Origin of the sequence: Novosphingobium acidiphilum DSM 19966 (genome assembly GCF_000429005.1) — a bacterium.
GTDB classification, from domain to species: domain Bacteria; phylum Pseudomonadota; class Alphaproteobacteria; order Sphingomonadales; family Sphingomonadaceae; genus Novosphingobium; species Novosphingobium acidiphilum.
The window spans coordinates 57672-112031 of the sequence record NZ_AUBA01000009.1 but is presented as its reverse complement, the minus strand read 5'-3'; the positions used below and the strand labels follow the sequence as shown (position 1 = coordinate 112031).

The 54360-nt window shown below is 65.0% G+C and carries 60 protein-coding genes (2 of these 60 running past the window's edge); 26 read left to right on the top strand and 34 right to left on the bottom strand.

Annotation, left to right across the window (positions count from 1 at the left end):
* Positions 1–1008 carry the 3' portion of an aminotransferase gene (locus G404_RS0109925; RefSeq protein WP_028640940.1) on the top strand. Its footprint begins 162 nt before the window's first position, so 1008 of the gene's 1170 nt are visible here — the last part of the coding sequence; the start codon falls outside the window, past its left edge; its stop codon occupies positions 1006–1008.
* Here G404_RS0109925 and G404_RS0109920 read toward each other — a convergent pair.
* Together G404_RS0109920 and G404_RS20350 are read right to left on the bottom strand one after the other, a co-directional pair.
* On the bottom strand, positions 994–1686 hold the full coding sequence (locus G404_RS0109920) for a glutamine amidotransferase (RefSeq protein ID WP_028640939.1): 693 nt from the start codon (positions 1684–1686) through the stop codon (positions 994–996). The two genes, G404_RS0109925 and G404_RS0109920, sit on opposite strands and share 15 nt — an antisense overlap.
* 46 nt (positions 1687–1732) lie before the next feature.
* Complete coding sequence (locus G404_RS20350) at positions 1733–1885, bottom strand: hypothetical protein (RefSeq protein WP_156906264.1); 153 nt, start codon at positions 1883–1885, stop codon at positions 1733–1735.
* Between the two features lie 207 nt (positions 1886–2092).
* Here G404_RS20350 and G404_RS18740 point away from each other — a divergent pair, with 207 nt between their 5' ends.
* On the top strand, positions 2093–3343 hold the full coding sequence (locus tag G404_RS18740) for an alkaline phosphatase family protein (RefSeq protein WP_084601221.1): 1251 nt from the start codon (positions 2093–2095) through the stop codon (positions 3341–3343).
* Positions 3344–3400: 57 nt separating this feature from the next.
* Here the strand turns inward: G404_RS18740 and G404_RS0109905 are convergent, their stop codons facing one another.
* From G404_RS0109905 to G404_RS0109895, 3 genes are all read right to left on the bottom strand, one after another.
* Positions 3401–4174, bottom strand: a complete 774-nt coding sequence (locus tag G404_RS0109905) for a methyltransferase family protein (RefSeq protein WP_036521040.1) — start codon at positions 4172–4174, stop codon at positions 3401–3403.
* Between the two features lie 190 nt (positions 4175–4364).
* Complete coding sequence (locus G404_RS20610) at positions 4365–4523, bottom strand: hypothetical protein (protein ID WP_169719698.1); 159 nt, start codon at positions 4521–4523, stop codon at positions 4365–4367.
* A 15-nt stretch (positions 4524–4538) separates the two neighbouring features.
* A complete protein-coding gene (locus G404_RS0109895) occupies positions 4539–6134 on the bottom strand; it encodes an isocitrate lyase (RefSeq protein ID WP_028640937.1) in 1596 nt (531 codons plus the stop codon).
* 156 nt (positions 6135–6290) lie between these two features.
* On the opposite strand from G404_RS0109895, the gene G404_RS0109890 reads away from it, so the two are divergent.
* Genes G404_RS0109890 through G404_RS0109870 form a run of 5 tightly spaced genes read left to right on the top strand, consistent with a single transcriptional unit; the run spans position 6291 to position 10649 of the window.
* Positions 6291–7685: a helix-turn-helix domain-containing protein gene (locus G404_RS0109890; protein WP_028640936.1), complete on the top strand. Its 1395-nt coding sequence runs from the start codon at positions 6291–6293 to the stop codon at positions 7683–7685.
* A gap of 49 nt (positions 7686–7734) precedes the next feature.
* Positions 7735–8244 carry a GNAT family N-acetyltransferase gene (locus tag G404_RS0109885; RefSeq protein ID WP_028640935.1) on the top strand — a complete coding sequence of 170 codons (510 nt, stop codon included), beginning with the start codon at positions 7735–7737 and terminating at the stop codon, positions 8242–8244.
* Between the two features lie 22 nt (positions 8245–8266).
* Positions 8267–8836 carry a DUF1285 domain-containing protein gene (locus tag G404_RS0109880; protein ID WP_028640934.1) on the top strand — a complete coding sequence of 190 codons (570 nt, stop codon included), beginning with the start codon at positions 8267–8269 and terminating at the stop codon, positions 8834–8836.
* Positions 8833–9447 carry an NUDIX hydrolase gene (locus G404_RS0109875; RefSeq protein ID WP_028640933.1) on the top strand — a complete coding sequence of 205 codons (615 nt, stop codon included), beginning with the start codon at positions 8833–8835 and terminating at the stop codon, positions 9445–9447. Before G404_RS0109880 ends, G404_RS0109875 begins: the two co-directional genes overlap by 4 nt.
* The gene (locus G404_RS0109870) at positions 9447–10649 is read left to right on the top strand and encodes a CCA tRNA nucleotidyltransferase (RefSeq protein WP_028640932.1); all 1203 of its coding nucleotides are present in this window, start codon (positions 9447–9449) and stop codon (positions 10647–10649) included. The genes G404_RS0109875 and G404_RS0109870 overlap by 1 nt, the downstream gene beginning before the upstream one ends.
* Here the strand turns inward: G404_RS0109870 and G404_RS0109865 are convergent.
* From G404_RS0109865 to G404_RS0109825, 9 genes are all read right to left on the bottom strand, one after another.
* Complete coding sequence (locus G404_RS0109865; protein ID WP_028640931.1) at positions 10631–11179, bottom strand: J domain-containing protein; 549 nt, start codon at positions 11177–11179, stop codon at positions 10631–10633. The genes G404_RS0109870 and G404_RS0109865 overlap by 19 nt on opposite strands.
* A 112-nt stretch (positions 11180–11291) precedes the next feature.
* Complete coding sequence (gene pal / locus G404_RS0109860) at positions 11292–11822, bottom strand: peptidoglycan-associated lipoprotein Pal (RefSeq protein ID WP_028640930.1); 531 nt, start codon at positions 11820–11822, stop codon at positions 11292–11294.
* A 91-nt stretch (positions 11823–11913) separates the two neighbouring features.
* Positions 11914–13353, bottom strand: a complete 1440-nt coding sequence (gene tolB, locus G404_RS0109855) for a Tol-Pal system beta propeller repeat protein TolB (RefSeq protein WP_245584479.1) — start codon at positions 13351–13353, stop codon at positions 11914–11916.
* 1 nt (position 13354) lies between these two features.
* Positions 13355–14341 carry an NADH-quinone oxidoreductase subunit E gene (locus G404_RS0109850; RefSeq protein ID WP_028640928.1) on the bottom strand — a complete coding sequence of 329 codons (987 nt, stop codon included), beginning with the start codon at positions 14339–14341 and terminating at the stop codon, positions 13355–13357.
* A 12-nt stretch (positions 14342–14353) separates the two neighbouring features.
* On the bottom strand, positions 14354–14809 hold the full coding sequence (gene tolR / locus G404_RS0109845) for a protein TolR (protein WP_028640927.1): 456 nt from the start codon (positions 14807–14809) through the stop codon (positions 14354–14356).
* Positions 14809–15513 carry a protein TolQ gene (gene tolQ / locus G404_RS0109840; protein ID WP_028640926.1) on the bottom strand — a complete coding sequence of 235 codons (705 nt, stop codon included), beginning with the start codon at positions 15511–15513 and terminating at the stop codon, positions 14809–14811. The genes tolR and tolQ overlap by 1 nt, the downstream gene beginning before the upstream one ends.
* A 25-nt stretch (positions 15514–15538) precedes the next feature.
* Positions 15539–15982, bottom strand: coding sequence for a YbgC/FadM family acyl-CoA thioesterase (locus tag G404_RS0109835; RefSeq protein ID WP_028640925.1), 444 nt, complete (start codon positions 15980–15982; stop codon positions 15539–15541).
* A 62-nt stretch (positions 15983–16044) separates the two neighbouring features.
* The gene (locus G404_RS0109830; RefSeq protein ID WP_028640924.1) at positions 16045–16422 is read right to left on the bottom strand and encodes a histidine triad nucleotide-binding protein; all 378 of its coding nucleotides are present in this window, start codon (positions 16420–16422) and stop codon (positions 16045–16047) included.
* A gap of 2 nt (positions 16423–16424) precedes the next feature.
* A complete protein-coding gene (locus tag G404_RS0109825) occupies positions 16425–16748 on the bottom strand; it encodes a phosphoribosyl-ATP diphosphatase (protein WP_028640923.1) in 324 nt (107 codons plus the stop codon).
* 222 nt (positions 16749–16970) lie between these two features.
* Here G404_RS0109825 and G404_RS0109820 point away from each other — a divergent pair, with 222 nt between their 5' ends.
* A complete protein-coding gene (locus G404_RS0109820; RefSeq protein WP_028640922.1) occupies positions 16971–19007 on the top strand; it encodes a M13 family metallopeptidase in 2037 nt (678 codons plus the stop codon).
* Between the two features lie 286 nt (positions 19008–19293).
* Complete coding sequence (locus tag G404_RS0109810) at positions 19294–20145, top strand: hypothetical protein (RefSeq protein WP_156906263.1); 852 nt, start codon at positions 19294–19296, stop codon at positions 20143–20145.
* 13 nt (positions 20146–20158) lie between these two features.
* Here the strand turns inward: G404_RS0109810 and G404_RS20855 are convergent, their stop codons facing one another.
* The 5 genes from G404_RS20855 to hisB all read right to left on the bottom strand — a co-directional run bounded on the left by G404_RS20855 (position 20159) and on the right by hisB (position 23143).
* Complete coding sequence (locus G404_RS20855; RefSeq protein WP_245584478.1) at positions 20159–20335, bottom strand: hypothetical protein; 177 nt, start codon at positions 20333–20335, stop codon at positions 20159–20161.
* 104 nt (positions 20336–20439) lie between these two features.
* Complete coding sequence (gene hisF / locus G404_RS0109800; protein WP_028640920.1) at positions 20440–21201, bottom strand: imidazole glycerol phosphate synthase subunit HisF; 762 nt, start codon at positions 21199–21201, stop codon at positions 20440–20442.
* Positions 21198–21926 (bottom strand): 1-(5-phosphoribosyl)-5-[(5-phosphoribosylamino)methylideneamino]imidazole-4-carboxamide isomerase, encoded by a 729-nt coding sequence (gene hisA / locus G404_RS0109795; protein ID WP_028640919.1) that lies wholly within the window; start codon positions 21924–21926, stop codon positions 21198–21200. The genes hisF and hisA overlap by 4 nt, the downstream gene beginning before the upstream one ends.
* Positions 21927–21939: 13 nt before the next feature.
* Positions 21940–22557, bottom strand: coding sequence for an imidazole glycerol phosphate synthase subunit HisH (hisH, locus tag G404_RS0109790; RefSeq protein WP_028640918.1), 618 nt, complete (start codon positions 22555–22557; stop codon positions 21940–21942).
* The gene (gene hisB / locus G404_RS0109785) at positions 22550–23143 is read right to left on the bottom strand and encodes an imidazoleglycerol-phosphate dehydratase HisB (protein WP_028640917.1); all 594 of its coding nucleotides are present in this window, start codon (positions 23141–23143) and stop codon (positions 22550–22552) included. The genes hisH and hisB overlap by 8 nt, the downstream gene beginning before the upstream one ends.
* Positions 23144–23299: 156 nt before the next feature.
* Here hisB and G404_RS0109780 point away from each other — a divergent pair, with 156 nt between their 5' ends.
* The 4 genes from G404_RS0109780 to G404_RS0109765 are packed head-to-tail and all read left to right on the top strand — an operon-like array spanning position 23300 to position 25780.
* Entirely contained in the window at positions 23300–23785 is a 486-nt protein-coding gene (locus G404_RS0109780) for an SspB family protein (protein WP_028640916.1), read from the top strand.
* Between the two features lie 30 nt (positions 23786–23815).
* On the top strand, positions 23816–24199 hold the full coding sequence (locus G404_RS19835; RefSeq protein WP_051280483.1) for a hypothetical protein: 384 nt from the start codon (positions 23816–23818) through the stop codon (positions 24197–24199).
* A gap of 31 nt (positions 24200–24230) precedes the next feature.
* Positions 24231–24881: a guanylate kinase gene (gmk, locus tag G404_RS0109770; protein ID WP_028640915.1), complete on the top strand. Its 651-nt coding sequence runs from the start codon at positions 24231–24233 to the stop codon at positions 24879–24881.
* A gap of 11 nt (positions 24882–24892) precedes the next feature.
* Complete coding sequence (locus G404_RS0109765; RefSeq protein ID WP_051280480.1) at positions 24893–25780, top strand: metallophosphoesterase; 888 nt, start codon at positions 24893–24895, stop codon at positions 25778–25780.
* An 84-nt stretch (positions 25781–25864) separates the two neighbouring features.
* Here G404_RS0109765 and G404_RS0109760 read toward each other — a convergent pair whose 3' ends face one another.
* From G404_RS0109760 to G404_RS0109750, 3 genes are all read right to left on the bottom strand, one after another.
* Entirely contained in the window at positions 25865–26665 is an 801-nt protein-coding gene (locus tag G404_RS0109760) for an SDR family oxidoreductase (RefSeq protein ID WP_028640913.1), read from the bottom strand.
* A gap of 11 nt (positions 26666–26676) precedes the next feature.
* Positions 26677–27816: an acyl-CoA dehydrogenase family protein gene (locus tag G404_RS0109755; RefSeq protein WP_028640912.1), complete on the bottom strand. Its 1140-nt coding sequence runs from the start codon at positions 27814–27816 to the stop codon at positions 26677–26679.
* 77 nt (positions 27817–27893) lie between these two features.
* Positions 27894–29057, bottom strand: a complete 1164-nt coding sequence (locus tag G404_RS0109750; RefSeq protein WP_028640911.1) for an acyl-CoA dehydrogenase family protein — start codon at positions 29055–29057, stop codon at positions 27894–27896.
* A 417-nt stretch (positions 29058–29474) separates the two neighbouring features.
* Between G404_RS0109750 and G404_RS0109745 the strand changes: the two genes are divergently transcribed.
* From G404_RS0109745 to G404_RS0109720, 6 genes are all read left to right on the top strand, one after another.
* Positions 29475–30221 (top strand): bacteriorhodopsin-like, encoded by a 747-nt coding sequence (locus G404_RS0109745; protein ID WP_028640910.1) that lies wholly within the window; start codon positions 29475–29477, stop codon positions 30219–30221.
* 131 nt (positions 30222–30352) lie between these two features.
* Positions 30353–31192, top strand: a complete 840-nt coding sequence (locus G404_RS18730) for a beta-carotene 15,15'-dioxygenase, Brp/Blh family (RefSeq protein ID WP_169719697.1) — start codon at positions 30353–30355, stop codon at positions 31190–31192.
* A gap of 137 nt (positions 31193–31329) precedes the next feature.
* Positions 31330–32202 (top strand): SDR family NAD(P)-dependent oxidoreductase, encoded by an 873-nt coding sequence (locus G404_RS0109735; RefSeq protein WP_028640909.1) that lies wholly within the window; start codon positions 31330–31332, stop codon positions 32200–32202.
* Positions 32203–32341: 139 nt separating this feature from the next.
* A complete protein-coding gene (locus G404_RS0109730; protein ID WP_028640908.1) occupies positions 32342–33634 on the top strand; it encodes an acyl-CoA dehydrogenase family protein in 1293 nt (430 codons plus the stop codon).
* Positions 33635–33695: 61 nt separating this feature from the next.
* On the top strand, positions 33696–34787 hold the full coding sequence (locus tag G404_RS0109725) for a Zn-dependent alcohol dehydrogenase (RefSeq protein WP_028640907.1): 1092 nt from the start codon (positions 33696–33698) through the stop codon (positions 34785–34787).
* Between the two features lie 12 nt (positions 34788–34799).
* Entirely contained in the window at positions 34800–35879 is a 1080-nt protein-coding gene (locus G404_RS0109720; RefSeq protein WP_028640906.1) for a phosphotransferase family protein, read from the top strand.
* Positions 35880–35923: 44 nt separating this feature from the next.
* Here the strand turns inward: G404_RS0109720 and G404_RS0109715 are convergent, their stop codons facing one another.
* Together G404_RS0109715 and G404_RS0109710 are read right to left on the bottom strand one after the other, a co-directional pair.
* Entirely contained in the window at positions 35924–36598 is a 675-nt protein-coding gene (locus G404_RS0109715; RefSeq protein WP_245584476.1) for a DUF2846 domain-containing protein, read from the bottom strand.
* A 50-nt stretch (positions 36599–36648) separates the two neighbouring features.
* Positions 36649–38193: an amidase gene (locus tag G404_RS0109710; protein ID WP_245584475.1), complete on the bottom strand. Its 1545-nt coding sequence runs from the start codon at positions 38191–38193 to the stop codon at positions 36649–36651.
* A 191-nt stretch (positions 38194–38384) separates the two neighbouring features.
* Here G404_RS0109710 and G404_RS0109705 point away from each other — a divergent pair, with 191 nt between their 5' ends.
* Both G404_RS0109705 and G404_RS18725 read left to right on the top strand, forming a co-directional pair.
* The gene (locus G404_RS0109705; RefSeq protein WP_028640903.1) at positions 38385–38801 is read left to right on the top strand and encodes a secondary thiamine-phosphate synthase enzyme YjbQ; all 417 of its coding nucleotides are present in this window, start codon (positions 38385–38387) and stop codon (positions 38799–38801) included.
* Between the two features lie 75 nt (positions 38802–38876).
* Positions 38877–39062 carry a hypothetical protein gene (locus G404_RS18725; RefSeq protein ID WP_036520998.1) on the top strand — a complete coding sequence of 62 codons (186 nt, stop codon included), beginning with the start codon at positions 38877–38879 and terminating at the stop codon, positions 39060–39062.
* A 25-nt stretch (positions 39063–39087) separates the two neighbouring features.
* Here G404_RS18725 and clpB read toward each other — a convergent pair whose 3' ends face one another.
* From clpB to G404_RS0109685, 3 genes are all read right to left on the bottom strand, one after another.
* A complete protein-coding gene (gene clpB, locus G404_RS0109695) occupies positions 39088–41667 on the bottom strand; it encodes an ATP-dependent chaperone ClpB (protein WP_028640902.1) in 2580 nt (859 codons plus the stop codon).
* 64 nt (positions 41668–41731) lie between these two features.
* On the bottom strand, positions 41732–42361 hold the full coding sequence (locus G404_RS0109690) for a glutathione S-transferase family protein (RefSeq protein ID WP_028640901.1): 630 nt from the start codon (positions 42359–42361) through the stop codon (positions 41732–41734).
* A gap of 29 nt (positions 42362–42390) precedes the next feature.
* Positions 42391–42927, bottom strand: a complete 537-nt coding sequence (locus G404_RS0109685) for a GNAT family N-acetyltransferase (protein WP_028640900.1) — start codon at positions 42925–42927, stop codon at positions 42391–42393.
* Between the two features lie 373 nt (positions 42928–43300).
* Here G404_RS0109685 and rpsA point away from each other — a divergent pair, with 373 nt between their 5' ends.
* The 3 genes from rpsA to G404_RS0109670 all read left to right on the top strand — a co-directional run bounded on the left by rpsA (position 43301) and on the right by G404_RS0109670 (position 47072).
* Positions 43301–45025, top strand: coding sequence for a 30S ribosomal protein S1 (rpsA, locus tag G404_RS0109680; RefSeq protein ID WP_028640899.1), 1725 nt, complete (start codon positions 43301–43303; stop codon positions 45023–45025).
* 221 nt (positions 45026–45246) lie between these two features.
* The gene (gene gloB, locus G404_RS0109675) at positions 45247–46011 is read left to right on the top strand and encodes a hydroxyacylglutathione hydrolase (RefSeq protein WP_028640898.1); all 765 of its coding nucleotides are present in this window, start codon (positions 45247–45249) and stop codon (positions 46009–46011) included.
* A gap of 23 nt (positions 46012–46034) precedes the next feature.
* Entirely contained in the window at positions 46035–47072 is a 1038-nt protein-coding gene (locus G404_RS0109670) for a LacI family DNA-binding transcriptional regulator (RefSeq protein WP_051280477.1), read from the top strand.
* Between the two features lie 35 nt (positions 47073–47107).
* Here G404_RS0109670 and eat read toward each other — a convergent pair whose 3' ends face one another.
* Genes eat through G404_RS0109655 form a run of 3 tightly spaced genes read right to left on the bottom strand, consistent with a single transcriptional unit; the run spans position 47108 to position 50626 of the window.
* Positions 47108–48448, bottom strand: a complete 1341-nt coding sequence (gene eat / locus G404_RS18720) for an ethanolamine permease (protein WP_036520994.1) — start codon at positions 48446–48448, stop codon at positions 47108–47110.
* Positions 48441–49232 carry an ethanolamine ammonia-lyase subunit EutC gene (gene eutC / locus G404_RS0109660; protein ID WP_028640896.1) on the bottom strand — a complete coding sequence of 264 codons (792 nt, stop codon included), beginning with the start codon at positions 49230–49232 and terminating at the stop codon, positions 48441–48443. The genes eat and eutC overlap by 8 nt, the downstream gene beginning before the upstream one ends.
* On the bottom strand, positions 49229–50626 hold the full coding sequence (locus G404_RS0109655; RefSeq protein ID WP_028640895.1) for an ethanolamine ammonia-lyase subunit EutB: 1398 nt from the start codon (positions 50624–50626) through the stop codon (positions 49229–49231). The genes eutC and G404_RS0109655 overlap by 4 nt, the downstream gene beginning before the upstream one ends.
* 97 nt (positions 50627–50723) lie before the next feature.
* Between G404_RS0109655 and G404_RS0109650 the strand changes: the two genes are divergently transcribed.
* Positions 50724–51548: a kinase gene (locus G404_RS0109650; protein WP_028640894.1), complete on the top strand. Its 825-nt coding sequence runs from the start codon at positions 50724–50726 to the stop codon at positions 51546–51548.
* 9 nt (positions 51549–51557) lie between these two features.
* On the opposite strand, the gene G404_RS0109645 is transcribed toward G404_RS0109650, so the two are convergent.
* The 4 genes from G404_RS0109645 to G404_RS0109630 form a co-directional block, all read right to left on the bottom strand.
* The gene (locus G404_RS0109645; protein WP_028640893.1) at positions 51558–52115 is read right to left on the bottom strand and encodes a winged helix DNA-binding protein; all 558 of its coding nucleotides are present in this window, start codon (positions 52113–52115) and stop codon (positions 51558–51560) included.
* A gap of 28 nt (positions 52116–52143) precedes the next feature.
* A complete protein-coding gene (locus G404_RS0109640) occupies positions 52144–52590 on the bottom strand; it encodes a hypothetical protein (protein WP_028640892.1) in 447 nt (148 codons plus the stop codon).
* A 44-nt stretch (positions 52591–52634) separates the two neighbouring features.
* The gene (locus tag G404_RS20850; protein WP_245584473.1) at positions 52635–53039 is read right to left on the bottom strand and encodes a hypothetical protein; all 405 of its coding nucleotides are present in this window, start codon (positions 53037–53039) and stop codon (positions 52635–52637) included.
* Between the two features lie 90 nt (positions 53040–53129).
* Complete coding sequence (locus G404_RS0109630) at positions 53130–53711, bottom strand: helix-turn-helix transcriptional regulator (protein WP_245584472.1); 582 nt, start codon at positions 53709–53711, stop codon at positions 53130–53132.
* Positions 53712–53982: 271 nt separating this feature from the next.
* Here G404_RS0109630 and G404_RS0109625 point away from each other — a divergent pair, with 271 nt between their 5' ends.
* Positions 53983–54360: the start of a sensor histidine kinase gene (locus G404_RS0109625; protein ID WP_156906262.1), read on the top strand. The gene runs 1272 nt beyond the window's last position; only the first 378 of its 1650 coding nucleotides appear in the window; the start codon lies at positions 53983–53985; its stop codon lies beyond the right edge, outside the window.

Below are 54360 nucleotides of genomic sequence, written 5' to 3'. Positions count from 1 at the left end.
CGGTCACAGCACTATCCGCCAATGGCCGGCGTGCCCGAACTGCGTGATGCGATCGCGGGGTTCTATCGCCGCCGCCAGCGGCTGGATCTGTCACGCGACGAGGTCATCGTTACCTCGGGCGCGACCGAGGCAATTGCGGCGGCGGTGCTGGCGGTGATCAGCCCGGGCGACCACGTGCTGCTGTTTCAGCCGGCCTATGATGCCTATGCGCCGCTGGTACGCCGCATGGGCGCGGTGCCGGTGTTTGTGCCGCTGCGCCCGCCGCACTGGCACTATGACCGCGCAGCGATCGAGGCGGCGTTGACCCCGCGCACCCGCGCGATGATCATCAACGATCCGCTGAACCCGACAGGTTCGGTGATGGATGCGGCAACCCGTGCGATGATCGCCGCAATCGCGGTGGCGCACGACCTGTTCGTGATCTGTGACGAAGTGTGGGAAACGGTGCGCTTTGATGGCGGCACGCACGTTTCGCTGCTGGCAGAGCCGGGCATGGCAACGCGCACGGTCAAGATCGGATCGGCGGGCAAGATTTTTGGCGCGACCGGCTGGAAAGTCGGCTGGATGGTCGCCGCCCCCGACGTGGCGGCCGTGCTGGCCAAGGCGCACCAGTTCCTGACCTTTACCACTCCGCCGATGTTGCAGTGGGCCGTGGCCGAAGGATTGGGCGACGATGGCCTGATCGACGCGACCGTAGCGGGTTGGGCCGCAAGCCGCGCGGTGCTGAACCAGGGGCTGGCCGCATGCGGCTTTGCGGTGATGCCGGGTGTGGCGACATGGTTCACGTGCATCGATCTGGCCGCGAGCGCGATTGCGCTGGATGATCGCACCGTGGCCGAACGGATGGTCCGCGAAGCCGGGGTCGCCTCGATCCCGCTGTCGGCGCTGTGGGAAGGCTGCGATGCCCCGCGCCATGTGCTGCGGCTGTGCCATTGCAAACCGGCCGCCATGCTGGACGAGGCAATCGGCAGGATAGCCCGCTGGCGAGAACGTCTAATCCAGTCCTGACAACCACTGCGCGATCATCGCGCGTCCGGCGGCGACAGCGCGCGGGCCATGCACAGCATGCGCTGCGCGCAGCGCGCATGGGGTCACCCCAGCGGTTGCCAGATCGTCCGGGCCCTGTTCGATCCAGGCTTCGAACCTGGCGTCTTCGCCCATTTCGCCATGGAATTGCAGCGCCAGCAGATTGCGCCCGCGCGCAAAGGCCTGATGCGGATAGACATGGCTTGATGCCAGCAGATCGACACCCGCCGGCAGATCGAACGTGTCGCCGTGCCAGTGCAGCACCGGCACGCCCGCGACATGGCGCAAGGGGCTGGCAGGATCGTGCACCACCACGGGATGAAACCCGATTTCGCGTGTGCCGCCGGGATAGACCCGCGCGCCCAGCGCCGCTGCGATCATCTGCGCGCCAAAGCACACCCCCAGTGTCGGCCGATCGGCATCGAGCCGCCGGGCCAGCCGCCGCATCTGGCAGGCAATCCAGGGATGCGTCGCGGTTTCATAAACGCCCATTGGCCCGCCCATCATGATCAGCAGATCGGGCGCGCCAAGATCGACACGCGAAAAGCCGGGATCGCAGACATCGATGCGATCGACCCGGTACCCGGCCGCCTCGATCGGATCGCGGTAGGCAGCGACCCCTTCGTGGGGCACATGACGGATGATCAGTGCGGTTTTCATGCGTATCAGATCGGCATCCGGTCCCGACGGTCAAGCAGCAGCAATCCTAGATACCCAGCCGGGCCCAGAAGTCTTCGGCCGACAAGGTCCGCCGTTCGGCATCGCCACCCGCCGTTGAGCGCGCCCACGAAGGATGCGGCAGGCGTGGCAGCGGGCGTTCGCCATGCGGCTGCCGGATCAGGGCATGTTTCTTCGTCATCGCGCAAATTCCTTTTCATCGTCAATCGTCCGCAGGCAGTATCGGGCCGGCAACGGGGAGGGAGCGTTCCGGCCCGACGTAGAATTTCTACTTTTTAAGTTGAGTATTGTCAGACGAGAAAAAATCATCGCGTGAAAAGCCGGACTTGATCGTTCGCAGCGCCTGTGCGCAGGGACGCCCTGTGCCCGAACCGACGCGAGGACCATGATGAGCCGGCTGATCCAGACACTCGCCATCCTGCTGGCCCTGCTGGCGACTCCGGGGCTGGCGAACCCGGCAATTGCGGACCCTGCGCCGCAATCGCCGTTGATCCTGATTTCGATCGACGGGTTTCGCGCCGATTATCTGGATCGCGCGATCAGCCCGGCGCTGTCGGCGCTGGCCGCAGGCGGTGTGCACGCCACGCGCATGACGCCGTCATTCCCGTCGGTCACGTTTCCCAACCACACCACGCTGGTAACCGGGCTGGTGCCCGATCACCACGGCATCGTGAACAACGCCTTCATCGATCCGGCCATGCCCGGCCCGTTTTCGATGGCCAGCAAGGAGGAACGCTGGTGGGGCGAAAGCACGCCGATCTGGATCACCGCCGAACGCGCCGGATTGCACACCGGGGTGATGTTCTGGCCCGGCGTGTCGGTTGCGCACGGTGGGGTGCGTCCAGGGCTGTTCCACGATTACGATCACGCCATTGCGCCAGACGACCGGGTCGATACCGTGCTGGGCTGGTTCGATCTGCCCGCTGACCAGCGTCCGCGCCTGGCGCTCGTCTATTTCGAACAGGTCGACACCGCAGGCCACAATTTCGGCCCGGATTCGCCGCAGGTCGATGCGGCCATCCGCACGATCGATACCGCGGTTGCGCGGTTGATCGCGGGGCTGAAGGCGCGGAGCATCCATGCCAACGTGATCGTGGTGGCCGATCACGGCATGGCCGCGGTCGGGCCCGACAATCTGGTACTGCTGGACGACGTGGTCGATCTGACCGCCGCCCACGTGGTGTTCGATGGAACGGTCATCGGGTTTGACCCCGCCCCCACCCCGGCGGGAAAGGCTGCGCGCCGCGCGCTGCTGACCCGCGCCCCGCACATGCATTGCTGGGACAAGCACGCGATTCCAGCCGATCTTGATTACGGCACAAACCCGCGCGTGCCTGCGGTGGTGTGCCAGGTGCAGACCGGTTGGCTGGCGATGACCCGCGCCGAATATGCGCGCAGCCAGGCCCGTCACCCCGGCCTGGAAAAAGGCGCGCACGGCTATGACATCCATGATCCCGCGATGGGCGCGCTGTTCATCGCCAACGGCCCCGCGTTTCGCCGGGGTCTGACCCTGCCGCCGTTTCCCAATGTCGATGTCTATCCGCTGATGGCCACAGTGCTGGGCATCACGCCGCATTCCGGTGATGGCCATCTGTCCGATGTGGCTGCCGCGCTGGACACCACGGTGCACGACCGATAGCTCCGCCGGCCCGGGCTGCGGATGCACTTTGGCGATTTGCACCCTGCCCTTTGGCGATCATCCTTCGCGGCGGCGTGGAAGGGGAAACCAGAACGGCGTGCCGGCGCGATATCTGGCAAAGGCCGCGCCAAATCGACGCGCAAATCTGGCTTCTTTGATGATCGAGCCGATGACACAATATGCGGTCAGAATGACCGCAACGACCAGGCCATCGGGCGTGATCGTCGGCACAGTCCACAAGGTCAACGCAAACGCAACATAGATCGGCTGCCGGATCAGCCGAAACAGCCCGCGGGTCGGCATGGAAGGGTAAACCGGCGGCCGCCCCCGAACAACCGCGCGCCAGCCCAGCAGGCCGGTCTGCAATGCAAATCCGGCATCGACAATGGCCTTGAGCAACAACAGCCAGGCCACGCCATAACCCACTTCGAACACGACCAGCGTGGCACCGCGGGCCTGCCACAGCACGTGCCCGACCGGCGTCCAGCCCAGGAACAGCAGCCCGGTCTGCACCGAGGCAATCAACGCGTACGTCGTCGACATAAGCGGCGTGCCCAGGCTTGAAGGGGCAAGCCGCCGCAGCCCTGCGCCGCCGCGCTTCGACAACAACGCACTGTGCAGCAGCGGAAATTGAAGCAGCAGCAGCGCATCGGCGAACCACGACCAGGGTCTGGCCAGCCGCCCAAGGCCCCAGGTCATGCCGCTGAACAGGACAACCATCATCGCGCCGACGCCGGCAACGAAGGCCAGGTGGCACAACAGCCCGTAAAGGACCGCGATCATCACAACGCCACGGCGCGGCAGGCCCGCACTGGACGCCGTCGCGGTCATGTGAACATCCTGACCCTGTGCGCGCATTGGTGAATCTGGCTGCATTTTCGCAAGATAGGTATTGATCACAGGCGAAAAAAGACCGGACGCGACCTGGCAGCGCAGCGTGGCGCAACCCGCGAACGGCATCGCCCCGCAGCGCCGTTCGGCCACTGCAGGGCGATGGTGCGCCCCCTGACAAGCGTGGGCTTTACCGACCCAGCGCGCTGCCGAGACGGTGATAGAGGTTGGAGAATTTCACCGATTCGGGCGAATCCTCGATCTGCTTCAGGTGGCTGAGCACGGCTTCACGGATCAGCTTGAAATCTTCGGTGGAAAGGACCGCGCGGGCCCGTTGGGGTTCTGCCATAATGCCTCTCCTGTCTTACGCTGCAAACTGGTTCATGGTGTTGTGCGCGCCGCCGGCCTTCAGCGCGGCATCACCGGCGAAATATTCCTTGTGATCGTCGCCCACGTCCGATCCGGCCATGTTCTGATGCCGGACACAGGCCAGACCTTCGCGGATTTCGCGGCGCTGCACGCCTTCGACATAGGCCAGCATGCCCGCCTCGCCGAAATAGCCCTTGGCCAGGCTGTCGGTGCTGAGCGCTGCGGTATGATAGGTGGGCAGCGTGATCAGGTGGTGGAAAATGCCCGCCTCGCGCGCGGCATCGCGCTGGAACGTGCGGATGCGTTCATCGGCTTCGTGGGCCAGATCGGTGCCGTCGTACTCCACGCTCATCAGGCGCGCACGGTCATAGGCCGCCATGTCGCGCCCTTCACCGGTCCACACGTCATAGACCTGCTGCCGGAAATTCAGAGTCCAGTTGAAGCTGGGCGAATTGTTGTAGACCAGCTTGGCATGGGGCACGACTTCGCGGATGCGGTTCACCATGCCCGCAATCTGGCCGATATGCGGCTTTTCGGTTTCGATCCACAGCAGGTCGGCACCGTTTTGCAGGCTGTTGATGCAATCGAGCACCACGCGGTCTTCACCCGTACCGGCGCGGAACTGGAACAGGTTTGACGCCAGCCGCTTGGGCCGCAACAGCGTGCCATTGCGCGCAATCAGCACATCGCCATTGCCCAGGTTGGCCGGATCGACCGCTTCGCAATCGAGAAAGCTGTTGTACTGGTCGGCGATGTCGCCGGGGCTGCGGGTATAGGCGATCTGCTTGGTCAGCCCTGCGCCCAGCGAGTCGGTGCGCGCCACGATCACGCCATCGTCGACGCCCAGTTCGAGAAACGCGTACCGCACCGCACGGATTTTCGCGAGAAAGTCTTCGTGCGGAACGGTCACCTTGCCGTCCTGGTGGCCGCACTGTTTTTCATCCGACACCTGGTTTTCAAGCTGGATGCAGCAGGCGCCCGCCTCGATGAATTTCTTGGCCAACAGGTACGTTGCCTCGGCATTGCCGAACCCGGCGTCGATATCGGCGATGATCGGCACCACGTGCGTCTGAAACGCGTCGATCGTGTGCAGCAGGCGGTGGGTGTTGACCGCATCGCCGGCCGCCTTGGCCGCATCGAGTTCACGAAACAGACCGCCCAGTTCGCGCGCATCGGCCTGCTTGAGAAACGTGTACAACTCCGCGATCAGCGCGGGCACGCTGGTCTTTTCGTGCATCGACTGGTCGGGCAACGGGCCGAATTCGCTGCGCAAGGCCGCGACCATCCACCCCGACAGGTACAGATACCGGCCCTTGGTTGTGCCAAAGTGCTTCTTGATCGAAATCAGCTTCTGCTGACCGATGAACCCGTGCCAGCAGCCCAGCGACTGCGTGTACTGCGACGGGTCGGCGTCATAGGCAGCCATGTCGGCGCGCATGATCCTGGCGGTATGGCGTGCGATGTCGAGACCGGTGCGAAACCGGTTCTGCAGACGCATGCGCGCAGCACTTTCCGCCTCGATGCCGTCCCAGTTGCCGCCAAAGGTGGCGATGGCCTTGCGGGCCTCGATGATGGTCTGCGAATAGGTCATGGTGTGGTCGTCCCGTTGGTCGTGTCGGTCCGGCGTGGCCGGGGTACGAACGCGGACTAGAGCGCCCAACCGCCATGCGGCACCCCTGGCGAAGTCTTGTTGTCAAACTTTACAAAAAATGCTTGTACAGTTGTGCAGTCCTGTACGGAGCCCCCCATGGCCGATGCCCGCCCGCTCTATCTTGGCCCCCGGATCAAACGGTTGCGCCGCGAACTGGGCCTGACCCAGGCGGCAATGGCCGAGGATCTGGACATTTCACCAAGCTATGTCGCGCTGATCGAGCGCAACCAGCGGCCGCTGACCGCCGATGTGCTGCTGCGGCTGGCGCGCACCTACAAGCTCGACATGCACGAACTGGCCGCTGACGAACGCGACGATTACGCGCAGCGGCTGCTGGCGATGCTGAAAGACCCGATTTTTGCCGAAATCGATCTGACCACGCTGGAAATTGCCGATATCGCCACCAGCTTTCCGGGCGTGGCCGAGGCGATGTTGCGCCTGCATGGCGCCTATGCGCGCGAACAACAGGCGCTGGCGGGGCTGCGCGAAGGCGTGCCCGGCGATCCTGCCGCCGACGCGATCGGCGAAGCGCGGCGGTTTATCGCGCGCGCGCGCAACCATTTTCCCGCGCTTGATGCCCGCGCCGAAACGCTGGCTGACGAAGTGGCGCGTGCCGGCGGGCAGACCGAGTGGCTGCGCGAACGGGGCGTGCGGTTGCGGTTTCTGCCAGGTGACGTGATGATGGGCGCGTTGCGCCGCTATGACCGGCATGGCGATCAATTGCTGATCGACGACATCCTGCCCGCCACCGCGCGGCAATGGCAGATCGCGCTGCACATAGCCTATACCGCGATGCGTTCAGACATTGCCGAACTGGTGCGCGGCGAAAGCTTTGCCAGCCCGACCGCGGCGCAACTGGTGCGCCGCGCGCTGGCCGGTTATGCGGCGTCGGCCACGATCATGCCCTATGACAGGTTTGCCCGCGCGGTCGAGGCGCGCGCCTATGATATCGAGGCGCTGGCCGGGGTGTTTGGCACCAGCTTTGAACAAGTGGCGCACCGCCTGACCACGCTGGGCCGCGTCGGGCAGCAGGGGGTGCCGTTCTTTTTCATCCGGGTCGATGCGGCGGGCAATGTGTCAAAACGGCTCGATGGCGCGGGTTTTCCATTTGCCGCGCACGGCGGGGGGTGTCCGTTGTGGAACCTGCACCAGGCGTTTCGCACCCCCGGCGAAGTCCTGACGCAGTGGCTCGACCTGCCCGATGGCCAGCGGTTCTTTTCGATTGTCCGCACGGTCACCTCGGGCGGCGGCGCGCACGACCGGCCAATTGTGCTGCGCGCGATCGCGCTGGCCTGCGCCGCCGAACACGCCCCCCGGCTGATCTATGCCCAGGGCGCGGCCGCCACCGCGGTGCCCACGCCGATCGGCATGACCTGCCGGCTGTGCAACCGCGCCGAATGCACCGCACGGGCCGAACCGCCGCTGGGCCGCGAAATCCTGCCCGATGATTATCGCCGTGTGTCGGCCCCGTTTGCCTTTGCCGAAAGCTGACCGGGCCGCTATCGGCGACGCAGCCTGATTGACCAGAAAGTCCGAAGTTTTGTCCACGATCATCCCGCTTGCCGATGTCGATCCCGATCTGGTCGAGACGCTGCTCGACACCGCGTTCGAGCCCGAGCGCCACCAGCGCACCGCATACCGGCTGCGCGAAGGCTGCGAATTCCTGCCAGGCCTGTCGTTTGCCGCGCTGGACGACCATGAACTGCTGGCGGGCACGATCCAGTGCTGGCCGGTCGCGCTGACCGATCCCGAGGGGCGCCGGCATCCGATGATCATGGTCGGGCCGGTGGCAGTGCTGCCCTCGCAACAGGGGCGCGGCTATGGCCAGGCGCTTGTCACCGCCAGCATGACCGCGATCGACCCGCGTGCGCCATTGCCGCAGGTGCTGATCGGCGATCCCGATTATTACGGGCGCTTTTTCGGGTTTGCCAACACGCATACCGGCGGCTGGGACTTGCCCGGACCGTTCGAGCGACATCGCCTGCTGTGCCGCACGGCCAATCCGGCAATCTTGCCCCAACAGGGCATGCTTGGCCCTTGGCGCGGCTGACCTGATCTGGCACGGGAGGTTGGTGCCCTATGAACCGCCCCCCGAACTTGCCGGATTGAGCTTGGCCCAGATGGCCGAGGCCGTGGCCTTGCGCCGCCTGCCGCCGATCGACCAATGGACCCCGGCACAGACCGGCGACAGCCTGATGCGCATCGCCGCCGATGGCACCTGGTGGCACGATGGCGGGCGGATCACCCGGCCGGCGATGGTGCGCGCGTTTTCGGCGCTGCTGCTGCGCGACAGCGACGGGCAGCATTACCTGCTGACTCCGTTTGAAAAGCTGACGATCGCGGTCGACGATGCCGCCTTTGTCGCGACCGACATGCAGGTGCGTCGCGATGACGAGGGCCGGACCATGCTCGCATTCCGGCTGAACACCGACGATCTGGTGCTGGCCGGCCCCGACCACGCCTTTCGTATCGCCGGCACCCCCGATGTCCCGGCGTTCTATATCGGCGTGCGCCACGGGACCGAGGCACGGCTCAACCGCAGCACCTATGCGCAATTGATCGACCATGCACTGACCCTGTCAGCGCCCGACGCGCTGGCGGTGGACAGTGGCGGCGTGCGTTACAGCCTGTTGCCCGCATGACCCAGGCACTGTTCGATCGGTTGTCGCAACTGCTGGCATCGGGGCACGCGCTGGCATCGATACCGCAATGGCGCGACTGGCGCCCGCCTGTGGGCATGACGCTGCGCGCGGCTGCGGTGCTGATCGCGGTGACCGACCGGCCCGGCCATCCCGACGGTCCTGGTGTGCTGATGATCCAGCGCCCGACCACGATGCGCGCCCATCCCGGGCAGGCGGCGTTCCCCGGGGGCAAGATCGATCCGGGCGAGACCCCGATCGAGGCTGCACTGCGCGAGGCGCACGAAGAACTGGGCATCGATCCCGCGCGCGTGCGCGTGGTCGGCACCAGCGACAGGTTTCAGACCGGCACCGGATATGACATCACCCCGGTGGTGGCGGTGGTGCCCGGCGATATCGCGATCACCCCCAATCCGGGCGAAGTGGCGCAATGGTTCGAACCGCCGTTCGGCTATATCCTCGACAGCGCCAACCAGCAGCGCCACACCGCACACTGGGATGGCCGATCGGGTGAATATGTCGAAATCCTGTGGGCGGGCCATCGCATCTGGGGCGTGACCGGCGGGATCATCGCCAATCTTTCGGCGCGCATCGCCTGGCACGCGGCATCATGATGCAAGCCTCCCTTCCCCAGGCCGACTGGACACGGCGCGCAGACCTTGCCGCCCTTGTCGCAGCACTCGATCCGCGGGGCGAAGGCCTGTGCCGGTGGGTCGGCGGCGCGGTGCGCGACACGCTGGCGGGCATGGCGGTCAAGGACATCGACATGGCCACGCGCCTGTTGCCCGATGCCGTGATGGAACGGCTGATTGCGGTGGAGATCCGCGCGGTGCCGACCGGCATTGCCCATGGCACGGTCACCGCGGTGCTGGCCGGTGGGCCGGTCGAAATCACCACCTTGCGCCGCGATGTGTCCACCGACGGACGCCACGCCACGGTCGCCTTTTCGGACGACTGGCGTGAAGACGGCAGCCGCCGCGATTTCACCATCAACGCACTCTATGCCGATCCGCAGACCTTGCAGATCACCGACTTTTTCGGTGGGCTTGACGATCTGGCGGCGCACCGCGTGCGCTTTATCGGCGATGCCGAACTGCGCATCCGCGAGGATTACCTGCGCATCTTGCGCTATTTCCGGTTTCAGGCGCGCTTTGGTTCGCTGCCCGCCGATGCCGCGGCCGAGACCGCCTGCGCCACGCTGGCCCGGGGGCTGAAAGGCCTGTCGCGTGAACGCGTGGGCTGGGAACTGGTGCGGTTGCTGGCGCTTGCCGATCCGGCACCGACCGTGACGCGCATGGCACAGCTTGGCGTGCTGGCGCAGATCCTGCCCGAAGGCGATCCTGCCCGATTGCCCGCACTGATCGCCGCCGAACAGCGCGCGGACGTGGCCCCCGATGCCTTGCGCCGGCTGGGTGCGCTGCTGCCGGCCGACCCGCCGCTGGCCGAGGCGGTGGCCGCGCGGCTGCGGCTGTCGGCGGCGCAGAAAAAACGGCTGTCGCAGATGGCCGCACGCCACCCCGACGATGCACACGACCCGCGCGGGCTGGCCTATCGCCTGGGTCTGACCGAGGCGCGCGACCGGCTGCTGCTGTCAGGGGCGGATTGCGCGCTGCTGCGCGATTGGACGCCCCCGGCCTTTCCCCTGAAAGGCGGCGCCATCGTTGGGCGCGGGGTCCATGCCGGGCCCGATGTCGCGCGAATTTTGCGGGCTGTCGAAGCGGCATGGATTGCCGAAGGTTTTCCCGATGCGGCCCGCGTGGCGGCTTTGCTCGATGCGCAACTGCTGTCGGACATCGGTCAGGCCCCGCTGGAATAGCCTTTCCACGAGCGTCGCTCTTCTGCGGCGCGCAGCACTTCATAAGCCAGTTGCAGGCGCTGGAATTCGGTGGCGGCCTCGGCATCGCCGGGGCGCACATCCGGGTGGACCAGCTTGGCACGCGTGCGCCATGCCTTGCGCACGGCGTCGAAATCGGCATCGCTGTCAAGTTCGAGCACTTCGAGCGCACGCATTTCGTCGCGGCTGCGCGTGCCGTCACCCGACCCGCCCCATTCGGCCCACGAGGCCTGACGGTATCCGGATGATTCGGTGCTTTCTGCGCGTTCGCGCGCGGCGGCCTCTTCCTTGTCGAGACCTTCGAAATAGTTCCACCCGGCGTTGTATTCGGCCGCGTGGACGGGGCAGAAATACCAGCGATCGGGGGTGTTGGGCGATTTGGGCGCCGGGCAATTGCCCGGCTGGTCACAGCCCGCGCGGTCGCACATGCGGATCGGCTTGGCCTCCCGACCGCCGCTATATCCGCGCCACCGCGGGAATCCCCAGTCGTTTGATCGTGTGTGCCGCGCCATGCCGAAAACCAAGCCCAACCCGGCGCCAAAGGTCAAGCCGCAGGTGGGGCAAAAAGGGACGGCCCGGGCCGCAATCGCGCCCCGGGCCGAAAATTTTCGGCAAACCGCCGGGTCAATTGACCGTAATGGTTACCGCGCGACGGTTTTTGGCCCAGGCGGCTTCGTCCGACCCCAGCGCCACCGGACGTTCCTTGCCATAGCTGACGGTCTGGATCCGTCCGCCATCAACCCCCAGCGAAATCAGATAGTTCTTGGCCGCGTTGGCGCGACGTTCGCCCAGCGCCAGGTTGTATTCGCGCGTGCCGCGTTCGTCGCAATGGCCTTCGATCGTGATCGATTTGCCGGCATAGCGCGCCAGCCATTGCGCCTGGCTGCGCAAGATGCCCTGGCTTTCGCCATCGATGCCGTATTTGTCGAGATCAAAGTGGATCGTATCGGAAATCACCGAGGCCAGGAAATCGGCCTGGCTGCCGGGCACAGGACCTGCCGGCTGCGCCGGCGTGGGCGGCATCGGCGGCCCGGCCTGGGTCGTGGTGCTGGCGCCGACCGGCTGCGGCGGCAATTCCTTGGGCGTGTGCGCGCATCCGGCCAGGCTGGCAGCGCCCAGCAGCAGCGAAACGATGGCAATGCGATTGGGCGACATGGCAGAAAGCTCCTTGGTCATTCGAGGATAAAGCGTGCAACGCCCGCTGACAAAATTCAAACGGAAACCATAATCGAACCGTTCCGGACGATTACGGCAGGACCGGGCCCCAGGCGGGATCTGACGCATCAACCGGCGTTTTAAGGCGGCGTTCCTTGCGTCCGGTCAGATCGACCTGCCAGATGCTGCTGCGCCCGGTGCCGCGTTCGGTGCGGAAAAACTGGACGATCCGGCCGTTTGGCGACCACGTCGGCGCTTCATCCTGCCAGCTGTCGGTCAGAAAGCGGCGATTGTGGCCGGCGGGGTCCATCACCGCAATACGCAGGTTGCCGCAGATGCAGGTGAACGCGATCTGGTCGCCGCGCGGGCTCCATTCCGGGGTGGCCGCGCGCCCGCCGAAAAAGGTGATGCGGTGCTGGCCCGATCCGTCGGCATTCATCACATAGACCTGCTGCGTGCCGCCGCGATCGCTTTCGAACACGATCCGGCTGCCGTCGGGCGAATAGCTGCCGCCGATATTGATCCCGGGCGTGTTGGTCAGCCGGACCGAGGTGCCGCCGGTGGCGGACACGCGATAGATGTCGGTGTTGCCCGCCAGCGCCATCGAATAGAGGATATATTTGCCATCGGGCGACCAGCGCGGCGCAAACGTCGGCCCTTTGGCCTCGGTCACCAGATGCTGGTGCCCGGTGCCGATATCATAGACATAGATGCGCGGGCGCCCGTCGACATAGCTGAGATAGGCGATCTGCCGATAATCGGGCGAATAGCGCGGGGTCAGCGCGGTGGCCTGACCGCTGGTGATGAAGCGGTGGTTGGCGCCATCGGAATCCATGATCGCCAGTTGCTTGCGCCGGTGATCCTTGGGCCCGGTTTCGGCGATATAGGCAATCTTGGAATCAAAGAACGGGCTTTCCCCCGACAGCCGCGAATAGACCATGTCGGCGCATTTGTGCGCGGCGCGGCGCCATTCGGTCGGTTTGACCACATAGCCCTGCCGCGCCAGTTCCTTGCCCAGTGCCACGTCATAGAGATAGCAGCCCACGGTCAGTTGCCCGTCGGCCCCTGCCTTGACGAAACCCTGCACCAGCATTTCGGCCGAACGCGAACGCCACCCGGCAAACGCGGGCGCGGCCACTTCGGCATAGCCGATACCGGGCAAGGCGTCGGGCCCGGTCGGCTTGAACAGACCATTGTCCTTCAGATCGCTGAACACGACCCGCGCCAGATTGCGCCCCAGTGCCTCGGTATTGCCGCCATCGGCACCGGTTGCCACCGCATGGTCGGTGGGGAAGGTCGGAATGGCGATGCCCAGATCGCGCCACGCGCTGTCGTCGGTAACGGTGACGTCCAGAACCTGCTGATCGCCGGTGCTGCCCGCAGGCGCCGCAGACGGCGGCACGGGCTGGACTTGCGCCACGCCGTGCGCAGGCGCCAAAAGCAGCGACAGCGCAGCAGCCAGCGGCAGCCATTTGAGACCGTTGCGGCGCGCCCCGTCGGACTGGCCATGATAAGGCATCGGTTGGATCATCCTATTGCGAAAGCTGGCGGTCAAATTTGGCCGTGAACTTGTGAAAATGGCTGTAAACGTCTGCCGGCAGCTTGAACGGCGCGGCCAGTTTGACCGCCCGAATGGCCAGTTCGACGTGGCGCTGCGCCTGGGGCCGGTTGGCATCGGTGACGCCCGATTGCGCATACAATTCGGGCGTACCGGCCAGCGTACCATCGGAATTGAGTGTGAAAGCGATGATTGTCACCAGCTTTTCGGCATCGGCACCCTGCGGAGCCGTCCAGTGCGGCTTGAGCTGACGCGAAATGGCACTGCGGACATCGGCGGCCGAGACCGTGGCAACCTTGTTGCCCGGCGACACTTTGTCGGTGCCGGGTGTGGTCGAACCGGGAAGACCGGCCAGAAAGTTGGAATCGATCTTGCTGCCACCCGCCGGCTTGGCCGGGTGCGGATGCGCGCGCGGGTCACCGCCTGCGGGCCTTGCTTCGGGCTTTGCCTCGGGTTTGGCCTTGGCGTCGGGTCTGGCTTTGGATGCCGCCTTGGCTTCGACCTTCGGCTCGACCTTGTGTTCGACTTTGGCAACCGGCTTCGGCTTGGGCTCGGGTTTGGCCACGGGTTTCGGTTCGGGCTTGGGCTCGGGCTTTGCGACAGGCCTGGGCACCGGCTTTGGCTCGGGTTTGGGTTCGGGCCGGGGCGCGGGTTTCGGCACAGGCCGGGGCTCGGGCGTGGCCACCGGTTGGGGCGCAGGCGGCAGGGGCTGGTCGGCATGATCGGGTTCGCCCAGCTCGGGCGCCAGATCGGGCGCAGCCTGCGCGTCGGGCTTGGGCGAAGTCGCCTGATCGGCCACCGTATCCGACAGCGACACGGTCATGCGCTGCGGCGGGGGCTGCACTTTGCGCCCCAGCGGCGACAAGACCAGTGCGACGATCAGCGCGATATGCGCGGCGATCGCCACAAACAGCCCCAGCGCCTCTTCACCGGTCAAGCCAAAGGGGGTTCGTGTCCGCATTGCCGTGTTCGCCTAGGGCGCTTCAACTGAACCGTTGGTGACCAGCGAGATCGTCTTGAACCCGGCCGCGTTCAATTCGCCCATCACCGCAACCACCCGGCCATAATCCAGATGCCGATCCGCGCGCAGCGTGACCAGCGGCGGCTTGTCGCCCGCTTCTCGCGCCGCTGCGCCCAGCCGGTCGCCCAGTTCGCCGGGCGCCAGTTCCTGTTGATCAAGAAACACGCGGCCCTGCCCGTCCATGCTGATGGTGATCGCATGCGGCTGTTCCTTCAAGGCTTCGGCCTTGGAGTTGGGCAGGTCGATCGGCACGCCCGCGGTCAGCATCGGCGCGGTGACCATGAAGATGATCAGCAGCACCAGCATGACATCGACCAGCGGCGTCACATTGATTTCGGACATCGGCGCGCCGCGCCCACGCCCGCGCCGGCGCCGGCCGCCACCGCCAGAGGCCAGGTTCATCGCCATTACTGTTCAAGCTCGCGGCTGAGCGTGCCGTGAAACCGGTCGGCAAAGCGGAACAGGCCGGTTTCGAACGCACTGACCCGGTATGAAAAGCGGTTGTAGGCAACGACTGCCGGAATCGCCGCGAACAGCCCGATGGCCGTGGCGAACAGCGCTTCGGAAATGCCGGGGGCTACCACCGCCAGCGACGAATTCTGCATCGCGCCAATGCGAAAGAAACTGTCCATCACGCCCCACACGGTTCCGAACAGCCCGACAAACGGCGCAACCGAACCGACCGTGGCAAGAAAGTTCAGCCGCCGCGCCAGCCGGTCCGCCTCTTCGGTCACCGCGCTGTCCATCGCCTGCGCCAGACGCTGGCGCGTGCCTTCGCGATCGATCGTCTTGCCCGCGGTCGAACGGCGCCATTCGGCCAGCGCCGCGGTCACCACGCGCGCGGTCGGAATGTCCTTCTTGCCCTGTTCCTTCTGATAGGCGTCGATATCGCGCGCATTCCAGAAGCCGTCTTCATAGGCGCGGCACCGCCTGCCCGTCGTCCAGATCCGCAGGACAAAGCCGACAATGATCATCCACACCCAGATCGATGCGAACAGCAGCCCGCCGATCACGCCTTCGACCACGATATCGGCGTGCAGGAACAGTTCGACCGGGTTGAGCCGGGTGGGTGCGCCGATCGCACCGGCGGCGGCAAGCACTTGGAGCATCATGCGCAAACATCCATCCTGAAAACCCTTATTCTTCCAGCAGCGCGCGAAACGCGGCAACCCACGGCGCCGGCTGACGCCGCGGCCGCCCGCTGGGCGCAACAAACGCCACCCGCACCCCCGCACTGCACAACAGTTCTTCGCCGCGCCAGGCCTGCTGGTCCAGCCGGCAGGTGGCCGGCGACACCTCGGCCACGCGGCTGATCACCGCCACCGCATCGTCCAGCCGGGCAGGCCGCAGATACCGCAAGGTCAGGTCTGTCACCGCATAGGCCCCTTCGCCCGCGTCGTGCGCCGCACGCTGGTCGATCCCGGCCAGCCGCAGCATGTCGGACCGGGCGCGTTCGAACCAGCGCAAGTAGTTGGCATGATAGACCACCCCCGACAGGTCGGTATCTTCGAAATAGACCCTGACGGCAAAAAGATGCCGCGCGCCGTCGAAACAGCCGGTTTGAGGTAACGGGGCAAGCATGAACGCTTCAGTAACCGTTCGCAGGAGTCGGGGGCAAGGCCACAATCGTAAAAAAGCCCCGATCAGCGCGCCAGCATCGGGCCGAGCGGGCGCCCGGCGAACAGGTGCACGTGCAGATGCGGCACTTCCTGATGGCTGTCGGTGCCGGTGTTGGCCAACAGGCGATAGCCCGGGGCGACCAGCCCCGCTTCACGCGCGACATGGCCCACCGCGCGGACAAAGCCGGCAATTTCAGCCTCGGTCGCGCGGGCCGAAAAATCGTCCCAACTGACATAGGCGCCTTTCGGGATGACCAGGATATGCGTCGGCGCCTGGGGGTTGATATCGTGGAACGCCAGCGCCCAGTCATCCTGATAGACGGTGCGTGACGGGATTTCGCCGCGCAGGATCCTGGCGAAAATGTTCTGATCGTCATAGGCTTGCGTGGCGTCGACGGCCATGATCAGGATCTCCTGCCTGCTTTTTCGACAATTCCCGAGGTGCCTTCGCGCCGCGCCAGTTCGGCCAGCACGTCATCAAACGCCACGTCGCGTGCGCGCAACAGCACCATCAGATGAAACAGCAGATCGGCCGCCTCTCCGGTCAGTTCGGCCGCACTGCCGGTCAGCGCGGCGATCACCGTTTCGGTTGCCTCTTCACCCAGTTTCTGTGCGATTTTGCCCAGACCCTTGGCGTGCAGGCGCGCGACATAGCTGGCATCTGCATCGCCGCCGATCCGGTCGGCAATGACTGCCTCCAGACGGGCGAGAATATCGGCGTGGTCCATAGGCTTGCGGCATGGCGGCCCGACCCGCTATCGTCAAGCGTGAAGGTGGTCGCGCAGGACCGGCAATGGCAGGGGCGGCGCGCGTCCATTGCAGACCAGCGGCACAGATGCGCCTACCAACCGACAACAGGCGTCGACAAACGACAGGCAGGCCGATTGACGAGGCACCGGTTTCGAACGAAACCACTCCAAATTTTTCAAGGCTCAGGGAGTTGGCTTTATATGCGCAGGATCCTTCTTACCGCGCTGGCCGGTACGATACTGGCGACCCCGGCATCGCTGTTGGCCCAATCGGCGCCGGCCGATACCGCGGCCTCGGCGAAACCGACCTACGGCACGTTCGGGTTTGACACCGCAGGCATGGACACCACGGTGGCCCCGGGCGACAATTTCTTTGATTATGCCAATGGCGGCTGGTTGAAAGCCACGGAGATCCCGTCGGACAAGGCCGATTATGGCATGTTCACCGTGCTCGACGATCTGTCAAAGCTGCGCACGCAAGAAATCCTGAAGGCCGAACTGACCAATCCGGCCAGCCGCATCGGCAATGCCTATGCCAGCTATCTTGACCTGGCCACGGTCGAAGCGCGCGGCCTGGCGCCGATCCGGCCCTGGCTGGACCAGATCAAGGCGCTGTCGGACAAGGCCGGCTATGCGGCACTGGTCGGACAAGCCGCGCGCAACGGCGTGGCTGGCCCGTTCCGGTTCCGCGTCGGGCAGGATGACAAGGATCCCGAGACCTATGTAATCAACCTGGCGCAAGGCGGGATCGGCCTGCCCGATCGCGATTACTATCTGCTGGACAGCGCCAAGATGGCCGAGACGCGCAGCAAATATGTGGCGCATCTGGCCAGGCTGTTCGATCTGGCGGGTGAGGCCAATGGCACGGCCCGCGCGCAGGCGGTGATGGCGCTGGAAACACAGATTGCCCAGGCCCACTGGACGCGCATCGACAGCCGCGACGCCGACAAGACCTATAACCGGATGACCATGGCACAGCTGGCCAGCGCCGCACCCGGCTTCGACTTTGCCGCAATGTTCAAATCGGTCGGCCTGGCGCCGCAATATGTGCTGGTGGCCCAGCCTTCGGCGTTTACCGCCGAGGCCAAGCTGATCGAAGGCGCCGATCTTGGCGTGTTGAAGGACATGCTGCTGCTGCGCAGTCTTGACGGTTATGCCAATTTTCTGCCCGAAGCCTTTGCCAAGGAAAGCTTTGCTTTCAACGGCACCACGTTGAACGGAACGCCCGAGCGCGAAGAGCGCTGGCGCCGCGCGGTGTCGTTTACCAGCGGCATCCTGGGCGAAGATGTCGGCAAGATCTATGTTGCCAAGTATTTCCCGCCCGAGACCAAGCAGGCGGCCGATGCACTGGTCCACAACATCATCGATGCGATGGGCACCCGCATCGACAAGCTGGACTGGATGGCGGCGCCGACCAAGGCCAAAGCGCATGAAAAGCTGGCCGCGTTTACACCCAAGATCGGCTATCCCACGCAATGGCGCGATTACACAGGGCTTGATATCCGCCGCGATGACCTGTTCGGCAATGCCCTGCGCAGCCGCCAGTTCGAATTTGCCTACAACGTGGGCAAGCTGGGCAAGCCGCTCTATCGCTGGGAATGGGGCATGACCCCGATGACGATCAACGCCTATGCCAATTTCGGCATGGTCGAAATCGTGTTTCCCGCGGCGATCCTGCAGCCGCCGTTCTTTGACCCCAAGGCCGACCCGGCGATCAACTATGGCGGTATCGGCGTGGTCATCGGCCACGAATTGAGCCACCATTTCGACGACCAGGGCGCCAAGTTCGACAAATCGGGCAAGCTGACCAAGTGGTGGACCGACAGCGACATTGCCGCCTTCAACACCGCCGAGGCCAAGCTTGCCAAGCAGTACGACGCCTATGAACCGCTGCCGGGGCAGCACATTCAGGGCAAACTTACGCTGGGTGAAAACAGCGCCGATCTGGCGGGGCTGGCCATCGCCTATGATGCCTATCACAAGTCGCTGGGCGGAAAGCCGGCGCCGGTGATCAACGGCCTGACCGGGGATCAGCGGTTCTACCTGGGCTATGCGCAAGTGTGGCGGATCAAGCACCGCGATGAAGCGCTGCGCCAGCGCCTGCTGACCGATCCGCATTCGCCGGGTGAATTCCGCGTGTGGGAAGTGCGCAACAGCGATGCCTGGTACAAGGCCTTTTCACCCAGCCCGACCAGCAAGATGTATCTCAAGCCCGAAGACCGCGTCAAAATCTGGTAAGACGCAACCGGTGCCGATGCGAACCCTGATCCGGGCCTGGCACCCCGGATCAAGGCCCGGCGCGCGCCGGCCTGATCGGCGGCGGACGTGTTCAAAAAGGTCTGGGCCGCCCCCCGGCGGATTGGTACGCTTGCACCCTGGCAAGGGGGGCAGGCATGCACGCTGGGGGGATCGTCGTCTTGGGTGCAATTGCGGCCCAATCATCCGATGGCAGGTGGTTCGGGATCATCCCGACCGAGCACACTGGTCCGGGGCCCGATGCCGCTTTCGGCGCTGGATGCATCGCATGGCTGGCCGCAGACGCGATGGTGGCGTGACAATGTCCGATATTGCGGGCAACGACGCGCGCCGGGCATGCCATGCTGACCTGCCGACGATTTGCGCGATAGCGTGGCTGCTGATGCCGGCGCTGACGCTGGCGCACGAAGTCGGCGGGCACGCCGCGGCCTGCCTGGCGACGCACGGCGCGCTGAACGAGATCGGCAGCTTCTACGTCGACTGCACCAGTGCCACGGCAATGGCCCGGCGCATGGTCGCCGTGGCGGGGCCTGCGACCGACGCGGTACTGGCGGTCGTGTTCTATCGGATCTGGCGCGCGTGCCGCACCGATATGGCCCGCCTGATCACCTGGTTCTGCTGGCTCGGTTGCGGGTTTGAGGCGGCAGGCTACCTGATGTTTTCAGGCATTCTGGGCCTTGGCGATCTTGGACCGGACGGCGATGGTGGTCTGGCGCCCCTGCCCTACCCCTTGCTGTGGCGGGGCGCCTTTGCCGGCACCGGGCTGATCATCTATGTCACGTTGATTGCGGTGGGTCAGCGCACGATGACCGCCATGATCGGCCCCGGTTCTGCCACGCGGGGTACGCGCCGGACGATCGCGCTGGGATACTATGCCGCGTTTGGTCTGGCCGCTCTGGTCGCAAGCCTGCTCAATCCCAAAGGGCTTGAGATCATTCTGACGTCGGCGCTGGCATCATCGCTTGGCGCAATCGCCGGGCTTATCACAATCGGCTTTGGCGCAAGGGGGGCCGGAGAAGGCCGCCGCTTTATCATCGCGCGCAACACGGCCTTGCTGGTGCTGGGTCCGGCTGCAACCGTGCTTTTTGCGTTGGCGCTTGGCCCGACGATCCGGTTTTAGCCCGATGCCGCGCTCAATCGCGGCGTTTGGCCACGTGGCGTCCGATCACGAGCCCGGCAACACCCAGCGCCAACAGCACCAGGGCTGCGGGTTCATCCACTGTCGCGCCGCCGGTGACGGGCACCGCCCAGGCCTGTGATCCTGCCAATGCGAACACGACGAGCAACAGGGTGGTGATGCGCAAGGTCATGCCGACCGCCTAGGCCTGCCCCGCCGATTCGCCAACGCCGTCCCGGGTCGGCATTCGCGCGAGTCCCGATCCGGCACGGGTGCGCAACCAGGTGGAAACGCGTTTCAGCCGCGCGCGGGCAGGCCCGCCGCGCGCAGAGCCGCATGCGCCTGGGCAATCGTGTAGGTGCCGAAATGGAAGATCGAAGCGGCCAGCACCGCGCTGGCATGCCCTTCGACAACGCCCGCGATCAGATGATCGAGTGTGCCGACCCCGCCGCTGGCGACCACCGGCACCGGCACCGCATCGGCAATCGCGCGGGTCAACGCCAGATCATACCCGCCCTGCGTGCCATCCCCATCCATCGACGTAACCAGCAATTCGCCCGCCCCCAGATCGGACAGCCGCACCGCATGGGCCAGCGCGTCGATCCCGGTAGGCCGACGCCCGCCATGGCTGAAGATTTCCCAGCGGCCGGGCCCGGTGCGACGCGCATCGACCGAGCCGACCACGCATTGCGCGCCAAACTTTTCGGCAATGTCGCGCACCAGTTCGGGCCGCGCCACCGCGGCCGAATTGACCGCCACTTTGTCCGCACCGGCCAGCAACAGCGCGCGCGCATCGGCCACTTCGCGCACCCCGCCGCCCACGGTCAGTGGCATGAAACACACCTCTGCCGTGCGCGCGACCACGTCGAGCAGCGTGCCGCGGCCTTCGTGCGTGGCCGAAATGTCGAGAAAGCACAATTCGTCGGCGCCCGCCCGGTCATAGGCGCGCGCCTGTTCGACCGGATCGCCGGCATCGCGCAGATCGACAAAGTTCACCCCCTTGACCACGCGGCCTTCGGCCACATCAAGACAGGGAATGACGCGGACGCGGACCGTCACCGGCGTTCGGCCATGGCGATCGCGGCCGCCAGATCGAGCCGCCCGTCATACAGCGCGCGGCCGGTGATCACCCCTTCGATACCATCGGTTTCGTGGATTTTCAGCAGGCGGATATCGTCCAGCCCCTTGACCCCGCCGCTGGCGATCACCGGCAGCCGCGTCGCGCGCGCCAGATCGACCGTGGCATCGATATTGCAGCCTTTGAGCAGGCCGTCGCGGCCGACATCGGTAAACAGGATCGAGGCGACACCCGCATCTTCGAACCGGCGCGCCATGTCGGCGATCGTGACATCGGACACTTCGGCCCAGCCGTGGGTGGCAACCATGCCGCCGCGTGCATCGACCGCCACGACGATCCCGCCCGGATAGGCCGCGGCCATGTCCTTGACAAATTGCGGATCGTTGAGCGCGGCCGTGCCGATCACCACGCGCGACACGCCAAGGTCGAACCAACCATCGACCGCAACCGCATTGCGGATGCCGCCGCCCAGCTGGACGTGCCCTGGAAACGCCAACAGGATCGCCTCGACCGCTGCGCGGTTGCGCGCCTCGCCCGCGAACGCGCCATCAAGATCGACCACGTGCAGGTGCCGGCTGCCCTGTTCGGCAAACAGCCGTGCCTGTGCGGCGGGATCATCGCCATAGACGGTGGCGCGCGCCATGTCGCCTTCGGCCAGGCGCACGACTTCGCCCCCTTTAAGATCGATGGCGGGAAAAACGATCATGCCGGGCCTTCTTTCAAGGTTTCCAGCCGAGAAAACGGGCGAGCAGCGCCAGCCCGTAGTCCTGGCTCTTTTCGGGATGGAACTGGACCCCAAGCACCGTGTCGCGCGCCACGGCGGCCACCAGGCCCCCGCCATGATCGGTGATCGCGGCGATGTCCGACGCCTGATCCGGCACGAAGTGATAGGAATGCAGGAAATAAGCCTCGCCCGGCACGATCAGGCTGCCGCCATGGGGCGCCACATCGTTCCAGCCCATATGCGGCACCTTGATCGTGGCTTCGGCCGGTTCGATCCGCCGCACTTCGCCGCCGATCCAGTCAAGGCCATCGGTTACGCCGAATTCGATACCGCGCGTCGCCAGCAGTTGCATGCCGACGCAGATGCCCAGAAACGGCACCCCGCCCGACTGCACCCGCTCGGTCATCGCCTCGACCAGTCCGGGCACCGCGCGCAGCGCGTCGACACAGGCGCGGAACGCGCCGACGCCGGGCAAGACGATGCGGTCGGCGGTGCGCACCAGGGCGGGATCGGCCGTCACCACCACGCCATCGCCGCCCGCCGCGCGCAAGGCATTGGCGACCGACCGCAAATTGCCCGCGCCGTAATCGATCAGCGCGGTGACCTCAGCCACCCAGCTGACCCTTGGTCGAAGGGATGGCATCGCCCTTGCGCGGATCGATCGCGACAGCCTGCCGCATCGCGCGGGCAAAACCCTTGTAGATGCCTTCGATCACGTGATGGTTGTTGCTGCCATACAGACACGCGATGTGCAGCGTGATCCCTGCGGCCTGCGACACCGACTGGAACCAGTGTTCGAACAGTTCGGTGTCCATTTCGCCCAGGCGCGGCTGGGTAAACATGGCGTTCCACACCAGGATCGGACGACCTGAAATATCGAGCGCGACCCGCGCCAGCGCTTCGTCCATGGGGGCGTGCGCCTCGCCATAACGGGCGATGCCCTTTTTGTCGCCCAGCGCCTGATGGATCGCCTGGCCCAGCGCAATCGCGCTGTCTTCGCAGGTGTGGTGCTGATCGACGTGCAGATCGCCGCGAACACGCAGCGCAACATCGATCAGCGAATGACGGCTGAACTGTTCGACCATGTGATCGAGAAACCCGATCCCGGTCGACACCTCATAGGTACCGGTGCCGTCCAGATTGACCGTGACGGCAATATCGGTTTCGGCGGTGGTGCGGGCGATTGTGGCGATGCGCATGGAAAGCGCCTATAAAGCCGATGCGCAAAAAACGGGAACGGGTTTTTGTCAAAAAATCGTCCATCTGCGATTTCGGGCCACACCGCGCACGAACTTGTCCGGCAACCCCTATTCGGTGCTTGACCCTTGCGCCCGGTGGCGTCATTTCCCTGACTTATGAGTGAAGCGCCCGACAGCCTGATCCCCTATGACGAAATCGTGCAGGAGGCGCTGCGCGCCGTGGTCGGCCGCGTGCTGGGCCAGGTGGAAAGTTCGGGCGGCATGCTGCCCGGAACGCATCACTTCTATATAACCTTCAAGACTGCGGCGCCGGGGGTTTCGATCCCGACCCGTCTGAAGGAACGCTTTCCCGATGAAATGACGATCGTCCTGCAAAACAAGTTCTGGGATCTGAAAGTTACCGATACCGGTTTTTCGGTGGGTCTGTCGTTCAGCCAGATCCCGTCGACCCTGGTCATTCCGTTCAGCGCGATCACTGCATTTGTCGATCCGGCGGTCGATTTCGGCCTGCAGTTCCAGGCGGCCGGTGACCTTGACGAAGATCTGCACGAAGATGCCGAAAACGACACCCCCGACACGCCGGCGGCCACTGCCGATGACGGATCGAATGTGGTAACGGTGGATTTCGGCCGCAAGAAATAGCGCTGCCGGGGCCGCAACAAGGATCGGGCCATGGCGTTTTTCAAAAAGAAGCAACCCGCCGCCACACCGGCCGACTCCGGGCCGGACCACGGCAAGCCCCCGTTGCTTTCGCCGTTGTTGTCAGTGATTGCGGCCGATCTTGCGCTGCGCGCGGGCCAGACCCTGATGCGGCGCGGGGTGGAACGCGGGCTGCTGGGGGGCAAACCGGCGAAAGGCGGCCGGGTGATTCGCGGCGCTACACTGAAAGAGACCGTGGTTGGCACCGTCATCGCCGAAGTCGCGCGCCGCTCGGTGCCCGGCGCCATTCTGGTCGGGGGCGGATTGCTGGCCAAGGCGTTGCGCGACCGCCGCCAGGCGCGCAAGCCACAAGGCCGGGCCGCCCTGCCCGCGCCCGACGATGATAACACCGCTTGACCTTGACCCCTGTGGTTTGCCACTTGCGCGGATGACCCAAGATCACGTTTCGAACGACGCGCTGCACCGGCGCGGGCTGATGTTCATCCTGTCGTCGCCTTCGGGGGCGGGCAAGACCACGATTGCGCGCAAATTGCTTGAGGCGGAACCCGAACTGGGGCTGTCGGTATCGGCCACGACTCGGCCGATCCGCCCCGGCGAAATCGACGGGCGCGATTATCACTTCATTTCGCAGGCCGAATTCGACCGCATGGTCGACACGAACGAATTCTATGAATGGGCCCATGTCTTCGGCAACAGCTATGGCACGCCCAAGGGACAGATCCGCACCGGATTGAAACTGGGGCAGGATTTCCTGTTCGATATCGACTGGCAGGGTACGCAGCAATTGCATCAGAAGGCCGAGGCCGACGTGGTGCGCGTGTTCATCCTGCCGCCAAGCCTGGACGAACTGCGCCGCCGTCTGGAAGGGCGCGGCACCGACAGCCAGGAGGTGATCGGTGCCCGCATGGCACGTGCGCAGGCCGAAATCAGCCACTGGGACGCGTACGACTATGTCGTGGTCAACGACGATGTCGAAACCTGTTTTGAAAAAGTGCGCCAGATCCTGGCTGCCGAACGCATGCGGCGAAAGCGCCAGACCGGTCTGATCGATTTTGTAAGGCAATTGACGCGCGACTGACGCGCCGGACAATGCTGGCGCCTATCCCGCCGATCGGACCCCCCACCAAGCCCATGCGACCCTATCGCCGCATCCTTGCCGCAGGCCTGCTGCTGGCCCTGACCGCGCTGGTGGTGATCGGCTGGCGCGAGGCACGGTCCGATCCGGTGGTGCGCCAGGCCACGTTTGTCACCGCGCGTCTGCCGCATGGCACGCCACCATTGCGCGTGGTGCTGATCTCCGACATCCATATCGGCAATGCGGCGATGCCGCCTGCGCGGCTGCAACGGATCGTCACCCAGATCAACGCGCTGCGCCCCGATGCGGTGCTGATCGCCGGCGACCTGGTCAATGGCTATGCCCCGCACAACCGCGATTTCCGGCCGTGGGACATGGTCGGCCCCTTGTCACGTCTGCATACGCCGCTGGGCACCTTTGCCATGCTGGGCAATCATGACACCGCAACCGCGCCCGACACGGTGGTGGCCGCGTTGCGGCGCGCCGGCGTCACGGTGCTGCGCAACCATGCGGCGCGCGTCGGGCCGATCGCGCTGATCGGGGTGGAGATGGACCGGATGGATGCGTGGGACATGGCCCCGCTGATGGACGAGGCACAGCGCCTTGGCGGCCTGCCCGTGATCATGACCCATGCCCCGCCGGGACCATCGACCGTGCCGTCGGCGGTGCCGCTGGTGCTGGCCGGGCATACCCATTGCGGCCAGATCGTGTTTCCCGGCTTCGACAACTCGTTCGATTATCTGCACTGGGAACAGCGCTATGAACCGCGGTTCCGTTGCGGGCTGGTGCAGACGCCGGGCTATACCATCGTGGTCACCGCCGGCCTGGGTGCGGCCACGATACCGCCGCTGCGGCTCAATGCGCCGCCCGATCTGTGGCTGATCACCATCAGGCCGCTGTGACTGTGGTACCGACCCCCTGCCCCGACAGGGCAGGAGGTCGGCGCGCACTGTCACCGCGACAGACGTGTCATCACCAACGCAGGTTCAATGCCCCGACGGATCGGTGAATTCGGACGGGATCCAGCCGTTGACGATACCGCCGTCGATCGGCAGCGGCGTGCCCACCACATAGTCGCCGGCGCGGCTGGCAAGATAGATCGCGCCGCCTGCCATGTCTTCGATCGTGCCGACGCGGCGCGAAGGGATGCCCGCAGCCGACTTTTCGGGTGCAAGCTTGGCCGCCTTGTTCATTTCCGACGGAAACGCGCCGGGGCAGATACAGCTGGCCACGATATTGTCGCGGATCAGCCGCGCGGCCATGCGCTTGGTCAGGTGGACAACCGCGGCCTTTGACGCCTGGTAAGAATAGGTTTCCCACGGATTGATCCGCAGTCCGTCGATCGAGGCGATATTGATGACCTTGGCCGGGTGATCGACCGCCGCCGCCTTGAGCAGCGGCAACAGCTGCTGCGTCAGGAAAAACGGTGTCTTGACGTTCAGGTTCATCACCTTGTCCCAACCCATTTCGGGAAAGACTTCGAAATCGGCGCCCCATGCCACACCGGCGTTGTTGACCAGGATGTCGAGCTTGCTTTCGCGCGTGGCCAGATCCTCGACCAGCGCCTCGATCCCCGCGGTGGTGGAAATATCCCCCGGCAGCGCGATGCAGCGATCGCCCAGCCGCGCGGCGGTTTCGGCCACCACTTCGGCCTTGCGCGCAGTGATATAGACGCGCGCGCACCCGGCATCGAGAAAGCCCTCGGCAATCATCGCGCCGATCCCGCGCGACCCGCCGGTTACAACCGCAACGCGGCCTTCAAGGCTGAACAGCTTTGCAAAATCCATCGATCTGGTCCTCAATAGCCCGACAGCGTGGCAACGCGGTCGGCGTGATAGCTGGCATCGCCAAGGAATTCGGCGAGCGCACGGTCGCGCTTCATGTACAGGCCGATGTCGTATTCGTCGGTCATGCCGACGCCGCCGTGCATCTGCACGCCTTCGCGCACCGCCAGGTTGGTGGCCATGGTCGCCTTGGCCTTGGCCACACTGACCATCAGATCGGCCTGCGCCGATCCGCCGTCGAGCAATTGCTGCGCCTTGATCACCGCGGCATCGGCAATTTCGAGTTCGGCATAAAGATGCGCGGCGCGGTGTTGCAGGGCCTGGAATTCGCCGATCAGTTTGCCGAACTGCTTGCGCACTTTCAGATAGGCGGTGGTGATCGCAAAGGCCCCGCTGCCCACCCCGGTCAATTCCGCAGCGGCGCCGATCCGCCCGGCGTTGAGCACGGTGTTCAGCAGCGCGCGCCCGCCATCGACTTCGCCGATCACCGTGCCGCCGTCGATTTCGACCCCGTCAAAGGTGACGTGGCTGGCGATCGAACTGTCGACCAGCCGCACCGCATTGTGGCCGATGCCTGCGGCATCGCGCGGCACCGCAAACAGCGTCACGCCGTCGGCATCGCGATCGCTGCCCGAAGTGCGTGCCGCCACGATCAGCGCATCGGCAGTCGCGCCGTAGACCACAAAGTCCTTCCTGCCGGTCAGGCGAAAGCCGTTGCCCGCGCGTTCGGCCTTGACCGCGATGCGTTCGGGCCGGTGCTTGGCACCTTCGTCCAGCGCCAGGGCCAGCACGCTGTCACCCGCAACGATCCCCGGCAAATAGCGCCCCTTCAGATCGTCCGATGCATGTGCCAGCGCGGTTGCGCCGATCACCGCGGTTGAAAGAAACGGCGACGGGGTCAGATTGCGGCCCACTTCGCGCAGCACGATCCCCGCTTCGACATGGCCCAGCCCCAGACCGCCATCGGTCTCGGCCACGCAAATTCCGGTCAGGCCCATTTCGGCAAACTGTTTCCACAGCTTCGGGTCATAGCCGGCCGCATCGTCGGCATCGCGCAGACGCCGCAATTGCGCCTTGATCGCGCCTTCGTCGGCGATGAAGCCGGTGACGGTTTCGGCCAGCATGGCCTGGTCTTCGGTATGGTACAGCGGCATTTCGCCCTCCGCAAAATCAGGAATTGTCGTGGTGTCAGGGTTCGCGTCCGCCGCGGCGGACGCGAACCCTGACACTGCTAGGCGCCGGGCAGATCGAGGATGCGCTTGGCAACCACGTTCAGCATCACTTCGCTGGTGCCGCCTTCGATCGAATTGGCCTTGGTCCGCAGCCACCCGCGCGAAGGCGCACCGCCGCGCGTTTCGGCGCTGTCCCATTCCAGCGCGGTCGATCCGCCGGCCGCCATCAGCAGTTCGTGCCGCCGCTTGTTCAGTTCGGTGCCCGAATATTTCATCATGTTGGGCTGCGCCGGGTGGGCTTTGCCCACTTTGGCTTCGTCGAGGAACTTTTCGCCCATTGCCGCAAAGGCCAGAGCATCGATATCGAACAGCGCAAGATCGGCACGCAGCACCGGATTGTCGATGCCGCCCTGGCGGTTGACCACCGCACCGATCGCGTTGAGCCGCTCACCCCCGCCCGCGCCCGAAATCATCTCGCGCTCGTGGCCCAGCAGGTATTTCGCAACATCCCAGCCGCGGTTCAATTCGCCCACGATCTGCGCCTTGGGCACGACCACATTGTCGAAAAAGGTTTCGCAGAACGGCGAATTGCCGCTGATCAGCTTGATCGGCCTGGTCGAAACCCCGGGCGTGGTCATGTCGAACAGCAGGAAACTGATGCCCTGGTACTTGTTCGCCTTGTCCGTGCGCACCAGGCAGAAAATCCAGTCGGCCTTGTTGGCATAGCTGGTCCAGATCTTTTGCCCGTTGACCACCCAGTGATCGCCCCGATCCTCGCCAAAGGTCTGCAAACTGACCAGGTCGGACCCGGAACCCGGCTCGGAATACCCCTGGCACCAGCGGATTTCACCGCGCGCAATCTGGCCCAGATAGTGCACTTTCTGGTCTTCGGTGCCGAATTTCAGCAGCGCGGGGCCCAACATCCAGATGCCAAAGCTCGACAGCGGCGGACGTCCGCCGATCCGTGCCAGTTCTTCGCGCCAGATCTTGGCCTGCGCCGGGTTCATCCCCGCGCCGCCATAGGCCTGCGGCCAGTCGGGCACGGTATAGCCCTTGGCCACGCAGACATCGAGCCACTGCTTCTGTGCCGCGCTTTTGAACACGAAATTGCGGCCGCCCCAGCACACATCGTCCTCGTCCTGCACCGGCTTGCGCATCTCGGCGGGGCAATTGGCTTCAAGCCAGGCGCGGATCTCCGCGCGGAAAGTGTCCAGATCGGTCATTACGGGTTCCTCTCGCCTGATCAGGCCGCGGCGTGATCTTAAGCGAGAGGTTAAGGCGAGTTGCACGGCCCATCAAGCCCGCATTTCAGCGATTTGCGCCACGTACCACCGGCATTCAGCATGCCGTAGCGTCAAGCCGCTTCGCAGACGCGGTGCCTGAACCCGCACGGCCCGCCTTGCACGAAAAGGCAGGGCAACGACGCGGATCATCGGGCACGGACGATCCGGCCGGCCCAAGGCCCGGACATCTGTCAGACGGCGCAAATACGCCGCAAATCCGGCGCGGCACGGCGCACCGGCCGGTTTGGTCGCAGACCCGTGGCACAAAAGTTCATGTTGTCGCCATTCAGAACAGGTGTAATCGTGATTAAATCGACAGTCGTATGTCATATCTAAAGTTTGCCACAGAGATGGTATATGCAGGGCATAACCCTATTTCAATATTCGCTTATTTATAATGCATTTTCATTCACTTTTGCAGCAATGGCTGCCACGACTCTGTTTTTGTGGCTGGGACGTTCGGAATTTTCGCGCAATTATCGCACCGCGGTAACCGTATCCGGGCTGGTTACTTTCATCGCCGCCTATCACTATTTGCGGATTTTCAACAGCTGGGAAGCGGCGTTCGATGTGAAGAACGGCGTGGTCGCGGTTACCGGCTATGCCTTCAACGACGCCTATCGCTATGTCGACTGGCTGCTGACCGTGCCGTTGCTGCTGGTTGAACTGGTGCTGGTGATGCGGCTCGACGCAGCCGAAACCAGCCGCAAGGCCTTGACCCTGGGTTCGGCAGCAGCACTGATGATCGTGCTGGGCTATCCCGGCGAAATCGCCAGCGACATTCCGACCCGCGCCTTGTGGGGCACGTTGTCGGCGGTCCCGTTCGTATACATCGTATGGCAACTGTTCAGCGGACTTGGTGCCTCGATCGAACGTCAGCCCGAAGCCGTCAAGGGTCTGGTCAAGCAGGCACGCCTGCTGACTTTTGCCAGCTGGGGGTTCTATCCCATCGTCTATATGGCACCTTATGTGCACCTGAGCGGTCCCGATGCCACGACCACGATCCAGGTCGGCTATACGCTGGCCGATCTGGTGGCCAAGGCAGTGGTCGGCGTGCTGATCTTCAACATCGCGGTGCGCAAATCGCGGCTTGAAGAGGCCTGATGCAGGCCGCTGCCCGGTCGCCTGCACCGCGCGCGCGACAACCGGTTTGTAACAACGAAACCTGGTCGGCACCCGCCGGCCAGGTTTCGCCGTTGTTCTGGCCATTGGCCGTGCTGGCCTGCGGTTGCGGCATGGGATCGCGGTTTGGGTGGTGGGCAATCGACAGCGCACCGGTTACCGCGACGGCGATCGCGGTCATGCTGATCGGCGGATTGCCGCACGGGGCCTGCGACATGGCGCTGGCAGCGACCGCCTGGCGCACCGGCCGGCGGCTGATGGCGGCACTGGTCACAGCCTATATCGGCGTGGCCGCGGCCATGGCCATGCTGTGGTGGCTGGCTCCGGTCTTGGCGCTGCTGGTGTTTCTGGCGCTGGCCGCGCTGCATTTTGGCGAAGATTGGGCGATGCTGCCGGCCGGGCTGTTGCGCCTGATGGCCGGGCTGGCGGTGATTGCCACCGCCGCGCTGGCCGCGCCGCAGGCGGTGGCCGCGCTGTTCACGGCGATGACCGCATCGCCGCTGGGCACGCCGATCGCGGCCTGGGCGGCGGCGATGGCACCCATGACACTGCTCGTCACGCTGGTCGGGCTGATCCTGGCATGGCAGGCCGGGAACCGGGCCTGGGTCATGGCCCAGACCATGAGTTATGCCTGCCTGCTGACCTTGCCCCCGCTGATCGGGTTCGGCGTGTTTTTTGTCGGTCTGCATGCCCCGTTGCACTGGCGCCAGGTGGTGCGCGCGCTGCCGCCGATGCGCCACGGTGCCGCAAAGCATCAGGGCGCCGGCCTGACCGTGCTGGTGCTGGCAATCTGGCTTGGCGCGCTGTGGGGCAAGGGGTTGCTGATGGCGCGCCCGGCCACGCTGTTGCTGGTGGGGGGCGATGCGTTCTGCCTGCTGTCGATTGTCGCCGCGCCGCATCTGGCGCTGTCGCTGGCGCTGGAACGCCATGTCCGCCGCCCTGGCCACGGCTGACCTGCCGGGCTGAACGCCACCGATCATCGAACACGGCCCTGTGCCGTAGCGTCGGGCGCAGGCCCATTGACGCACCGCGCGATGCGCCCCAAGCTTGTGCCAAACATGCAACCATTCGGGACAGGATTACCACCGCCATGAGCACGCCTTCACGGTTCGCCGGGAAAACCATCGTCGTCACCGGCGCCGCTTCGGGCATCGGCCGCGCCACCGCGCTGGCTTTTGCGGGCGAAGGCGCGATCGTCTATGCCGCCGACATCGATGCCGAGGGTCTTGCCGCCACCGCGGCTGCGTCAAACGGTGAAATCCGCACACACCTGACCGATGTTACCAGCACCGAGGATATCCGCGCGCTGATGGATCGCGCCGGCGCCGAAACCGGCGGTATCGACGTGGTGTTCAACAACGCCGGTGCCGGTGGCGATCGCGCGCCGATCGACGAAATCGATCCGGCCGGGTGGGACCGCACGATGGATCTGCTGCTGCGGTCGGTCGCGTTCGGCATCCGCTATGCCGTGCCCCACATGAAGGGCCGCGCTTCGGCCCGGTCCGGCGGCGCGGCGATCATCAACACATCGAGCGTGGCCGCGATCGGCCCCGGCTATTCGCCCAGCGCCTATGCCGTGGCCAAGGCCGGCGTTCTGCACCTGACCAAAGTGGCGGCGGCCGATCTGGCCAGGCACGGCATTCGTGTTGCCGCGGTGCAGCCCGGTTTCATCAACACCAATATCTTTACCCGGTCGCTCGACCTGACCGGCGATACCGAAACCATGGCCAAGGCGGCGATTTCGCAGATGTCGCAGGCAGCCCAGCCCGTGGCGCGCGGCGGCCAGGCGCAGGACATCGCGCAGGCCGTGCTGTTTCTGGCCAGCGAAGCAGCCGCGTTTGTCACCGGCACCAGCCTGATCGTCGACGGTGGGCTGACCGTTGGTCCGCGCCACAGCTGGGACCCTGACAGCCCCGGGCTGTTCGAAGCGCTGGAACAGCTGGCCGCGGCACCAAAAGCCTGAATTGTCCGCCAGTTTCAGCCAAGCGGGCAAAGTTGCTTGATCTGGCGCAAGGCTTGGCGCAGAGATTTAACCGACAGATTAAAACCACCGCTCAAACCCCTGGGATTCGGCGCCTGACCGGCGCCATGGAGAGGCTGACATGGATTTCGATCCGACCGAACGGCAAGTGTACTGGCGCGACCGCGTGCGCGATTTCATCGAACACAACGTTCGCCCCCGCGTGGGCGATTACAAGGCCGAACAGCGCACCGGCGACCGCTGGAAAGTGCTGCAGGTGGTTGAAGAGGAAAAGGCCCGGGCCAAGGCGGCGGGCATCTGGAACCTGTTCATGCCGCCGCGCAATTCAGGGCATCACCACGTCGATGACACCTTCGAATTCCACGGCCCCGGCCTGACCAACCTGGAATATGCGCTGTGTGCCGAGGAAATGGGCCGGATCGGCTTTGCCAGCGAAGTGTTCAACTGCTCTGCGCCCGACACCGGCAACATGGAAGTGCTGCACCGTTATGGCACCCGCGCGCAGAAGGACGAATGGCTCGAACCGCTGATGAACGGGCGCATCCGTTCGGCGTTTCTGATGACCGAGCCGCAAGTCGCCTCGTCCGATGCCACCAATGTCGAAACCTCGATCGCGCGCGACGGTGATCATTACGTGATCAACGGGCGCAAGTGGTGGTCGTCGGGCCTGGGCGATCCGCGCTGCAAGGTGCTGATCGTGATGGGCAAGACCGATTTCGAGGCCAAACGCCATTCGCAGCAATCGATGGTGCTGGTCCCCACCGACACGCCCGGCGTGGAAATCGTGCGCCACCTGCCCGTGTTCGGCTACGACGATGCGCCGCATGGCCATATGGAAGTGCGGCTGAACAACGTTCGCGTGCCGGTTGAAAACATCCTGCTGGGCGAAGGCCGCGGGTTTGAAATCGCACAAGGGCGCCTCGGGCCGGGCCGCATCCACCACTGCATGCGCACGATCGGCGTGGCCGAAGAGGCGATCGCCAAGATGGCGCGCCGCCTGCAAAGCCGCGTCGCGTTCGGCAAGAAGATTTCCGAACATTCGATCTGGGAACAGCGCATTGCGTCGGCGCGGATCGACATCGACATGACCCGCCTGTTGTGCCTGAAAGCGGCCGACATGATGGACAAGGTCGGCAACAAGGCCGCCGCGCTGGAAATCGCGATGATCAAGGTGCAGGCCCCCAACATGGCGCTGCGGATCATCGACGATGCAATCCAGGCCCACGGCGGCGGCGGCGTGTCGGAAGATTTCGGCCTGGCCGAAGCCTATGCGCATCAGCGCACGCTGCGCCTGGCCGATGGCCCGGATGAAGTGCACAACCGCGCCATTGCCCGGATCGAATTCGCGCGCCACACCGACAAGCCTGGCACCGCGAGCGATTTCAGCTCGGGCGACCTGGGCGTTGCGCGCTGAACACTGACCTTGCGCCCGTCCGTGCCGCGCACGGACGGGTGTTCCACACAGGAACCCTGCGATGAGAGCTGCCGTTCTGCACCAAGCCGGCACCCCGCTGGTGATCGAAACGCTGAGCGTGGCCAAGCCCGGCCCGCACGAAGTGCTGATCCGCACCCATGCCTGCGGGCTGTGCCATTCCGACCTGCATTTCATCGAGGGGTCCTATCCCCACGCGATGCCGTGCGTGGCCGGGCACGAGGCGGCGGGCATTGTCGAAGACGTCGGCAGCGAAGTGCGCACGGTGAAAAAGGGCGATCATGTCGTCACCTGCCTGTCGGCGTTTTGCGGCCATTGCGAATTCTGCGTGACCGGACGGATGGCGCTGTGCCTGGGCGCCGAAACCCGGCGCGACAAAGGCCAGCCATCGCGCCTGACGCGCGACAGCGATGGCGCGGCGGTCAACCAGATGCTGAACCTGTCGGCCTTTGCCGAAATGATGCTGATCCACGAACACGCTTGCGTGGCGATCGATCGCGACATGCCGCTCGATCGCGCGGCGGTGATCGGCTGTGCGGTCACCACCGGCGCGGGGGCGATCTTCAACGCGTGCAAGCTGACACCGGGTGAAACCGTGGTCGTGGTGGGGTGTGGCGGGGTGGGCCTGGCCACGATCAACGCCGCCCGGATCGCGGGCGCCGGCCGTATCATCGCCGCCGACCCGATCCCCGAAAAACGCGCGCTGGCCATGAAACTGGGCGCGACCGATGCAATCGACGCGATGGCGTCCGATGCCGCCAAACAGATTGTTGAACTGACCAAGGGCGGGGTCGATCATGCGATCGAAGCCGTCGGCCGGCCGCAATCGGCGGCACTTGCGGTGGCCAGCCTGCGCCGCGGCGGCACCGCAACGATCCTGGGCATGATGCCGCTGGCCGAACGGGTCAGCCTGTCGGCGATGGACCTGCTGTCGGGCAAAAAGCTGCAAGGCGCGATCATGGGGATGAACCGGTTTCCGGTCGATCTGCCGCGACTGGTTGATTTCTACATGCGCGGGCTGCTCGATCTCGACACGATCATCGCCGAACGCATCGCGCTCGACCAGATCAACGCCGGCTTTGACAAGATGCGCGCAGGGCATTCCGCGCGCTCGGTCATCGTGTTCGATGCGTAAGGGATTTCAGCAATGACCACGCCCCCGGCAATGGACGCACAGGCCGCATTTACCGGCACCGTCGTGCCGCAAGGCGATGACCGGCTGGACGAGGCAAAGCTGACGCAGTGGTGCCAGGCGCATGTGGCGGGCTTTGCCGGCCCGCTATCGGTGTCGAAGTTCAAGGGTGGGCAGTCAAACCCGACCTATCGCCTGGACGCGCCATCGGGCCCCTATGTCTTGCGGCGCAAGCCGTTCGGCAAACTGCTGCCTTCGGCGCATGCGGTCGATCGCGAATACAAAGTGCAGGCGGCGCTGTCGGCGCATGGCTTTCCGGTGGCGGCGCAATACGGGCTGTGCACCGATGACGCCGTGGTCGGTTCGTGGTTCTATGTGATGGGCTGTGTCGACGGGCGCACGATCTGGGACGGGGCCATGCCCGGCGCCACGCCTGCGCAACGCCGCGCGCACTATTTTGCGATGGTCGACACGCTGGCCGCGCTGCACCGGCTTGATCCCGACACCATCGGCCTGGGCGATTATGGCAAGCCGGGCAATTATTTCGGGCGCCAGGTCGATCGCTGGACCAAGCAGTACCGCCTGTCGGAAACCGAAACGATGCCCGAGATGGAACGGCTGATCGACTGGTTGCCCCAGACCCTGCCCGAACAGACCCGCGTCAGCGTGGTGCATGGCGATTACCGCATCGACAACCTGATCTTTGCACCCGATGCGCCGCGTGTGGCCGCAGTGCTTGACTGGGAACTGTCGACGCTGGGCGATCCGCTGGCCGATTTCACCTATTTCTGCACCGCCTGGGCGCAGGACAACGGCGGGCGTTCGGGGGTGATGGATCTGGATCGCCAGGCGCTGGGCATTCCCGAACTCGACGAAGTGGTCGCGCACTATTGCGCACAGACGGGGCGCTGCGGGCTCGACAATATCGACTGGTACCTGGCCTACAATTTCTTCCGCCTGGCCGCGATCATCCAGGGCATCAAGAAACGCGTCATCGACGGCACTGCGTCATCCGCGCATGCCAGGGCGATGTCGGAACGAGTGCAACCGCTGGCCGCGCTGGCGCTGAGCCATGGCGTGCGCGCGGGGGCATAACCAAACGCCGGGTGCGCCGGTCAGACCCGACGCACCCGCGGTTGTCATTGTGCGGCCGGTGTGGGTGCCGGAGCAGTGGCCGGCGCAGGCGCAGGCGCAGAGGCGGGTTCTGCCGCCGGGGCTGATTGTTGCGCAACGGCAGCCTTGATCTGTTCGTCGGTCAGCACGTTGGGGCCGATGCGGTCCTTTTCAACCGATTTCCAGGTCTTTGAGGTGAACATCACCTCTTCAACGACTTCCAGCTTGGGTCGGCCAACCCAAAAGCCCACCTCGATGTGGCACTTCGCAAAATTGGTCTGGCCAGGCTTCAGGTCGAAAAAGATTTCGTCCTTGGCATCGGACGACACCGAATAGGTGTGCCTGCCCGGGTCGGTGACAAGAATGAAAAACCGGCGCGGGGGCAGCGAACTGATTTTGGTCTTGCCCTCGCTCACCGCGCAGCTGATTGCCGAACCGGCGTAGCCACCATCGCGAAAAAACACCACTTGCGACTTGCCCGGCGGGGGCGATGGCACAATGACCTGCTCTGGCATTTCGGGACTGGCCAAGGCCGGAACCGCTGACATGACCAAAGGCAGCACCGCAATGGCGCGAACGTGTTTCAGCATGAATCCCCCTCCGCCCAGCCAGCAGAATGCTGATTTCGCTAACGAATCGCCGGGCAGGCTAAACCTAATGGAGTGATTGCGATTTGCAAAGTAATCGCCCTGGCGGGGCATTGATCCATTTTGACGTAAATCGCATAGCCGATGTATTCGTGTAAACAGTTTCAGATCAACGGCTTTTTCGCCAGAATATCCTCTGCTGCCACCTCATACGCGGCAGCAGCGGCCAGGCATGCTGCCTCGTGGTGGATCGGGGCGACGATCTGCACGCCCATCGGCAGGCCGGCGGGGCTGAAACCGGCGGGCACGGCCAGCGACGGCGCGCCCGACAGCGTAACCAGGCACACCGCCTGCATCCATTCGTGGTAGGTTTCCATCGTGCGCCCGCCGACCGCTTCGGGCCAGTGCTGGTCCACCGGAAACGGAAACACCTGCGCAGTCGGCACGATCCAGTAGTCATAGCGTTCGAACAGGCGGGCAACAGCGCGGGTCCAGCCGGTGCGGATCGCCGATTGCGCGGCGATGTCATAGGCCGACAGGCCCAGGCCGCCTTCGACTTCCCACACCGCTTCGGGTTTGAGCTGCGCGCGGGTTGCGGGATCGCGGTACAGCGGCAACAGGCCCGGCCCGGTGTAGAAATGGCGCGTCCGGACAAAGGCGCGCCAGACATCGGCAACGGGATAATCGGGCACGGCCGTTTCGACATGTGCGCCCATCGCGGCAAACCGGTCCAGCGCCTGGCGACAGACATCAAGCACGCCCGGATCGAACGGCACCGCGCCGCCGAAATCGCCCGACCAGGCAATGCGTTTGCCCTGCATCGCGGCCGGTTCGACCGCGCGCAAGGCTGCGGCATCGGATTCCATCGCCAGCGGCATGCGCGGATCGGGCCCGGCCATGACCGACAGCAGCAGCGCCAGATCGCCGACATTGCGTGCCATCGGGCCGGTTACACTGGGCGCGACGATCCAGTCATCGTGCCCATCGGAGGGGATGCGGCCCAGGCTGGTGCGAAATCCGAACACATTGTTCCACCCCGCCGGGTTGCGCAAAGATCCGCCATAATCGCTGCCATCGGCCAGCGGCACCATGTGCGTGGCCAGCGCGACAGCCGCGCCGCCGCTACTGCCGCCGGCCGACAGCGCCGGGTTCCACGGGTTGCGCGTGGTGCCCCACACCGGGTTGTAGCTGTGCGAACCCAGCCCGAATTCGGGGGTGTTGGTCTTGCCGATGAACACCACCCCGGCGCGGCGCAGGCGTTCGGCCACCATGCCGTCGTTGCTGGCAATCTGGTGCGCAAAGATCGGCGATCCCTGGGTCCATGGCAGTCCCGCCACCGGTTCCAGATCCTTGACCGCGTGCGGCAGGCCGTGCAGCGCCCCCAGCGCCGCGCCGCTGGCCACGGCGGCGTCGGCCGCGGCGGCCTGCGCCAGCAGCGCTGCCCGATCGCGCATTCCGACAATGGCGTTTACCCGCGGGTTGACCGCCTCGATCCGGTCCAGAAACGCGGTCATGACCTCTGCCGCCGAAATCTGCCGCGCAGCGATGCCCGCGGCAAGCTGGCGCGCGGTCCATCCGGTCAGCGGGCCGCCCGGCACAGGTGCGGCCACCGCGCGATGACGCCCGATCAGCGCAGCAGTAACCGAGGCCAGCGCGATCATCGATCGGCGCGACAGGCGGGGGCGGGCAAAGCGTGCAGGCGCGGTCATGCGTGGCATCACACCCCGCCACGTCCGCGTTGGCAAGCGCCAAACACGAAGGAATGCGGTTTCATCGCATGGTACGCTGTGGTTCCAGGCCGTCGCGCGATCGTCCGCCCCGGCTGCATCTGCCGCAGGGGCGGCATGGCCTTCGGCAATAGGCGTTTCCGTTACGACACAAATTCGCCTATCATTGCGCCATGCGGCAGGCCTCAGGCGAAATCTTTGTCGATACGACCGGCCCGGGGCTGGTGGAGATCACCGCAACCGTGCGCCGGTGGATCGAGGCGCAGCGGGTGACGACCGGGCTCGTTTCGCTGTTGTGCCGCCACACCTCTGCATCGCTGATCATCCAGGAAAATGCGGCCGATGCCGTGCGTGAAGATATCGTGCGCTGGCTGGGCTGGGTTGCGCCCGACGATGCGCCGTTTGCGCACGACGAAGAAGGACCCGACGATATGCCCGCGCATATCAAGGCGATGCTGACCGGGGTCACGCTGTCGATCCCGGTGCTGAATGGTGTGCCGGCGCTGGGCACGTGGCAGGGGCTGTTCCTGGTCGAACACCGCCACGCCGGACAACGGCGACGCATCGCACTTCATCTGATGGGCGAATGAACCTGTTCCTAAGGTGTGTTTGCCATAGCCGCACGATTGCACCCGAACGCGGTGCCGAAACCGGGCGGTGACAGGATGGATACGGCGTTTCACCAATTCGACGAAAAGGACGCAGATGCCGGCGTGCTGCAGGCGGCGGTGCTGATGCAACGCGCGCTCGATCTGCTCGATCTGGCGGGCGAAGTGCGTGCCGCGGTGCATTTGCAACACGCGATCGACACGCTGTGCATGCGGCTGCCCGGCAGCGGACAGCCGCATTGACCCGCGCGCCGGGCGTGATCGCGCTTTACGCCACCTGAAACGTCAGCGCGCCATCGCCTTCGTCGATGTGCACCACGTGCCCGTCGGGAATTTCGCCCGCCAGCAACCGGTCGGCCAGTGGATCCTGCACATAGCGCAGCACCGCGCGTTTGAGCGGGCGTGCGCCATAGACCGGATCATACCCCACCCGGCCCAGCCAGCGCTTGGCCGCGTCCGACAGGTCGAGCGTGATCTTGCGATCTTTCAGCAGCGCGCCCACGCGTGCCACCTGCAGTTCGACAATCGGGGCCATATGGGCCTGGCCCAGCCGGTGGAACAGGATGATTTCATCGAGCCGGTTGAGGAATTCGGGCCGGAAATGCGCGCGCACCACGTCCATCACTTGCGGTTCGACCGCCGACACATCCTGATCCTCGTCCAGATTGGCAAGGTACTGGCTGCCCAGATTGCTGGTCAGGATGATCAGCGTGTTGGTAAAATCGACCTGGCGCCCCTGCCCGTCGGTCAGCCGCCCATCGTCGAGCACCTGCAACAGCACGTTGAACACGTCGGGATGCGCCTTTTCGACTTCGTCGAACAGCACCACCTGATACGGCCGCCGCCGCACCGCCTCGGTCAGAACGCCGCCCTCGTCATAGCCGACATAGCCCGGAGGCGCGCCGATCAGGCGGCTGACCGCGTGTTTTTCCATGAATTCGGACATGTCGATGCGCACCATCGCGTTGTCGTCGTCGAACAGGAAACCCGCCAGCGCCTTGGTCAATTCGGTCTTGCCCACGCCGGTAGGCCCCAGGAACAGGAAACTGCCCAGCGGGCGGTTGGGGTCCTGCAACCCGGCGCGCGCGCGGCGCACCGCCTTTGACACCGCGGTCACCGCATCGGATTGCCCGATCACGCGCGCGCCCAGCGCGTTTTCCATGTTCAGCAGTTTCTGGCGTTCGCCCTCGAGCATGCGATCGACCGGAATGCCGGTCCAGCGGCTGACCACGCCGGCAATATCCTCGGCCGTCACTTCCTCGCGCAGCAGCGCGTTGTGCGACTGGCCCTGCGCCTCGGCAATCTGGCGCTCAAGTTCGGGGATGCGGCCATAGGCCAGTTCCCCGGCGCGGCCCAGATCACCCTGGCGCTGCGCCTGTTCAAGTTCGCTGCGCGCAGCATCGAGTGCCTCCTTGATCCTGCCTTCGGCCGCGATCTTGTCGCGTTCGTTCTGCCAACGCGTGGTCAGTTCGCTTGACTGCTGTTCCAGATTGGCCAGTTCGGCGCGCAAGGTATCCAGCCGATCGCGCGATGCGGCGTCGGTTTCCTTGGTCAGCGCCATGTCCTCGATTTTCAGCTGGATGATCCGCCGGTCAAGGTTTTCGATTTCCTCGGGCTTGGATTCCACCTCCATGCGGATGCGGCTGGCCGCCTCGTCCATCAGGTCGATCGCCTTGTCGGGCAGGAACCGGTCGGCGATATAACGGTTGGACAGCGTCGCGGCGGCCACGATCGCGGCATCGGCGATGCGCACGCCATGGTGCAATTCGTATTTTTCCTTGATCCCGCGCAGGATCGAGATGGTGTCTTCCACCGTCGGTTCGCCCACGAACACCGGCTGGAACCGCCGCTGCAACGCCGGGTCCTTGTCGATGTATTTCTGATATTCATCCAGTGTGGTGGCGCCGATGCAATGCAGTTCGCCGCGCGCCAGCGCCGGCTTCAGCAGGTTCGATGCATCCATCGCGCCTTCGGTCTTGCCCGCACCGATCAGCGTGTGCATTTCATCGATGAACAGGATGATTTCGCCTTCGGCACCTTTGACCTCGTCAAGCACGGCCTTCAGCCGTTCTTCGAATTCGCCGCGATATTTGGCACCGGCAATCAGCGATCCCATGTCGAGCGACATCAGCCGCCGGTTGCGCAAGGATTCGGGCACGTCGCCATTGGCAATGCGCAGCGCCAGGCCTTCGGCAATCGCGGTCTTGCCCACGCCGGGTTCGCCGATCAGCGCGGGGTTGTTCTTGGTGCGGCGCGCCAGGATCTGGATCGTGCGGCGAATTTCCTCGTCGCGGCCGATCACCGGGTCAAGCTTGCCCTCGCGCGCGGCCTCGGTCAGATCGCGGGCATATTTCTTCATCGCGTCATACGCGTTTTCGGCGCTGGCGCTGTCGGCATTGCGGCCGCCGCGCAGCGCCGAAATCGCCGCTTCGAGCGCCGGCGCGGTGACATTGGCGGTCTTCAGCGCCTGCCCGGCAGCGGTCGTGGTGGCCAGCGTCAGCGCCACCAGAATGCGTTCGACGGTGACAAAGCTGTCGCCCGATTTGCCCGCAATCTGTTCGGCCTGGTCAAGCAGGCGCACGGTATCGTTGTCGAGCCCAGGCGAATTTTGCGCGCCTGCGCCACTGACCGAGGCAATTTTGGCAAGCGCGCGGTCCACTTCGGCCTGCGCCAGCACGGCATTGCCGCCGGCGCGCTGGATCAATCCGCTGGCCATGCCTTCGCTGTCTTCAAGCAGCACCTTGAGCACGTGTTCGGGGGTGATCCGCTGATGGTTCAGACGAATGGCCAGCGTCTGTGCGGCCTGCAAAAAGCCCTTGGCGCGATCGGTGAATTTTTCGAGGTTCATGACAAAACGGTTCCTCCTGTACCCCCGAAGGTAGTGTGGCATATTCGCCACACAAGGAGGTGGATCAAAATTCGCGTGTTTTGGGTTGAGCCGCCCGCGCCGCAAGATAAGCCGGGCGGGCTGCCAGGCGTTGCCAATAGGCGGATGTCAGCGGTTCGAACCCGTCGTCGAGTTTCAGATTGCGCGCCAGCAGCAGCGCATAGCCCACCGAAATGTCGGCGCCGGTAAACCGTTCGCCCAGCAACCACGCGCGTCCATCGGCCAGCGCGCGTTCGACATGGCGGAGACGAACATGGAACCACCGCGCATAGTCCTGCGCCACCCCATCCAGCCCGCGATCGGGTTCGAGCCGGGTATAACGCAGCACCAGCGTCTGCGGAAAGGTCAGCGTCGCCTCGCCGAAATGCAGCCAGTTGCAATACGCGCCGTACTGCGCATCGGCGACCGCCACGCCCAGCCGTTCGGGCGCGTGGCGTGCGATCAGATATTCGACGATCGCCGCACTTTCGCTCATCACCGTATCGCCATCGGTCAGGAACGGGATCGTGCCCAGCGGGTTGATGGCGAGATAGGCCTTGTCATGCCAGCGCGGCGGAAACGGCAGCATTTTCAGGTCATAGTCCAACCCGATCTCGTGCAGCGCCCACAGGGCGCGGAACGAGCGGGCATCGGTGCAGTGATACAAGGTGATCATGGTTGTGCGGTGTGGCGCGCAACCGTCGATCACGCAAAGCGTTTTTCAAGCAGGACAAGATGCGGATCGCCCTCGATCCCGTGCGCGGCAAAGCCGTTTTCGCGTTCGAGCGCGATCGCGGCGTGATTGTCGCGGTCTTCGATGGCGATCACGCGTTTCAGCCCGCGCCGTTGTGCCTCGGCCGCAACCATGTCGAGCAGGGTCCAGCCAAGGCCGCGCGCGCGATAGTCGCGGTGGATCGAAATCGCCACTTCGCCGGTGTCCATTGCCGCATCGCACGCCAGCATGGCCGAAGCGACCAGCGCGCCGGTGGCCTTGTCGAACGCGACATAGCTTTCGGTGCGCCAGTGATCGACATGGGTCAGCGCGTCGATCTGGTCGGCGCCGACATGACGCACCGCCGTCAGAAAGCGGAACCGACGATCATCATCGCTGACACCATCGAAAAAGGTTTCCAGCGCGGGGCTGTCTTCGGCAGAGGCGGGGCGCACCAGCAAAATGACGCCATCGCGGGTGACATATTCGGTGACTGGGGCACATTCGGCACGCGTGGCGGGTACGGTCATGGCGGGCATCCTTTGGGGTCGGGCGGGCTTTGATCGGGTGATCCTGGGCGATGTGGGTCCGGGCGGCGTTGATCCAGAGCAAGGACCCGATTGCGATTTGCGCAATCGTAGGTGCACCGACCGGTTCGGCTTGCGTTTTTGCGCGCCTTCCACTAGTGGCGCGATCATCCCGCTAAGGTCCGGACCGCTGTGCATGGCACGCGCCGGAAACATCTGGTGGAATACCCGCCTCGGCATCCGGCCCGGCGGGTGGTTCGGCCCTTTTACCCCGCGGGCGAATCTTTCGCCATCTTTTACGATCATGCGCGGACGAAAGACCGGCGGAGACAACCGCCTGGCCGGAAATACATACCAACAGGACTGAAACAGACTTATGTCGTCCAACCCCACGCGCGATGATTTTGCCGCGCTGCTTGACGAAACGCTGGGTTCGGCTGCCAACGGCGGCTTTGAAGGCCGCGTCGTCAAAGGCACCGTAACCGCCATCGAAAACGACAAGGCCGTGATCGACGTCGGCCTCAAGAGCGAAGGCCGCGTGCCCTTGCGCGAATTCGCCAGCCCCGGCATGCCGCACGGCCTTTCGGTCGGTGACGAAGTCGAAGTGTTTGTCGACCGCGTCGAAAACGCCGACGGCGAAGCGATGCTCAGCCGCGATCGCGCGCGCCGCGAAGCCGCCTGGGACAAGCTTGAAAACGAATTCGGCGAAGGCAAGCGCGTTGAAGGCGTGATCTTCGGCCGCGTCAAGGGTGGCTTCACCGTCGATCTTGACGGCGCCGTGGCCTTCCTGCCCGGCAGCCAGGTCGACATCCGTCCGGTGCGCGATGTGCAGCCGCTGATGGATATTCCCCAGCCGTTCCAGATCCTCAAGATGGATCGCCGCCGCGGCAACATCGTCGTTTCGCGTCGTGCGGTGCTGGAAGAAACCCGCGCCGAACAGCGTTCGGGTCTGATCCAGAACCTGAAGGAAGCGCAGATCATCGACGGCGTGGTCAAGAACATCACCGATTACGGTGCGTTCGTTGATCTGGGCGGTATCGACGGCCTGCTGCATGTCACCGACATGAGCTACAAGCGCGTCAACCACCCGTCGGAAGTGATCGCCATCGGCGATACCGTGCGCGTGCAGATCATCCGCATCAACCAGGACACCCAGCGCATCAGCCTGGGCATGAAGCAGCTGGAAAGCGATCCGTGGGAAGGCGTTGCCGCCAAGTACCCGGTTGGCGCCAAGCTGTCGGGCACGGTTACGAACATCACCGAATACGGTGCGTTCGTCGAACTCGAAGCCGGCATCGAAGGCCTGGTCCACGTTTCGGAAATGAGCTGGACCAAAAAGAACGTCCACCCCGGCAAGATCGTTTCGACCAGCCAGGAAGTCGACGTCATGGTGCTCGAAGTCGACAGCGACAAGCGCCGCATCTCGCTGGGCCTCAAGCAGGCGCAGCAGAACCCCTGGGAAGGCTTTGCCGAACGTCACCCGGTCGGCTCGATCGTTGAAGGCGAAGTCAAGAACGCCACCGAATTCGGTCTGTTCATCGGTCTCGACGGCGACGTCGACGGCATGGTGCACATGTCGGACATCGCCTGGGGCATTTCGGGCGAAGACGCGCTGGCGCTTCATCGCAAGGGCGAAGAAGTCAAGGCCGTGGTGCTCGACGTCGATGTCGACAAGGAACGCATCAGCCTGGGCATGAAGCAGCTTGAAAAGGGTGCACCGGCGGCTGCCGTTGCCACCACCAGCGGCGGTGCCGCTGCCGCGCCGAGCAATGCTTTGCGCCGCAACGAAGTCGTGACCGTGACCGTGCTCGAAGTGCGCGATGGCGGCCTGGAAGTTCAGGCCGGCGAAGATGGTGCCACCGGCTTCATCAAGCGCAGCGACCTTGGCCGCGACCGCGACGAACAGCGCCCCGACCGTTTCCAGGTCGGCCAGAAGCTGGACGCCATGGTCACCGGTTTCGACCGCTCGAAAAAGCCGACCTTCTCGGTCAAGGCGCGTCAGCTGGCCGAAGAAAAGGAAGCCGTGGAACAGTACGGTTCGTCGGATGCCGGCGCTTCGCTGGGCGACATCCTGGGTGCAGCGCTCAAGGCACAGCGCTAACCCGGCCGTCCGGATTCAGGCGAAGTTTGCAAAGCAGACTGCCGGCCTGAATCCGGCTCAGCGGCCGGGTCGGCCAGCTGGCAGCAGGCCCGACTGACGTCACGGGATTTGCGCCCGTGACGGGGCCGGCGAAGGACCAGGCCAACCGCACATGCAAAAGCCCGTCGGTGCAAACCGGCGGGCTTTTGCTTTGTCGGCGCCCATGGGCTAGGATCGTGATCATGACCCTGATCGTCCACCAGTTCGCCTGCCTGTCCGACAATTACGGCTATCTCGTCCATGATCCGGCCAGCGGTGAAACCGTGGCGATCGACACGCCCGATGCCGATGCCTATCTGGCGCAGGCCAGCGCGCGCGGCTGGCGCATCACGCAGATCTGGAACACCCACTGGCACCCCGATCACGCCGGCGGGAACGAGGCGATCAAGGCGCAGACCGGATGCCTGATCGTGGCACCCGAAGCCGAATCGGCGCGCATTGCCGGGATCGACCGCACCGTCATGCAGGGCGACACCGTCTTGCTGGGTGATTTTGCCGCGCAAGTGATCGATGTCGGCGGACACACGCTGGGGCATGTTGCCTATCACCTGCCACAGGCGGGTATCGCATTTGTTGGCGACAGCCTGTTTGCGCTGGGCTGCGGGCGCATGTTCGAGGGCACAGCACCCCAGTTCTGGGCCAGCCTGCAGCGATTGAAAGCGTTGCCGGGCGAAACGCTGATCTATTGCGCGCACGAATACACCGCCAGCAACGCGCGCTTTGCGCTGCATGCCGACCCCGAAAATGCCGCCCTGGCCGACTATGCCGCGCAAATCACCGCGCTGCGCGCAACCGGGCAACCGACCGTACCCACAGTCCTGTCACGCGAATTGGCCACCAACCCCTTCCTTCGTGCCGATGATCCGGGCATGGAGGCGCGCTGGGGTGGCGGTGATGCCGTGGCCACCTTTGCCGCGTTGCGCGCGGCGAAGGACAGCTTTCGCTGATCGCTGCGGGGGGGAAGATCGCAATGTCGGATAAACGTCCAGAAAACCGGATCGTCCGGGTAACCTCGTTTGACGTCGCCGAGGCCGCCGGCGTCAGCCAGTCAACGGTCAGCCGCGCGCTGGCCGGCGACACCTCGATCAGCGAACCGACACGCAAGCGGGTGATCGAGGCCGCAGCCCGGCTGAACTATCAGGTGGACGAAAACGCCGCACGCCTGCGGCGCGGCCGCACCGGCACATTGGCGCTGGTGATGATCTGCCGCCCCGGGCAGGATCGCAAAGATCTGAATCCGTTCTATTTCGCGCTGCTGGGCAGCACGTGCGCGGCCGCCGCCGCGCGCGGTTATGAAGTGCTGGTGGCGTTTCAGGACAGCCCGGCCAATTTCTGGGGCCATTTCCAGGAACGGCGCAAGGCCGACGGAATGATTGTGATCGGCACCAGCGAAAACACCGCGGCCTGGGATTATTTCGGCCAGTTGGGCGAAGGCAACCACTGGGTTTGCTGGGGCGCACCCAGCGATGCCTTTCCCTGGGTGCGCAGCGACAACCATGCCGGTGCGATGCTGGCCACGCGCCACCTGCTGGTGCGCGGATACCGCAATATCGTGTGCATCGGGTCGGAAACATCGCCGCAGCGCCAGTTCAAGGAACGGTTCGACGGCTATTCGGCGGCGATGCGCGATGCCGGGCTGGAACCTGTGCTGCAACGCATCGAGCGTGGGCTCGAGCGCGAGGAACAGGGCCGCCGCGCCACCGCCGCACTGATCGACAGCGGGCGTCCATTCGACGCGATCTTTGGCGTCAGCGACGAAATCGCGCTGGGCGGTCTGAAGGAACTGACCACGCGCGGGTTGCGCGTGCCCGACGATATCGGCGTTGTCGGGTTTGACGGCGTGCGCGCCGGGGCCTGGTCAAATCCGCAGCTGACCACGGTCGAAAGCGATTTCGAAGTGGCCGGATCGCTGCTGGTCGATCGCCTGATCGCCACGATCGGCGGCGAGGCCCCCTCGCCCCGCCGCGTGCCGGTACAACTGATCGTGCGCGGTTCAACCCGCGCGTAATCGCGGCAAAGCCGGCCGCGTTCGCGCCACGCCGCCTAGCGCCTGCGCAAGATCAGCGAACCGCCCACGAGCAAGGCCATGACGGCCACAAAGATCGCCGCGATTTCGCGATTGGTCCACACCATCGTCACCAGCGCGACGCTGGCCATGACCAAGGCAAAGCCCGGCGCAAAAGGATAGGCCGGCGCCATGAACGGGCGCTTCAGCCCCGGTTCGGTCGTGCGCAGCCGGAACAGCGCGGCCATGGCGACGATATACATGGTCAAGGCGCCCAGCGCCGACAACGTGACCACGCTGGCGGTCAGCGATTGCCCGGCGATATGAACGACGTTGTCCGACCAGATCGTCGCCACGCCGACCACTCCGCCCGCGATCGTCGCCACATCCGGTGTGTGAAACCGCGGATGCAACCGGGCAAACCCGCGCGGCAGAAAGCCCGCGCGCGCCAGTGCAAAGATCTGCCGGGCATACCCCATGATGATGCCATGAAATGACGCGACCAGGCCGAACAGCCCCAGCCACACCAGCATGTGCAGCCATCCGCTCGAACTGCCCACGCTGCGCTTCATCGCCTGGGGCAGCGGATCGTTGATATTGGCAATCTGGGTCCAGTCGCCCGATCCGCCCGCCAGCAGCATCACCCCGAACGCCAGCGCCACCAGCGTAAGAATGCCCGAGATATAGGCGCGCGGGATCGTGCGACGCGGATCGCGCGCCTCTTCGGCGGCCATCGCCACGCCCTCGATCGCCAGAAAGAACCAGATCGCAAAGGGCAGCGCGGCAAACATGCCGCCGATCGCGGCCAGGGTGAAATGGTCGTGCCCGGCCCAGCCGCCCGCGACAAAGTTCGACCAGCGGAACGACGGCAGCACCACGCCCATGAACACCAGCAATTCACCCACCGCCAACAGCGTTACAAACAGCTCGAACGTGGCGGCGATCTGCACGCCTACAATGTTGAGCGCGATGAACACGACATAGGCGCCGGTTGCCGCGTGGACCGGTTCCATCCACGGAAACTGGACTTTGAGATAGGACCCGATGGCCAGCGCAATCGCGGGCGGCGCAAACACGAATTCGACCAGTGTGGAAAACCCGGCAACAGCCCCGCCCACCGGGCCGAACGCGCGGTTGGCATAGGCAAACGGGCCGCCGGCATGCGGGATCGCGGTGGTCAATTCGGTGAACGAGAAGATGAAGGCCACATACATCGCCGCAACCAGCACCGTCGCCACCAGAAACCCGAGCGTGCCCGCGCTGGCCCAGCCATAGCTCCAGCCGAAATATTCGCCCGAAATGACCAGCCCCACCGCAATGCCCCAAAGATGAAACACGCCCAGCCGCTGTTGCAGTCCGGAACCCGAAGCGTCAGTCATCCAGGGCATCCTGTTCGAGAAAGGGTGGCGGCAGCGCTTCGCCGGGGTCTTTCAGATCGACGCCCGACAGGCCGCGCCGCAGCGATTCGCGCAGCAGCCGCCCCAGCACGGCAGCCGCCGCGTCGGGCGACAGGCCACCGCGGGCGTGCACGTTGGAAATGCAATTGCGTTCGCTGTCGGCCCGGCCGATGCGCGGGTCATGGGTCATATAGATGCCCAGGCTGTCGGCCACGCTCAGCCCCGGGCGTTCACCGATTACCATGATCACCATCCGCGCCGACAGCACCGCGCCAATCGCATCGCCCAGCGCAACGCGCGCACCGCGCGCCACCACCACCGGGGCCAGGCTGAGACCATGCAGTTGGGCCACCAGCGCGCGCACCAGCGTGACCGCGCCCGCCTGGACGCCCGTGGCCGACAACCCGTCACCGACAACAATCGCCACATCGCGCCCGCCAAGCGCCGGATCGGCCGCGATGGCCTGCGCCAGTCGCGCAGCACCATTGTCCGACAGGCGCCGTCCCAGATCGGGGCGGCGCAGATAGGCTGCGCGATCGCCCGCCGCGCTGTCCACCACGATCGTCGGCAACGGCGCCAGATCGGCCGCCAGCGCCTCGGCATCGAACGGCGCATGCACCGCATCGCGCGCGCGCGCATGGTCGAGCTGAAACGCCAGCACAGCCTCGAGCGGCAGCGTGTGGCCGACCCGCCCCAGCGCGATCCGTGCGGGCGTGGCCGCGCGCAGCCGCGCCCACAGCGCGCGATCGGCGATGGCGTCGGTCATGCCGCCAGCCCGGTCCCGGTCAGCCGGTGCACCAGCCCCGCCGCGCCATCGCCCAGCGCGCGGATCGACCCATCGGGCGCAAGCAGATCCATCTTCGCCAGCCACGCCTCGAATTCGGGTGCGGCGCGCACCCCCGTCATCGCGCGCAACGCCATGGCATCGTGATACGACAGGCTTTGATAGCTCAGCATCACATCGTCGTTGCCCGGCACGCAGATCAGGAACGTGCAGCCGGCCACGGTCAGCACTGTCATCAGCGTGTCCATGTCGTCCTGGTCGGCCTCGGCGTGGTTGGTGTAACACGCATCGCAGCCCATCGGCAGGCCCAGCAGCTTGCCACAGAAGTGATCCTCAAGCGCGGCGCGGATGATCTCCTTGCCGTCGTAGAGGTATTCGGGCCCGATGAAGCCAACGACGGTGTTGACCAGCAACGGGTCGAACGCTCGCGCCACGCCATAGGCGCGCGCCTCCATCGTCTGTTGATCAATGCCATGATGGGCATTGGCCGACAGCGCCGCACCCTGCCCGGTTTCGAAATACATGACATTGTGCCCGACACTGCCCCGGTTCAGCGACAGCGCGGCGTCGTGCGCCTCGCGCAGCAGCGCAAGGTCGATGCCGAACCCGCGATTGGCCGCCTGGCTGCCCGCGACCGACTGGAACACCAGATCGACCGGGCCACCGCGCGCGATGATTTCCAGCGCATTGGTGACATGGGTCAGCACGCACGTCTGGGTGGGGATGGCATAGCGTTCGCGCAGATCGTCGAGCATCGTCAACAGGCTGAACGCGCCGGGCACGCTGTCGGTGGCGGGGTTGATCCCGATCACCGCATCGCCCACCCCGCAGATCAGCCCATCGAGCACGGCGGCCGCGATCCCGCGCGGATCGTCGGCCGGATGGTTGGGCTGCAACCGCGTCGACACACGCCCGGCCAGCCCGATGGTGTTGCGAAATGCCGTCACCACGCGCACCTTTTGCGCCACCGCGATCAGATCCTGGTTGCGCATCAGTTTCGATACCGCAGCAACCATTTCGGGGGTCAGCCCGTGCGCCACCTGCGCCAGCGCCACGGCATCGGTCTGCGGCAACAGCAGCCAATCGCGCAGATCGCCCACGGTCATGGCTGCAAGCGGGGCAAAGGCTGCGGCATCGTGGGTGTCAACGATCAGCCGGGTCACTTCGTCGGTTTCGTACGGCACCAGCGCGACATCGAGGAATTGGCGCAGCGGCAGATCGGCCAGGACCGACCGTGCGGCAACCCGCTGTGCAGCGCTGTGCGCAGCAAGCCCCGCCAGCGCATCGCCCGACCGCGCCGGCGTTGCGCAAGCCATGACTGCGGCAAGAGTGTCAAAGCGGTGCCGTTCACCGGCAAAGTTGCTGTGATAAAGCATCGAGACCTGCGCGTTCCTTCGATTGCGGTTCAAGCACAAGCCGATGCCCGAGGCGATACCCTTGCAAGGCACTTACCCCCAGGCTAGCCCGGATGTGATGGCCGCCACCCCCGCCCCTGTTGCGCTGAACGCATTGATCGCGCTGGCTGAGCGGCTGCTGTCGCGGCGCGAAGGCATGGTCGTGCTGGGCGTGTCGGGCGCGCAAGGGTCGGGCAAATCGACGCTGGCCGCGGCGCTGCGCAGCCATTTTGCGGGGCGCAGCATCGCCACGGCAACGCTGTCGCTGGATGATCTGTACCACACCCGCGCCATGCGCCAGCGGCTTGCGGCCGAGGTGCATCCGCTGCTGACGACCCGCGGGGTTCCCGGCACCCACGATGTTGCGCTGGGTCTGGCCACGATCGCCGCACTGGCGCGGGGCGAGGCGGTAGCGATGCCACGGTTCGACAAGGCGCGCGACGATCGCAGACCGCCAAGCGAGGCGGACCGGGTGCCGGGGGCCACGCGCCTGCTGCTGTTCGAAGGCTGGTGCCTGGGCGCACGTCCGCAGCCGCAGGCGGATCTGGTCCGGCCGATCAATGCGCTTGAGGCGTCAGACGATCCCGACGGGCGTTGGCGCCGCCATGTCAACGCGGCGCTGGCGGATGGCTATGCGGCGCTGTGGGCCACGATCGATGCCCTGGCCATGCTGCGTGCGCCCGGTTTTGCGGCGGTGGCCGGTTGGCGACGCCAGCAGGAACAGGGCCTGCGCGACGCGGTCGGTGCGGCACCGGGCGTGATGAACGATGCCGAGCTACACCGCTTTGTCGCGCATTATGAACGGATCACGCGCCATCTGTTGATCGATCTGCCCGATCGTGCCGATCTGGTGATCGATCTCGATCCGGACCGCACGCCGATCGGGGTGACGGTGCGGCGCTGATCGCGCCGATCAAGGCCGCACGCCAGGTGTCTGCTGCGCCGCCTCGTCCTGCGCGATGCCGTCGCGCGGATCGCTGCTGGCATCGCCCAGCGCCAGCAGCAGCGTGTCGGCCAGATTGCCCAGAAAGGCTTCCATCACGCCGTGCCCGCGGTCGGTCAGCCGGACAAATGTGCGGCGGCCATCGCGCCCGTCCTCTTCGCGTTCGACCAGCCCGCGCATTTCGAGGATGCGCAGCCAGCGCAGCGCGGTGGTGGGCGGCACATGTGCCCCGATGCAGGCGCTGGTGGTGGGCACGCGGCGGTTTTCGCGCGCGGCAACATACAGATCGAGCAGGATATCCCAGGTCGGTTCACCAAACAGGTCCGCGCTCATGAACCGGGCGCGCCGGCGTCGGCCGGAATAGAATTCGCGCGCCAAGGTCAGCGCCAGGCGCTGCCGGCGGGCCAGCGCCGTGGCATCGACCGCGCTGTGCGGCAGCGACGCGTCGGGTGCGGCGCGCAGCGCGCGTTCGACTTTGCCCGGCCTGGCCGACGCATTGGTGCGCGCTGCCGAAGGACGCGCCGTCATGCCGCGAACCACCGGCACGGCAGCGCGATCATGCCGGACGCCAGGGCGAATAGTGCCCGATCCGCTGCTGGCGCAGCATGTGCGTCCAGGTTCCGATCATTAGCCCGAACAGTTCCAGCAAAGGCGGCACTTGCGTCATGATCCAGTAGCTGCGCCGCGCCTCGTCGATTTCCAGCAATTTGGCAAAATGAGCCATCACCACGATCAGCTGGGTGGCGCAAAGCCACAAGGGCCAGCCGCGGTTCGCCCGCAAAGCCACCCAGGTCATCGTCAGCAAGGACCATACGTCGATCACGAAGTGACCGGGATTGACCTCGAACCATGTCGGGTCTCCAAATATAAGGTGATTGGCAATGTCGAAGCCGCACATTCCCAGAAGGATGATCGCCACCAGCCGTTCCGGTTCATCGCCCTTGCGGGTGGCGAACAGGAACGACAGGCAGATCAGAAGCCGGGTCAACCAGACAAACAGCATGGCGTTCTATCGCAATCGTTGGTTGGCCCGGCCCTGCATGACGATCACGCGGCGATGGGCGCAACCGCGGCGTCCTGCGCCAGCGAAATGTCCGCCGGCAGGGGTCCCGCCAGTTCGGCCGCTTCGGCAGCGTTGTCGGACAAGCCGAAAGCGGGGGTCGGCTTGGGATCATTGCCCAGGCCGGTTTCGACCGCGATATCGTTCAATCGGCCATGCACGCGGGCCAGTTCTCCCCCGGCGTTGAGCATCGCCGCCTGGCTGCGAACCAGCCGCATCAGCGCATCCTGCCCCATATAGGGCGCCACACCGGTTGCCCGGCGCGCATGAACCATTGTGGACAAAAGCTGTGCCTGGCGCAGCAGGGCTTCGTCAAGCGCGTGTTCCGCATTCCTCAGATCGCGGGTGATCCGCTGCTGGGCAACATGTGTGGTCATGTCATTCGTGATCATGTGATGCCTCCCGTCGACACCCCCCGGCGCCGACCCCCTTGGTTACAGCAAAGACGCACGAACAGCCGGGATCAGCCCCCAGGGCAGAGGTCAGCTGTCGAGCATCAGGGAGAGTTCCGAATAGATCGCCAGTCCGCCCAGAATGACCAGGGTCAGGAATACGGTGATCGTCGCAATGGCCCCCAGACGCAGCAACGTGCCGATCCGGCCGTCAAACGCCTCGGGAAGAACGTGATAATACTCTTGCGTCGGCGCATCCGGAACGGGCCTGGCCATCTGTTGTGGCTGGGTTTCAATGCCTGCAGGATTGTCCGGATGAAGCGGCGCAAGTGCCGTATCAGCGTCTTCCCGGCATCCATCCTGATGGGATCGCGGCGGGGGGGCGATATACGACGAGCCATATACGGTTCGTTGATATGCTGCGGGCGTCGTGAATTTACCATGTTGGGCCAGCAGCGTGCGATAAGCCTGGGCCACCTCTGCGCGCGTCGCCACGTTCAGCTTTGCGCGGGCCAGCATGATCCGCTGATCAACGGTATGCGGCGATATCCCCAGCAGGCGCGATATCTCTTTCGAGGTCTTGTGCTGGATTACCAGATCCAGCACTTCGCATTGCTTGCCCGTCAGGCCCATCCATGGGCCGTCAACCACGCGCTCGGTTGAACTGATCAAGTCCCGGTCCCCTGCTGCACATCAAGGCGACACGACCCCTTTGACCCGAGTCTGTCACGCCCAACGCATTAACCATAAGTATATATACGCAATGTGCCTCATCTAGCACGAATCCGTAACGAACGATGAAAAAGGCGGCTGTCGGCGAACGTTTGCCGGGTGGTCTCGTGACGCCCGATGTGCAAGGTTGTCATCGAGGCGAAAAAACGATTGCACTGTGGTGCGAATCGTCAGGATCGGCGAACAAGACATAACCTCGAAGGGTGGCAACTTGAACGGGCAGCGTTTGCTGATCAGACGGACCGCAAGGATTCTGGCGGCAAGCCGATTGATCCTGGCCGTGGTCTTTCTGACCGCGGTGCGCTTCGACCCCAATCACGTGCCATGGGCAGGCGGCCTGATATTCTGGTTGCTGTCGATCTATTTGATCTGGAGCTTTGCTGTTGCGGTCATCGCCTGGCGCGACTGGTGGTGGGATTTTCGTCTTGCCGGAACAGCCCACGCGATCGACATCGCGGTGTTCATCAGCGCGGTGTACCTGACCGAGGCCGGCCACAGCTATGGCAGCAGCCCGTTCATCGCCTTCACCACGCTGATGCTGATCACCGCAATGGCACGCTGGGGCACGCGCGCCGTGGCGTCGACAGGC

Bases quoted from the DNA above. Each gene is read 5' to 3' on its own strand.
- G404_RS0109765 (WP_051280480.1), top strand. From the start codon at position 24,893: ATGCTGGCGCCTATCCCGCCGATCGGACCCCCCACCAAGCCCATGCGA.
- G404_RS0109645 (WP_028640893.1), bottom strand. From the start codon at position 52,115: ATGACGGCGCGTCCTTCGGCAGCGCGCACCAATGCGTCGGCCAGGCCG.
- G404_RS20855 (WP_245584478.1), bottom strand. From the start codon at position 20,335: ATGACCTTGCGCATCACCACCCTGTTGCTCGTCGTGTTCGCATTGGCA.
- gloB (WP_028640898.1), top strand. From the start codon at position 45,247: ATGACCCTGATCGTCCACCAGTTCGCCTGCCTGTCCGACAATTACGGC.
- gmk (WP_028640915.1), top strand. From the start codon at position 24,231: ATGACCCAAGATCACGTTTCGAACGACGCGCTGCACCGGCGCGGGCTG.
- hisB (WP_028640917.1), bottom strand. From the start codon at position 23,143: ATGCGCATCGCCACAATCGCCCGCACCACCGCCGAAACCGATATTGCC.
- G404_RS0109850 (WP_028640928.1), bottom strand. From the start codon at position 14,341: ATGCGGACACGAACCCCCTTTGGCTTGACCGGTGAAGAGGCGCTGGGG.
- G404_RS20850 (WP_245584473.1), bottom strand. From the start codon at position 53,039: ATGATCACGAATGACATGACCACACATGTTGCCCAGCAGCGGATCACC.
- G404_RS0109710 (WP_245584475.1), bottom strand. From the start codon at position 38,193: ATGACCGCGCCTGCACGCTTTGCCCGCCCCCGCCTGTCGCGCCGATCG.
- G404_RS0109820 (WP_028640922.1), top strand. From the start codon at position 16,971: ATGCGCAGGATCCTTCTTACCGCGCTGGCCGGTACGATACTGGCGACC.
- G404_RS0109720 (WP_028640906.1), top strand. From the start codon at position 34,800: ATGACCACGCCCCCGGCAATGGACGCACAGGCCGCATTTACCGGCACC.
- G404_RS0109745 (WP_028640910.1), top strand. From the start codon at position 29,475: ATGCAGGGCATAACCCTATTTCAATATTCGCTTATTTATAATGCATTT.
- G404_RS0109890 (WP_028640936.1), top strand. From the start codon at position 6,291: ATGGCCGATGCCCGCCCGCTCTATCTTGGCCCCCGGATCAAACGGTTG.
- rpsA (WP_028640899.1), top strand. From the start codon at position 43,301: ATGTCGTCCAACCCCACGCGCGATGATTTTGCCGCGCTGCTTGACGAA.
- G404_RS18730 (WP_169719697.1), top strand. From the start codon at position 30,353: ATGGGATCGCGGTTTGGGTGGTGGGCAATCGACAGCGCACCGGTTACC.
- G404_RS0109865 (WP_028640931.1), bottom strand. From the start codon at position 11,179: ATGGCGCGGCACACACGATCAAACGACTGGGGATTCCCGCGGTGGCGC.
- G404_RS0109760 (WP_028640913.1), bottom strand. From the start codon at position 26,665: ATGGATTTTGCAAAGCTGTTCAGCCTTGAAGGCCGCGTTGCGGTTGTA.
- G404_RS0109825 (WP_028640923.1), bottom strand. From the start codon at position 16,748: ATGGACCACGCCGATATTCTCGCCCGTCTGGAGGCAGTCATTGCCGAC.
- G404_RS0109670 (WP_051280477.1), top strand. From the start codon at position 46,035: ATGTCGGATAAACGTCCAGAAAACCGGATCGTCCGGGTAACCTCGTTT.
- G404_RS0109715 (WP_245584476.1), bottom strand. From the start codon at position 36,598: ATGCCCCGCCAGGGCGATTACTTTGCAAATCGCAATCACTCCATTAGG.
- G404_RS20350 (WP_156906264.1), bottom strand. From the start codon at position 1,885: ATGACGAAGAAACATGCCCTGATCCGGCAGCCGCATGGCGAACGCCCG.
- G404_RS0109705 (WP_028640903.1), top strand. From the start codon at position 38,385: ATGCGGCAGGCCTCAGGCGAAATCTTTGTCGATACGACCGGCCCGGGG.
- eutC (WP_028640896.1), bottom strand. From the start codon at position 49,232: ATGACCGACGCCATCGCCGATCGCGCGCTGTGGGCGCGGCTGCGCGCG.
- G404_RS0109875 (WP_028640933.1), top strand. From the start codon at position 8,833: ATGACCCAGGCACTGTTCGATCGGTTGTCGCAACTGCTGGCATCGGGG.
- clpB (WP_028640902.1), bottom strand. From the start codon at position 41,667: ATGAACCTCGAAAAATTCACCGATCGCGCCAAGGGCTTTTTGCAGGCC.
- G404_RS0109730 (WP_028640908.1), top strand. From the start codon at position 32,342: ATGGATTTCGATCCGACCGAACGGCAAGTGTACTGGCGCGACCGCGTG.
- G404_RS18740 (WP_084601221.1), top strand. From the start codon at position 2,093: ATGAGCCGGCTGATCCAGACACTCGCCATCCTGCTGGCCCTGCTGGCG.
- G404_RS0109870 (WP_028640932.1), top strand. From the start codon at position 9,447: ATGCAAGCCTCCCTTCCCCAGGCCGACTGGACACGGCGCGCAGACCTT.
- tolB (WP_245584479.1), bottom strand. From the start codon at position 13,353: ATGATCCAACCGATGCCTTATCATGGCCAGTCCGACGGGGCGCGCCGC.
- G404_RS0109735 (WP_028640909.1), top strand. From the start codon at position 31,330: ATGAGCACGCCTTCACGGTTCGCCGGGAAAACCATCGTCGTCACCGGC.
- G404_RS0109830 (WP_028640924.1), bottom strand. From the start codon at position 16,422: ATGGCCGTCGACGCCACGCAAGCCTATGACGATCAGAACATTTTCGCC.
- G404_RS0109750 (WP_028640911.1), bottom strand. From the start codon at position 29,057: ATGACCGATCTGGACACTTTCCGCGCGGAGATCCGCGCCTGGCTTGAA.
- G404_RS0109655 (WP_028640895.1), bottom strand. From the start codon at position 50,626: ATGCTTTATCACAGCAACTTTGCCGGTGAACGGCACCGCTTTGACACT.
- tolQ (WP_028640926.1), bottom strand. From the start codon at position 15,513: ATGATGCTCCAAGTGCTTGCCGCCGCCGGTGCGATCGGCGCACCCACC.
- tolR (WP_028640927.1), bottom strand. From the start codon at position 14,809: ATGGCGATGAACCTGGCCTCTGGCGGTGGCGGCCGGCGCCGGCGCGGG.
- G404_RS0109895 (WP_028640937.1), bottom strand. From the start codon at position 6,134: ATGACCTATTCGCAGACCATCATCGAGGCCCGCAAGGCCATCGCCACC.
- G404_RS0109905 (WP_036521040.1), bottom strand. From the start codon at position 4,174: ATGACCGCGACGGCGTCCAGTGCGGGCCTGCCGCGCCGTGGCGTTGTG.
- G404_RS0109685 (WP_028640900.1), bottom strand. From the start codon at position 42,927: ATGACCGTACCCGCCACGCGTGCCGAATGTGCCCCAGTCACCGAATAT.
- hisA (WP_028640919.1), bottom strand. From the start codon at position 21,926: ATGATCGTTTTTCCCGCCATCGATCTTAAAGGGGGCGAAGTCGTGCGC.
- G404_RS19835 (WP_051280483.1), top strand. From the start codon at position 23,816: ATGGCGTTTTTCAAAAAGAAGCAACCCGCCGCCACACCGGCCGACTCC.
- G404_RS0109690 (WP_028640901.1), bottom strand. From the start codon at position 42,361: ATGATCACCTTGTATCACTGCACCGATGCCCGCTCGTTCCGCGCCCTG.
- G404_RS0109755 (WP_028640912.1), bottom strand. From the start codon at position 27,816: ATGCCGCTGTACCATACCGAAGACCAGGCCATGCTGGCCGAAACCGTC.
- G404_RS18725 (WP_036520998.1), top strand. From the start codon at position 38,877: ATGGATACGGCGTTTCACCAATTCGACGAAAAGGACGCAGATGCCGGC.
- G404_RS0109920 (WP_028640939.1), bottom strand. From the start codon at position 1,686: ATGAAAACCGCACTGATCATCCGTCATGTGCCCCACGAAGGGGTCGCT.
- eat (WP_036520994.1), bottom strand. From the start codon at position 48,448: ATGACTGACGCTTCGGGTTCCGGACTGCAACAGCGGCTGGGCGTGTTT.
- G404_RS0109640 (WP_028640892.1), bottom strand. From the start codon at position 52,590: ATGCTGTTTGTCTGGTTGACCCGGCTTCTGATCTGCCTGTCGTTCCTG.
- G404_RS0109780 (WP_028640916.1), top strand. From the start codon at position 23,300: ATGAGTGAAGCGCCCGACAGCCTGATCCCCTATGACGAAATCGTGCAG.
- G404_RS0109810 (WP_156906263.1), top strand. From the start codon at position 19,294: ATGGCTGGCCGCAGACGCGATGGTGGCGTGACAATGTCCGATATTGCG.
- G404_RS0109650 (WP_028640894.1), top strand. From the start codon at position 50,724: ATGGCCGCCACCCCCGCCCCTGTTGCGCTGAACGCATTGATCGCGCTG.
- G404_RS0109725 (WP_028640907.1), top strand. From the start codon at position 33,696: ATGAGAGCTGCCGTTCTGCACCAAGCCGGCACCCCGCTGGTGATCGAA.
- G404_RS0109835 (WP_028640925.1), bottom strand. From the start codon at position 15,982: ATGCTTGCCCCGTTACCTCAAACCGGCTGTTTCGACGGCGCGCGGCAT.
- G404_RS20610 (WP_169719698.1), bottom strand. From the start codon at position 4,523: ATGGCAGAACCCCAACGGGCCCGCGCGGTCCTTTCCACCGAAGATTTC.
- pal (WP_028640930.1), bottom strand. From the start codon at position 11,822: ATGTCGCCCAATCGCATTGCCATCGTTTCGCTGCTGCTGGGCGCTGCC.